The organism is Cryobacterium sinapicolor (assembly GCF_004403465.1).
Lineage (GTDB): Bacteria > Actinomycetota > Actinomycetes > Actinomycetales > Microbacteriaceae > Cryobacterium > Cryobacterium sinapicolor.
In genome coordinates this window covers 1-57,671 of the sequence record NZ_SOGQ01000013.1, presented here as the reverse complement: position 1 = coordinate 57,671, position 57,671 = coordinate 1, and the positions used below count along the sequence as shown (strand labels likewise).

At 68.8% G+C, this 57,671-nt stretch carries 48 protein-coding genes and 2 tRNA genes (1 of these 50 running past the window's edge); 34 read left to right on the top strand and 16 right to left on the bottom strand.

The features are described from left to right. The 4 genes from E3T28_RS02490 to E3T28_RS02470 form a co-directional block, all read left to right on the top strand. A protein-coding gene (locus E3T28_RS02490) for a DUF58 domain-containing protein (RefSeq protein WP_241979132.1) crosses the window boundary here: on the top strand, window positions 1-492 show its 3' portion. The gene continues 864 nt to the left of window position 1, outside the view; 492 of the gene's 1,356 nt are visible here — the last part of the coding sequence; its start codon lies beyond the left edge, outside the window; its stop codon occupies window positions 490-492. Further along, entirely contained in the window at window positions 489-2,915 is a 2,427-nt protein-coding gene (locus E3T28_RS02485) for a transglutaminase TgpA family protein (protein WP_241979131.1), read from the top strand. Before E3T28_RS02490 ends, E3T28_RS02485 begins: the two co-directional genes overlap by 4 nt. Next, complete coding sequence (locus tag E3T28_RS17060; RefSeq protein WP_174843988.1) at window positions 2,912-3,667, top strand: FHA domain-containing protein; 756 nt, start codon at window positions 2,912-2,914, stop codon at window positions 3,665-3,667. The genes E3T28_RS02485 and E3T28_RS17060 overlap by 4 nt, the downstream gene beginning before the upstream one ends. A gap of 269 nt (window positions 3,668-3,936) precedes the next feature. Beyond that, complete coding sequence (locus E3T28_RS02470; protein ID WP_134427620.1) at window positions 3,937-6,978, top strand: FtsK/SpoIIIE domain-containing protein; 3,042 nt, start codon at window positions 3,937-3,939, stop codon at window positions 6,976-6,978. 104 nt (window positions 6,979-7,082) lie between these two features. Here the strand turns inward: E3T28_RS02470 and ald are convergent, their stop codons facing one another. Then, on the bottom strand, window positions 7,083-8,198 hold the full coding sequence (gene ald / locus E3T28_RS02460) for an alanine dehydrogenase (RefSeq protein ID WP_134427617.1): 1,116 nt from the start codon (window positions 8,196-8,198) through the stop codon (window positions 7,083-7,085). A gap of 330 nt (window positions 8,199-8,528) precedes the next feature. On the opposite strand from ald, the gene E3T28_RS02455 reads away from it, so the two are divergent. From E3T28_RS02455 to E3T28_RS02440, 4 genes are read left to right on the top strand one after another with little or no spacing between them, the layout of a single operon-like run. Then, a complete protein-coding gene (locus E3T28_RS02455; RefSeq protein ID WP_134427614.1) occupies window positions 8,529-9,740 on the top strand; it encodes an ABC transporter substrate-binding protein in 1,212 nt (403 codons plus the stop codon). Window positions 9,741-9,742: 2 nt separating this feature from the next. After that, a complete protein-coding gene (locus E3T28_RS02450; protein ID WP_134427611.1) occupies window positions 9,743-10,942 on the top strand; it encodes an ABC transporter ATP-binding protein in 1,200 nt (399 codons plus the stop codon). A gap of 1 nt (window position 10,943) precedes the next feature. Beyond that, on the top strand, window positions 10,944-11,858 hold the full coding sequence (locus E3T28_RS02445) for an ABC transporter permease (RefSeq protein ID WP_134427608.1): 915 nt from the start codon (window positions 10,944-10,946) through the stop codon (window positions 11,856-11,858). Then, window positions 11,855-12,661 carry an ABC transporter permease gene (locus tag E3T28_RS02440; RefSeq protein ID WP_174843987.1) on the top strand — a complete coding sequence of 269 codons (807 nt, stop codon included), beginning with the start codon at window positions 11,855-11,857 and terminating at the stop codon, window positions 12,659-12,661. Before E3T28_RS02445 ends, E3T28_RS02440 begins: the two co-directional genes overlap by 4 nt. Window positions 12,662-12,674: 13 nt before the next feature. On the opposite strand, the gene E3T28_RS02435 is transcribed toward E3T28_RS02440, so the two are convergent. Further along, window positions 12,675-13,697, bottom strand: a complete 1,023-nt coding sequence (locus E3T28_RS02435; RefSeq protein ID WP_241979130.1) for an asparaginase — start codon at window positions 13,695-13,697, stop codon at window positions 12,675-12,677. A gap of 13 nt (window positions 13,698-13,710) precedes the next feature. Then, a complete protein-coding gene (gene gabT, locus E3T28_RS02430) occupies window positions 13,711-15,093 on the bottom strand; it encodes a 4-aminobutyrate--2-oxoglutarate transaminase (RefSeq protein ID WP_134427603.1) in 1,383 nt (460 codons plus the stop codon). A gap of 133 nt (window positions 15,094-15,226) precedes the next feature. Between gabT and E3T28_RS02425 the strand changes: the two genes are divergently transcribed. Then, a complete protein-coding gene (locus E3T28_RS02425; RefSeq protein ID WP_134427600.1) occupies window positions 15,227-15,703 on the top strand; it encodes an OsmC family protein in 477 nt (158 codons plus the stop codon). A gap of 697 nt (window positions 15,704-16,400) precedes the next feature. Here the strand turns inward: E3T28_RS02425 and E3T28_RS02420 are convergent. Both E3T28_RS02420 and E3T28_RS02415 read right to left on the bottom strand, forming a co-directional pair. Next, window positions 16,401-17,738, bottom strand: a complete 1,338-nt coding sequence (locus E3T28_RS02420; RefSeq protein WP_134427597.1) for an aminotransferase class III-fold pyridoxal phosphate-dependent enzyme — start codon at window positions 17,736-17,738, stop codon at window positions 16,401-16,403. A 76-nt stretch (window positions 17,739-17,814) separates the two neighbouring features. Beyond that, a complete protein-coding gene (locus E3T28_RS02415; RefSeq protein ID WP_134427594.1) occupies window positions 17,815-18,609 on the bottom strand; it encodes a lysophospholipid acyltransferase family protein in 795 nt (264 codons plus the stop codon). Window positions 18,610-18,674: 65 nt separating this feature from the next. Between E3T28_RS02415 and dxr the strand changes: the two genes are divergently transcribed. Next, the gene (dxr, locus tag E3T28_RS02410; protein WP_134427591.1) at window positions 18,675-19,757 is read left to right on the top strand and encodes a 1-deoxy-D-xylulose-5-phosphate reductoisomerase; all 1,083 of its coding nucleotides are present in this window, start codon (window positions 18,675-18,677) and stop codon (window positions 19,755-19,757) included. Between the two features lie 69 nt (window positions 19,758-19,826). Here the strand turns inward: dxr and E3T28_RS02405 are convergent, their stop codons facing one another. The 3 genes from E3T28_RS02405 to E3T28_RS02395 are packed head-to-tail and all read right to left on the bottom strand — an operon-like array spanning window position 19,827 to window position 22,668. Continuing rightward, window positions 19,827-20,756: an NAD-dependent epimerase/dehydratase family protein gene (locus E3T28_RS02405; protein ID WP_134427588.1), complete on the bottom strand. Its 930-nt coding sequence runs from the start codon at window positions 20,754-20,756 to the stop codon at window positions 19,827-19,829. Between the two features lie 38 nt (window positions 20,757-20,794). After that, window positions 20,795-21,235 carry a hypothetical protein gene (locus tag E3T28_RS02400; RefSeq protein ID WP_134427585.1) on the bottom strand — a complete coding sequence of 147 codons (441 nt, stop codon included), beginning with the start codon at window positions 21,233-21,235 and terminating at the stop codon, window positions 20,795-20,797. Continuing rightward, window positions 21,232-22,668: a serine/threonine-protein kinase gene (locus E3T28_RS02395; protein ID WP_241979129.1), complete on the bottom strand. Its 1,437-nt coding sequence runs from the start codon at window positions 22,666-22,668 to the stop codon at window positions 21,232-21,234. Before E3T28_RS02395 ends, E3T28_RS02400 begins: the two co-directional genes overlap by 4 nt. Window positions 22,669-22,733: 65 nt before the next feature. Between E3T28_RS02395 and E3T28_RS02390 the strand changes: the two genes are divergently transcribed. Further along, window positions 22,734-24,113 carry a M50 family metallopeptidase gene (locus E3T28_RS02390; protein ID WP_166786900.1) on the top strand — a complete coding sequence of 460 codons (1,380 nt, stop codon included), beginning with the start codon at window positions 22,734-22,736 and terminating at the stop codon, window positions 24,111-24,113. A 120-nt stretch (window positions 24,114-24,233) separates the two neighbouring features. Here the strand turns inward: E3T28_RS02390 and E3T28_RS02385 are convergent, their stop codons facing one another. Continuing rightward, the gene (locus tag E3T28_RS02385; RefSeq protein ID WP_134427582.1) at window positions 24,234-25,418 is read right to left on the bottom strand and encodes an acetyl-CoA C-acetyltransferase; all 1,185 of its coding nucleotides are present in this window, start codon (window positions 25,416-25,418) and stop codon (window positions 24,234-24,236) included. 137 nt (window positions 25,419-25,555) lie between these two features. Between E3T28_RS02385 and ispG the strand changes: the two genes are divergently transcribed. Continuing rightward, on the top strand, window positions 25,556-26,716 hold the full coding sequence (gene ispG, locus E3T28_RS02380) for a flavodoxin-dependent (E)-4-hydroxy-3-methylbut-2-enyl-diphosphate synthase (RefSeq protein ID WP_174776767.1): 1,161 nt from the start codon (window positions 25,556-25,558) through the stop codon (window positions 26,714-26,716). A 197-nt stretch (window positions 26,717-26,913) separates the two neighbouring features. After that, window positions 26,914-28,665: a proline--tRNA ligase gene (locus tag E3T28_RS02375; RefSeq protein WP_134427804.1), complete on the top strand. Its 1,752-nt coding sequence runs from the start codon at window positions 26,914-26,916 to the stop codon at window positions 28,663-28,665. A gap of 153 nt (window positions 28,666-28,818) precedes the next feature. Here E3T28_RS02375 and E3T28_RS02370 read toward each other — a convergent pair whose 3' ends face one another. Continuing rightward, a complete protein-coding gene (locus tag E3T28_RS02370) occupies window positions 28,819-29,640 on the bottom strand; it encodes a DUF1206 domain-containing protein (RefSeq protein WP_134427579.1) in 822 nt (273 codons plus the stop codon). Window positions 29,641-29,794: 154 nt separating this feature from the next. On the opposite strand from E3T28_RS02370, the gene nusA reads away from it, so the two are divergent. The 4 genes from nusA (at window position 29,795) to rbfA (ending at window position 34,657) form a co-directional block, all read left to right on the top strand. After that, the gene (gene nusA, locus E3T28_RS02365) at window positions 29,795-30,808 is read left to right on the top strand and encodes a transcription termination factor NusA (RefSeq protein ID WP_134427577.1); all 1,014 of its coding nucleotides are present in this window, start codon (window positions 29,795-29,797) and stop codon (window positions 30,806-30,808) included. Window positions 30,809-30,816: 8 nt separating this feature from the next. Then, window positions 30,817-31,074, top strand: coding sequence for a YlxR family protein (locus tag E3T28_RS02360; protein WP_134427575.1), 258 nt, complete (start codon window positions 30,817-30,819; stop codon window positions 31,072-31,074). Window positions 31,075-31,150: 76 nt separating this feature from the next. Beyond that, window positions 31,151-34,033, top strand: a complete 2,883-nt coding sequence (gene infB / locus E3T28_RS02355; RefSeq protein WP_134427573.1) for a translation initiation factor IF-2 — start codon at window positions 31,151-31,153, stop codon at window positions 34,031-34,033. A 99-nt stretch (window positions 34,034-34,132) separates the two neighbouring features. Beyond that, window positions 34,133-34,657, top strand: coding sequence for a 30S ribosome-binding factor RbfA (rbfA, locus tag E3T28_RS02350; protein ID WP_134427571.1), 525 nt, complete (start codon window positions 34,133-34,135; stop codon window positions 34,655-34,657). A gap of 93 nt (window positions 34,658-34,750) precedes the next feature. Here the strand turns inward: rbfA and E3T28_RS02345 are convergent, their stop codons facing one another. Beyond that, complete coding sequence (locus tag E3T28_RS02345; protein WP_241979137.1) at window positions 34,751-35,605, bottom strand: HhH-GPD family protein; 855 nt, start codon at window positions 35,603-35,605, stop codon at window positions 34,751-34,753. Window positions 35,606-35,681: 76 nt separating this feature from the next. Between E3T28_RS02345 and E3T28_RS02340 the strand changes: the two genes are divergently transcribed. Then, window positions 35,682-36,341 carry a nucleoside/nucleotide kinase family protein gene (locus E3T28_RS02340; RefSeq protein ID WP_166786899.1) on the top strand — a complete coding sequence of 220 codons (660 nt, stop codon included), beginning with the start codon at window positions 35,682-35,684 and terminating at the stop codon, window positions 36,339-36,341. Between the two features lie 31 nt (window positions 36,342-36,372). Here the strand turns inward: E3T28_RS02340 and E3T28_RS02335 are convergent, their stop codons facing one another. Next, window positions 36,373-37,377 carry a ketopantoate reductase family protein gene (locus tag E3T28_RS02335; protein ID WP_134427566.1) on the bottom strand — a complete coding sequence of 335 codons (1,005 nt, stop codon included), beginning with the start codon at window positions 37,375-37,377 and terminating at the stop codon, window positions 36,373-36,375. Window positions 37,378-37,446: 69 nt separating this feature from the next. On the opposite strand from E3T28_RS02335, the gene truB reads away from it, so the two are divergent. The 4 genes from truB to E3T28_RS02315 are packed head-to-tail and all read left to right on the top strand — an operon-like array spanning window position 37,447 to window position 40,353. Then, the gene (gene truB / locus E3T28_RS02330; RefSeq protein ID WP_174843986.1) at window positions 37,447-38,565 is read left to right on the top strand and encodes a tRNA pseudouridine(55) synthase TruB; all 1,119 of its coding nucleotides are present in this window, start codon (window positions 37,447-37,449) and stop codon (window positions 38,563-38,565) included. Next, window positions 38,562-38,930 carry a hypothetical protein gene (locus E3T28_RS02325; RefSeq protein WP_134427563.1) on the top strand — a complete coding sequence of 123 codons (369 nt, stop codon included), beginning with the start codon at window positions 38,562-38,564 and terminating at the stop codon, window positions 38,928-38,930. The genes truB and E3T28_RS02325 overlap by 4 nt, the downstream gene beginning before the upstream one ends. A gap of 53 nt (window positions 38,931-38,983) precedes the next feature. Further along, window positions 38,984-39,427: a hypothetical protein gene (locus tag E3T28_RS02320; RefSeq protein ID WP_134427560.1), complete on the top strand. Its 444-nt coding sequence runs from the start codon at window positions 38,984-38,986 to the stop codon at window positions 39,425-39,427. Next, window positions 39,424-40,353: a bifunctional riboflavin kinase/FAD synthetase gene (locus E3T28_RS02315; protein ID WP_134427557.1), complete on the top strand. Its 930-nt coding sequence runs from the start codon at window positions 39,424-39,426 to the stop codon at window positions 40,351-40,353. Before E3T28_RS02320 ends, E3T28_RS02315 begins: the two co-directional genes overlap by 4 nt. Window positions 40,354-40,528: 175 nt before the next feature. On the opposite strand, the gene E3T28_RS02310 is transcribed toward E3T28_RS02315, so the two are convergent. Continuing rightward, window positions 40,529-41,461 (bottom strand): ROK family protein, encoded by a 933-nt coding sequence (locus tag E3T28_RS02310; protein WP_134427554.1) that lies wholly within the window; start codon window positions 41,459-41,461, stop codon window positions 40,529-40,531. Between the two features lie 126 nt (window positions 41,462-41,587). Between E3T28_RS02310 and E3T28_RS02305 the strand changes: the two genes are divergently transcribed. Genes E3T28_RS02305 through E3T28_RS02290 form a run of 4 tightly spaced genes read left to right on the top strand, consistent with a single transcriptional unit; the run spans window position 41,588 to window position 46,035 of the window. After that, window positions 41,588-42,538, top strand: a complete 951-nt coding sequence (locus E3T28_RS02305; RefSeq protein WP_134427551.1) for a sugar-binding transcriptional regulator — start codon at window positions 41,588-41,590, stop codon at window positions 42,536-42,538. A 59-nt stretch (window positions 42,539-42,597) separates the two neighbouring features. Then, a complete protein-coding gene (gene deoC, locus E3T28_RS02300) occupies window positions 42,598-43,617 on the top strand; it encodes a deoxyribose-phosphate aldolase (protein WP_134427548.1) in 1,020 nt (339 codons plus the stop codon). Window positions 43,618-43,627: 10 nt separating this feature from the next. After that, window positions 43,628-45,175, top strand: a complete 1,548-nt coding sequence (locus E3T28_RS02295; protein WP_134427545.1) for an aldehyde dehydrogenase family protein — start codon at window positions 43,628-43,630, stop codon at window positions 45,173-45,175. Further along, complete coding sequence (locus tag E3T28_RS02290) at window positions 45,172-46,035, top strand: aldehyde dehydrogenase family protein (RefSeq protein WP_134427542.1); 864 nt, start codon at window positions 45,172-45,174, stop codon at window positions 46,033-46,035. Before E3T28_RS02295 ends, E3T28_RS02290 begins: the two co-directional genes overlap by 4 nt. A gap of 116 nt (window positions 46,036-46,151) precedes the next feature. Here E3T28_RS02290 and E3T28_RS02285 read toward each other — a convergent pair whose 3' ends face one another. Then, window positions 46,152-47,516: a zinc-dependent metalloprotease gene (locus E3T28_RS02285; RefSeq protein WP_370260453.1), complete on the bottom strand. Its 1,365-nt coding sequence runs from the start codon at window positions 47,514-47,516 to the stop codon at window positions 46,152-46,154. A gap of 130 nt (window positions 47,517-47,646) precedes the next feature. Here E3T28_RS02285 and E3T28_RS02280 point away from each other — a divergent pair, with 130 nt between their 5' ends. The 3 genes from E3T28_RS02280 to E3T28_RS02270 all read left to right on the top strand — a co-directional run bounded on the left by E3T28_RS02280 (window position 47,647) and on the right by E3T28_RS02270 (window position 52,059). Further along, window positions 47,647-48,750, top strand: a complete 1,104-nt coding sequence (locus tag E3T28_RS02280; protein ID WP_241979128.1) for a YlbL family protein — start codon at window positions 47,647-47,649, stop codon at window positions 48,748-48,750. A gap of 95 nt (window positions 48,751-48,845) precedes the next feature. Then, a complete protein-coding gene (locus E3T28_RS02275) occupies window positions 48,846-51,821 on the top strand; it encodes a UPF0182 family membrane protein (RefSeq protein ID WP_241979127.1) in 2,976 nt (991 codons plus the stop codon). Window positions 51,822-51,982: 161 nt separating this feature from the next. Continuing rightward, window positions 51,983-52,059 (top strand) — tRNA-Met (locus E3T28_RS02270). A gap of 101 nt (window positions 52,060-52,160) precedes the next feature. Here the strand turns inward: E3T28_RS02270 and E3T28_RS17700 are convergent. Both E3T28_RS17700 and E3T28_RS17120 read right to left on the bottom strand, forming a co-directional pair. Continuing rightward, a complete protein-coding gene (locus E3T28_RS17700; RefSeq protein WP_198417136.1) occupies window positions 52,161-52,349 on the bottom strand; it encodes a galactose oxidase-like domain-containing protein in 189 nt (62 codons plus the stop codon). Beyond that, complete coding sequence (locus E3T28_RS17120) at window positions 52,316-53,002, bottom strand: discoidin domain-containing protein (RefSeq protein ID WP_198417135.1); 687 nt, start codon at window positions 53,000-53,002, stop codon at window positions 52,316-52,318. The genes E3T28_RS17700 and E3T28_RS17120 overlap by 34 nt, the downstream gene beginning before the upstream one ends. Window positions 53,003-53,721: 719 nt before the next feature. Between E3T28_RS17120 and E3T28_RS02250 the strand changes: the two genes are divergently transcribed. The 5 genes from E3T28_RS02250 to E3T28_RS02230 form a co-directional block, all read left to right on the top strand. Next, window positions 53,722-53,795, top strand: a tRNA-Met gene (locus E3T28_RS02250). Window positions 53,796-53,929: 134 nt separating this feature from the next. Beyond that, window positions 53,930-54,892, top strand: coding sequence for a sugar ABC transporter substrate-binding protein (locus tag E3T28_RS02245; protein ID WP_134427536.1), 963 nt, complete (start codon window positions 53,930-53,932; stop codon window positions 54,890-54,892). Then, the gene (locus tag E3T28_RS02240; RefSeq protein ID WP_134427533.1) at window positions 54,889-55,929 is read left to right on the top strand and encodes an ABC transporter permease; all 1,041 of its coding nucleotides are present in this window, start codon (window positions 54,889-54,891) and stop codon (window positions 55,927-55,929) included. The genes E3T28_RS02245 and E3T28_RS02240 overlap by 4 nt, the downstream gene beginning before the upstream one ends. Then, on the top strand, window positions 55,926-56,750 hold the full coding sequence (locus E3T28_RS02235; RefSeq protein WP_134427530.1) for an ATP-binding cassette domain-containing protein: 825 nt from the start codon (window positions 55,926-55,928) through the stop codon (window positions 56,748-56,750). Before E3T28_RS02240 ends, E3T28_RS02235 begins: the two co-directional genes overlap by 4 nt. Before the next feature lie 331 nt (window positions 56,751-57,081). Further along, the coding region (locus E3T28_RS02230) for a DUF222 domain-containing protein (RefSeq protein ID WP_134427527.1) at window positions 57,082-57,671 on the top strand (590 nt) is incomplete at its 3' end.

The following is a 57,671-nucleotide window of genomic DNA, read 5'->3' as shown; positions in this document are numbered from 1 at the left end:
AGCCTGGCGGAGTCCGACTACGCCGACGAGGACGAATTCGAGCTGGCCGTCAGCGTCGCCGGCAGCCTGGGGGTGCGGGCCATCCGTGACGCGCGCACGGTCTCCGTGGTCGCGAGTGCGGTGCCGCCGGACTCCAACCGACGACGGATGCCGGGTCTCCGCTCGCTCCGCACCCTCACCCGCGCCCGGCTGCTCGACGATCTCAGCGGCGTGGATCGTTCCTCTGCGGCCCTGCCGGTCAGCGAACTTGCCCGGGCTGCCGCGGACACAGTGGCGGGTATCTCGGTGGCCTTCCTGGTCTGCGGGTCGGCGACCACCCTGACCCAGCTGCGCACGGCCGCCAGCCGTTTCCCGGCCGGGGTCGACGTGGTCGCCGTGATCTGCGCCCCGGAGACCGTGCCCAGCTTCCGCCGGGTGGCCGAGCTGAGCGTACTCACCATCGGCTACCTCGAAGACCTCCAGCACAGCCTCGCTCGAACGAAGGCGGCATGAGCGCGCGCGGGGTACGGCGGCGCGGCGCGCGCCGGGACGGGATGGCGGCCGGCGGCATCCGTCTGGACTGGCGCTTCATCGTCGGCAACACCATCGGGCTGCTGCTGGCGACCGTCATCGCCGCAGCCTCGTTCTGGCCGGTCTATCAGAGCCGCGAGTTCATCGTGCTGGTCTGCGTCACCTTCGCCCTCGGCGCGCTCGTTGCCCTTCTAGGAGCGCTGTTGCGCTGGGGCACCTGGCTGGTGGCGTTGTCCACGGTGGGGGTGTATCTCCTCGCCGGGGTGCCGCTGGCCGTTCCCGGTCGGGCGGTGGGCGGCGTCCTGCCCACCCCGGACGGCTTCCTCGACCTGCTCGCGGCGACCGCGCTGAGCTGGAAACAGCTCGTCACCATCGTGCTGCCGGTCGGTTCCTATCAGGCGCTGCTCGTGCCTGCTTTCATCCTCGTGCTGCTCAGCACGGTGATCGGGCTGTCGGTGGCCCTCCGCGCCCCGGTCGGCGAGTTCGGCACCCTGGCCCCCGCCGCCCTCTTCGTCAGCGGCATCGTGCTGGGGCCGACGGTCGCGAGCATGCCGATCGGAACCGGTCTCGGCCTCTTCGTCGTGCTCCTGGCCTGGCTGCTCTGGTTTCGCTGGATGCGTCGCCGATCCGCCCGGCGGCTCACCCTGCAGCAATCCCGCCGCAGTACGGCGTCGTCTTCCCACCGGCGGCTCGCGGCCGCCCGCGGGCTGGTCAGCGCCGCCGTGATCGTGGCGGTGGCGATCGCCGCCGGTACCGGGGCCGCGGTCCTGCTGCCGGCCGACGTGCCCCGCGACGTGGCGCGCGCCCGGGTGCAGCAGCCGTTCGACCCGCGCGCCTACCCGAGCCCGCTGAGCGAGTTCCGCGGCTACCTGCAGACCGGGCGGTCGGATGCCGTGCTCCTCGAGGTGGCCGGCCTGCCGAGCGGTGGTCGGCTCCGGCTGGCCACCCTGGACAGCTACGACGGGATCGTCTACTCGGTCGGCAGCGACCAGGTCAGCAGCGCGTCCGGCTCGTTCACCCGGCTGCCGGACCGGCTCGACCAGTCCCTGGTCGACGGCGACGAGACCACCCTCACGGTGACGGTCGAGGGCTACACCGGCGTCTGGGTGCCCGGCGCCGGACAGCTCGAAAGCATCACGTTCACCGGACCCACCCGGATCGTACGCTCCGACTCCTTCTACTACAACGACAACAGCGGCACGGCCGCGGTGCTCACCGGGCTGGTCAGAGGCGACAGCTACCGGAGCGTGGGTGTCGTCCCCCGTTCCCCGGACAGCCTGGCCGCTCTGCGGCCGGGCAGCGCCGTGCTGCCCGAGCCGGCTATTCTGCCGGACGAGCTCGAACAGGCTCTGGCCCGTTATGTGCGGGCCGGCGACCCGCCCGGCGTGCAGTTGCAGGCCATGCTCGACGGGCTCAAGACGGATGGCTATATCAGCCACGGCATCCTCCCGGACGAACCGGTGAGCCGGTCCGGGCACGGTGCCGACCGGATCAGCGAGCTGTTTACCGATCAACCCATGCTCGGCGACGCCGAGCAATACGCCGTCGCCGCGGCCCTGATGGCGCGCCGGCTCGGCTTCCCGGCCCGGGTCGTCATCGGCTTCGTGCCGAGGGCCGCCTCCGGGGGCGAGACGGCGTCGGGGGCAGAGGCGATCCCCGTTGTCGGTTCCGACATCTCGGCGTGGATCGAGGTGGCCTCCACACTGGGCTGGGCCACGATCGATCCGAACCCGGCCGTGCGCGACATCCCGGCGCGGGCCCCCGACGACCCGACGGTGGTCTCCCGGCCGCAGTCGGTGGTGCCCCCGGCGCTCCCCGACCCGGTGGAGCTGCGCGATCCGGCCCCGCCGGAGAGCAGCACCGAGGATCCGCCGGCCCCATCCGACCCGCTGCTGGCCTTCCTGCTCGCCGCGGCGACCGTCGCCGCCTGGACGCTTCTCGGCCTCGGTGTGCTGCTCGCGCCCTTCCTGCTGATCGTCGGCGCCAAGGCGCGCAGACGGCACCTGCGTCGCACCCGGTCCACACCGCTCGACCGGATCCGCGGTGGCTGGCGCGAGTTCTCCGACGCCGTCCTCGATCACGGCGTCGACGTTCCGGTCGGGGCCACCCGCACGGAACTGGCCGTTCTGGTGCCGGGTACGGAGCCCAGGACGGCGGCCGGCGTCGTCGCGGATGCCGTCGACCGCGCCGTGTTCTCCCCTGAACGGTCGGACGATGCCGCCGCCGAGGAGGTGTGGACGGCGGTCACCGCCCTGTGCCGCTCGCTCGGCGCGGGGGGCAGCCGCACCGACCGGCTTCGGGCCCTCGTGTCGCTGCGCTCGTTGGGTCGGTACGCTGGAGGGACATCCGTTCACCGAACAGCCCCGCGAGGGAGCGGCCCTGCACCGGGAGGAGCCCGCCCATGAACTGCCTGATCTGCGGTGCGCAGCTGCCCGTCGGCGCCATGTTCTGCGGTGAATGCGGCAGCTCGAGCACCGCCACCCCGCAAACCCGGAAACGCCCGGATCCGCGGCCCGGCGACACCACTGTCATCCAGCCGCTCCGCCGGAACACCGTGATCTCCGTGCCGGTGGTGTCGGTTCCGATTGCGGGACCGGCCCCGGCCCCGGTCCTCCCGGCTCCGGTCCCGGCCCCGGTCCGGGCCCCGGTCCCGGTCCCGGTCCTCCCGGCTCCGGTTGACGCTCCTCTCCTCCCGGCCCCCGTCGTCCCGGCTCCGGTGTTCTCCGTCTCGGTCGAGATCCCCGATCCGGATCCCGCCCCGGCGCCGCTGTCGGTTCAGCCTGCGGCCCCCTCGGCCACGTCATCCTCATTCGACGCGGCCCCCTCGGCCGCGTCCCTGTTCGTGCTCCAGTTCAGCACGGGGGAGACGATCTCGGCCCTGGGCACCGGCCTGATCGGTCGCCGACCGCTGCCCCAGCCGACCGAACACGTCGACATCCTGGTGCAGATCAACGACCTCGGTCGGTCGGTGTCGAAGAGCCACCTCGAGTTCGGCCAGCACGAGGGCGAGTTCTGGGTCAGTGACCGGTTCTCGGGGAACGGCACGATCATCCGTCGCCCGGATGCGGTACTGGTTCGCTGCGAACCCGGCCGGCGCTATCTGGTGCCGCGTGGTTCCCGCGTCGAGATCGCGGACCAGTTCTTCATCCTCAACTAGTCGCCTGCGAGCCGCTCCCTGCCCGGGCCGGCGCCGGCCCGAATGAGCCGGCCCGAACGAGCCGGCCCGAACGAATTCGACGGAGATTTTGCCCAAACCGGCCCCGGAACCGCCCAAAAAGTGTTTTCAGACGAGAATCTCCGTCGAATTGGTTCGAGACTCGTTGGGTGCCACACCCGTTGATCCCTCCCCAGCCCTGTCGGCCGCCTGTCCGCCACGGATGCCGGTGCGTGCCGCTGGGATCGCCCCCGGAGTGATGGGCTGGTGCGGTGATCCGAGCCGATGTCCCGCTGACCCTCCCCGCCCGTCCGGCCGACCCGCCGGCGCCCGGCTTCCCGTTGATCGCGAGCGTGGCGCCGCTGGCCGCGGCGGGGGTGATCTGGCTGATCACGGGTTCGGCCTTCGTGCTGATCTTCGCGGTACTCGGCCCGGTCATCGCCCTGGCCGGCATGCTCGACGCGCGCCGCACGGGGCGGCGCACCCGGCGCGCGAACGCCGCCGACCAGGAGCAGGCCCTGGTGACCCTGCGGGCCGAAGTGGCCCTACGCCAGGAGGAGCTGCGCCGCCTGCAGTGGCGGCGCACACCCTCGGCCAACAGCATCGTGGCCGCCCCGCACGCCGCCCTGCGGTGGACCGGCTCGGGATCGGATGTGAGCCTGGGGTCCGGTGCGGTGCCGAGCGGTCTGCGCCTCGACGGCGGCGCAGGTCTCGACGAGCATCGCGACCTGCGCGACTGGGCGGCCACCCTTCCCGAGGCGCCCATCGTCGCCGACGTCGGCGGGGGGATCGGAATCGTCGGACCGCTTCCGCTCGGGCAGGCGCTGGGCCGCGGGCTCCTGGTGCAATTGGCCTGCTCGCTGGTGCCCGACCAGGTCCGCCTGAGCGTGCCAGAAAACGGTTGGGACTGGGCGGCCGCGCTCCCGTACGACACCGGGTCGGTCTGTGCTCGCACCGTCGTGGTCTGCGAGGCGCCGCCGGGAGGGGCGTCCGGGAAACCGGCACCCGCAGGGTCGGGGCTGATCATCGCCCTGGCCGGAACGCTCGAGGCACTCCCCGTCGGCTGCGACACCATCGTGCGAATGCAGGGTCCCGGACGAGCCGAGGTGCTGCGATCCGGCGTGCACGCCTGGGGAACCGGCTTCCGGCCCGAACTGATCACCGTCGAACAGGCGCTCCGGGTTGCCCGGGTGTTGAGCGACCGGGCCGCGACGGCCGGTTTGGTGCCGACGTCGCGGGCGGTGCCGGCATCCGTCGCCCTCGGCGAACTCACCGGCTTCCGACCCGGGCATCGGGTACGGCAGGGGCAGTCCCGATCGCCGAGCCTCCGCTGCGCCATCGGGGTCGGCGAATCGGGGGAGGTGTCGCTCGACCTGGTCGGGGCCGGGCCTCACGCCGTCGTCGGCGGCACGACCGGCAGTGGCAAGAGCGAGCTGCTGGTGACCTGGGTTGCGGCGATGGCGGCGGTGGCAAGCCCCGCTGAGGTGACGTTCCTGCTGGTCGATTTCAAGGGTGGGGCGGCGTTCGCCCCGTTGTGCGCCCTGCCCCACTGCGTCGGGCTGATCACCGACCTCGACGGGCACCAGTCCGCTCGGGCGCTGGCCAGCCTTGCCGCCGAGCTGCGGTACCGCGAACGTGTGCTGGGCCGGGCTGGTGCGCGGGACATCGTGCACCTGTGGGGGCAGGATTCCGGAGGGATGCTTCCACGGCTTGTGATCGTGGTCGACGAATTCGCGACCATGCTCACGGCCTTCCCCGACCTGCACGCTCTGTTCATCGACATTGCCGCGCGGGGCAGATCGCTGGGGGTCCACCTGATCCTCTGCACCCAGCGGCCCACCGGGGTGGTGCGCGACGCCCTGCTCGCCAATTGCACGCTGCGGGTATCGCTGCGGGTCAACAACCGCGCCGACAGCGTGGCGGTTCTGGGCACGGATGCCGCCGCGGCCCTCGGCGCCGACCAGGCCGGCCGGTGTCTGATCGCCACGGACTCCTCAGGACCGGTGCTCTGCCAGGTGGCCACGACCTCGCAGCAGGAGATCAGCGACCTCGCCGCGGCGGCCGCCGGGGAGCCGAGACCCCGGCGCCCCTGGCTCGACCTGCTGCCCGCGAGCCTGAGCCGCGTGGACCTCCTTGCCCTGGTCGCGAGCGGAACGGCGGTCGACGAGTACGCGTCCGACGGCCCCATTCCGGCTCCCGGGCAGGACTGTGCCGCGCCCGGCATCCGTGCCAAGCCCGGAGCACTGCTGGGGCTGCTCGATGAGCCGGAGCTCCAGCGCTACCGGGTGGCCCGTTACGAGCCGATGGGCGAGGGCAGCCTGCTCGTGATCGGCGGGCCCCGCTCGGGCAAGTCAGCGGCACTGGCGTCGGTCGTGGCGGGGTTCGCACCTGTCGGTGATGCCGACCTGTTCGGTGCCGATGTCGAGGCCGTGTGGGACGCCCTGGTCCAGGCGCGCCGACGCCTCGACGCCGGGGGGAGCCCGGTGGCCCGGCTGCTGCTGCTCGACGACTTCGATTCCGTGCACGCCCGCTGGGACCAGGAACACCGCCCGGCAGCCCTCGAGCTACTCGCCGGACTGCTCCGAGACGGGGCGGACGGCGGAGTCCGCATCGTCGTGGCCGCGCAGCGGCTCACCGGATCGCTTCAGGCCCTGCCGACTCTGTGTCAGAGACGGCTGGTGCTGCGCTTGGCCGATGTCGGCGAGCATGTCGCGGCCGGGGGAGCGGCCGCCCTGTTCGACGACCAGCTCCCGCCCGGCGGCGGGACCTGGCAGGGCCACCGCATCCAGCTTCTCGCGCCGGAGCAGGGCCGTGCAGGTCCGGATGGCCCGGGTGGCCCAGGAAGTCCGGGGAGCCTGGGCCTGATGAAACGTCCGGATGCCCCGACGCTTCCGGATGTCGCCGCGCTCCTGGGACTGCCGGGGCAGACCCTTCTCGTCGTGTCGGGTTCGCCGTCCCGCACGGCGGCGGCGCTCGGCGCGGTCCCCGGTGCGCGGGTCGTCGACCTCGCCGCAGCGTCCCACGACGCGATTGCGGAGGTGGCGCACGCGGGGGCGCCGCTCCGGCTCAGCGAGACGCAGTCGGGGACCGCTTTCGTCGGCGACGTCGACGCGTGGCAGGCGCAGTGGTCCCTGCTCGGTGCCCTGCGCCCGCACGCGGACCTCGTCTTCGACGGCTGCAGCCTCGCCGACTACCGGGCGATCAGCCGACGCCGGGACCTGCCGCCGCCGCTGGCACCCAACCGCGGTCGGGTCTGGGTGCTGCGCCCGGACGGCACCGTGCACCGAGCCACTCTGCGGCCCCCGGTCGCATAGCCGTATCGCCCGCCAGAACGCCAGGCGCCTCGCCCGCCAGAACGCCAGCCGCCTCGCCCGCCGTAACGCCAGCCGCCTCGTGAATGACGGGACCCGGTCGCGGATCAGGCCAACGCGTCCACCAGTTCACGGAGCGGCAGCGAGTGCGCGGTCGCGACCGGGCCGCTGGTGACCCGGCCGCCGACCGTGGACAGGCCGAGGGCGAGTGCGGCATCCGTTCGGAGCGCGTCTTTCCAGCCACGGTTCGCGATCAGCCGAACATAGGGCAGTGTCGCGTTGGTGAGCGCATAGGTGGAGGTGCTGGGAACGGCGCCGGGCATGTTGGCCACGCAGTAGAACAGGGAGCGGTGCACGGTGAAAGTCGGGTCGGCGTGCGTCGTCGGGTGAGAGTCGGCGAAGCATCCGCCCTGGTCCACGGCGATGTCCACGAGCACGCTGCCCGGTTTCATCCGGGAGACGAGCTCGTTGCTGACGAGTTTGGGGGCCCGGGCTCCGGGGATCAGCACCGACCCGATCACCAGGTCGGACAACACCAGCGCCCGGTCGATCTCAAAGCTGTTCGAGGCGATGGTCTGCACCCGTCCGTAATACAGGGCGTCGATTTCGCGCAGGCGGAACAGGTTGGTGTCGAGCACGGTCACCTGGGCGCCGAGCCCGAGGGCCACTTGCATGGCGGCGGTGCCGGCGACGCCGCCGCCGAGCACGGTGACCCGGGCCGGATGCGTTCCGGGCACCCCGGGCACGAGCAGGCCCGGTCCGCCGTTGGGCTTGAGCATCACGTTGGCACCCACGATGGGTGCCAGGCGGCCCGCGACCTCGCTCATCGGCGCGAGCAGGGGCAGGGCCCGAGTCGGCAGCTGCACGGTCTCGTAGGCGATCGCGGTGACGCCGCTCTCCAGCAGCGCGCTGGTCAGGGCAGGTTCCGCGGCCAGGTGCAGGTAGGTGAACAGCAGCAGATCGGAACGGAAAAAGGCGTATTCGCTCTGGACGGGCTCCTTCACCTTGAGCAGCAGGTCGGCGGCGGCCCAGGTGGACGCGGCGTCCGGCATGATCGTCGCGCCCGCCGCGGCGTAGCTCTCGTCGCTGAGCCCGGAGCCGCGCCCGGCCCCCGTTTCGATTAGCACCTCGTGCCCGTGCGCCACGAGGTCGTGCACGCCGGCCGGAGTGATCGCCACCCGGAACTCGTTGTTCTTGATCTCTGCCGGAACTGCAACCTTCATGGCGCTCCCTTAACTAACGAATTCGACGGAGATTTTGAGGCAAAATGCGCTTTTGGGGCCGTAAATCGCCATTCTGGCGAAAATCTCCGTCGAATTGGTTCACACCCTCAACGGGGGACCCCGTTGTCCTGAGCGAAATCCTACAGCCGCCGAACGGCTCATTTCGAATGAAAATGGCGCTAGGGAGTGCGGATTTCGTGCGTGGCATGAGCAAAAATTAACGATTCGGCCACTCTTGGGTGCGCACGGGGCGCTCCTGTGCGAGTATCTAGCAACTCGCCATGAACGCTGTGAGAGCTCATCCGCTGAGAAGTGCAAGGAGATCCGACCATGAAGCCCAGGCCGTTGCCCGCAGATCCCATGATTGCCCAACTCGTCCGTCAGGCCCGGGCCGCCCAGATGGGGCGCCGCACCCTGCTCGCCGGAGCCGGTGGCGGGGCCGCCGCCCTCGCGCTCGCCGCGTGCTCGACCGGCAGCGCCACCAAGCCGACCGCCGCCCCGGACGAGTCCGACAGCAGCAAGCTTGTGCGCTGGGACAACTGGGCGCTCTACATCGACGTCGACGACGCCGGCAATTACCCCACTCTGGATGCGTTCACGGCCGAGACCGGGATCAAGGTCGAGTACACCGAGGCCGTCGACGACAACAACACGTACTACGGCAAGGTGAAGGATCAGCTCGCCCTCGGCCAGGACATCGGCGCCGACGCGGTCTGCCTCACCGACTGGATGGTCGGCCGCTGGATCCGGTTCGGCTACACGCAGGAACTCGACCAGGCCAACATCCCCAACCTGAAGAACCTTCTCCCCTCCCTGAAAGACGTGGGCTTCGACCCCGGCCGCAAGATGAGCGTGCCGTGGCAGGGCGGGTTCGCGGGCATCTGCTGGAACAAGGAGAAGCTGCCGAACGGCCTCGCGTCGGTCGAGGACCTGTGGGGCCCGGACCTCAAGGGCCGGGTCGGCGTTCTGTCCGAGATGCGCGACACCATGGGCCTGATCATGTCCGACATGGGCGTGGACATCTCCGGCGACTGGGGCGACGACGAGTACATGGCCGCGATCGACGTGCTGGAGAAGCAGGTTTCCGACGGCCAGGTGCGCAACATCAAGGGCAACGCCTACAAGGAAGACCTCATCAACGAAGACACCCTCGCCGCCATCGTCTGGTCCGGCGACATCGTTCAGCTGAACGCGGAGAACGGCGACAAATGGGAGTTCGTGGTGCCCGATAAGGGCGGAACCCTCTGGAACGACAATTTCCTGGTGCCGATCGGCTCCCCGCACAAGGCGAACGTCGAGAAGCTCATCGACTACTACTACGACCCGGCCGTCGCCGCCGAGGTTGCCGCCTACGTGAACTACATCACCCCGGTCGCCGGGGCCAAGGAGGCCGCGATGGCGATCGACCCTGAGCTCGCGAACAACCAGCTGATCTTCCCGGACGATGCGACTCTGGCCAAGGCCCGCGTCTTCCGCACCCTGACCGGTGCGGAGGAGCAGAAGTACGATGCCGCCTTCCAGGGCATCCTGCTGGGTTCGTAGGGATGAACAGCGGAGAATTCGCCAGCGCAGGGGCCGACCTCGAGCTGGTGGGCATCCAGAAGAGGTTCCCGGGCTTCACCGCCATCGAGCACCTCGATCTGAAGATCCCCGCCGGCTCCTTCTTTGCCCTGCTCGGCCCGTCGGGCTGCGGCAAGACCACGACGCTGCGCCTGGTGGCCGGCCTCGAGGAACCGACGAACGGTCGCATCCTGATCGGGGGCACGGATGTGACGAACCAGAAATCCTTCCAGCGTCCGGTCAACACGGTGTTCCAGAGTTATGCCCTCTTCCCGCACATGACCGTGCTGGAGAACGTCGCCTTCGGGCTTCGCCGCCGCCGCATCGACGACCCGGTCGCCAAGGCCCACGAGGCGCTCCGCCTGGTGGAACTGGACCACCTCGCCGCGCGCCGCCCGCAGCAGCTCTCCGGTGGGCAGCAGCAGCGGGTGGCCCTCGCCCGGGCGATCGTGAACCGGCCGGCCCTGTTGCTGCTCGACGAGCCGCTCGGCGCGCTCGACCTGAAGCTGCGGCGCCAGATGCAGCTCGAGCTGAAGACCATCCAGGAGGAGGTCGGCCTCACCTTCCTGCACGTCACCCACGACCAGGAGGAGGCCATGACCATGGCCGACACCGTCGCGGTGATGAACAAGGGCCGGATCGAGCAGATGGGTGCCCCCGAGGAACTCTACGAGCTGCCGCGCACGGCTTTCGTCGCCAACTTCCTCGGCCAGTCGAACCTGTTCACCGGCCCCGTGGTCGGCAGCACGAGCGAGGCCATCTCGGTGGACGTGGCCGGCCAGAAAGTCGTGGTCCCGGCGGCACGCGCGCACCGGCACATCGGCGAGGTCACCATCGGCGTCCGCCCGGAGAAGCTGACCCTCCACGTGACCGAGCCCGTCGGCGACGTCGCCCGCAACTTGATGGGTCCCGGCCGCGTGATCGACGTCTCGTTCAGCGGAGTCAGCACCCAGTACCTGGTCGAGATCGCCGGCATCGGCACCCTCATCGTCTTCGCCCAGAACATGGCGTTCGGCCCCGTTGCTCACGAGGGTTCCGAGGTCTGGCTGAGCTGGAACATCGAGCACGGCTTCGGACTCGAGGACGACGCCTCCGCGGAACCCCGTTTCGAGGCCGACGACACCACCCGGAGCATCGCGACGCAGAAACGCTCCTCCCTGCTCACGGAGCTTGAGGGAGCCTAGGGTGGCGTTCGCGGCTTTCTCCACCAGCACCACCGCGCCCGAACCGGCGCCGCGCCGAAAGAGCCCGATCGCGCTGCTCCTGCTGCTGCCGGGCATCCTCTACCTGGTTCTGTTCTTCCTGGCGCCGCTCGTGTCGCTGCTGCTGACGTCGTTTCAGGCCCCGTCGGAATTCGGCGACGTCGGCCAGTACTCCTACGCGTTCCGCTGGGAGAACTACGTCGACGTGATCACGGCCTACTGGCCGCACATCATGCGCTCCTTCGGATACGCGCTGATCGCCACCGTGCTGGCCCTCGTGTTCAGTTACCCGCTGGCCTACTTCATCGGCGTGAAGGCTCGGCCGTGGCCGCTGCTGCAGAGCCTCATGCTGGTGCTGGTGATCGCCCCGTTCTTCATCAGCTTCCTGCTCCGCACCTTGGCCTGGAAGCAACTCTTGTCGGACGAGTCGTTCGTGATCACGTCGCTCAAGGCTCTGTCGTTGCTGGCACCGGATGCACATTTCACGGGCACTGCTTTCGCCGTCATTTTCGGGCTCACCTACAACTTCATCCCGTTCATGACTCTGCCGCTGTACACCACGCTCGAACGGCTCGACCTGCGTTACCTCGAGGCCGGCAGCGACCTCTACGCGCGTCCGTTCGACGTGTTCCGCAAGATCACGATCCCGCTGTCGATGCCCGGCATCGTGGCCGGAACGCTGCTGACCTTCATCCCGGCGGCGGGCGACTACATCAATGCGAGCCGGGACTTCCTCGGCGGGCCGGACACCCAGATGATCGGCAACGTGATCGAGGCTAACTTCCTGGTGCTGCAGAATTATCCGGCGGCGGCCGCGCTGTCCATCATCCTGATGTCGGTGATCCTGGTGATCGTGAGCATCTACGTCAAACGGTCGGGCACGGAGGAGCTGCTGTGAAATTCTCCCTGGGCAAGTTGCTTCTGCCGCTCTACACGGTGCTGGCGCTCATCTTCCTGATGGTCCCGATCGTCTACACCTTCGTGTTCTCGTTCAACGACTCTCTGAAATCCAACATCACCTGGCGCGGGTTCACCTTCGACAAGTGGCTCAACGTGTGCCAGGTGCAGAACGGCGCCGTGTGCGAGGCGTTCGGCAACAGCGTCCTGATCGGCGTGGTGGCCACGGTGGCCGCGACCACGCTCGGCACGATGATCGCGATCGCCCTGGTGCGGTACCGGTTCCGGTTCCGATCGCAGACGAGCCTGCTGTTGTTCCTGCCGATGGCCACGCCGGAGGTTGTGCTCGGCGCCGGCCTCGCCGCGCAGTTCCTGTCCCTGGGCGTGCCGAAGGACATGGTCACGATCATCCTGGCGCACACCATGTTCTGCATCAGCTTCGTGGTGGTGACCGTCAAGGCGCGGGTCGCCAGCCTCGATCCCGCGCTCGAGGAGGCCGGCCGGGACCTCTACGGGTCGGCCACCCAAGTGTTCGCCCGGATCACCTTCCCGCTGCTGCTGCCCGGCATCCTGGCGGCCGCGCTGCTCTCCTTCGCGCTGAGCTTCGACGACTTCATCATCACCAACTTCAACTCCGGCGCCGTCACCACGTTCCCCAAGTACATCTACGTGTCCGCAGCCCGGGGGATCCCCGCGGAGGCGAACGTGATCGCGTCGGCGGTGTTCATCTTAGCCCTCGTGCTCGTGGTCACCGCCCAGGTGTCTCGGGCGGCCAAGGAGAAGCGGCTGGCGAAACAGGGGTGACGCGCGGCCCCCGCTACACGAAGCTGGCGCGGATCTCGCCGACCGGGAGCCCGCCGCCCTGCACCGCGAGGTGCAGTTCGGGCAGGATCGCATCGATGTCGCTGTGTGCGATCGCGCCGGCATCCGCCAGCAGGCGCAGGGCCACGATGGTGGTGACCCGCAGGCTGCCGTCGAGCACCTTGAGGGCGACCGTGGTGCCGTTCGGGGCGGAGGCCACGCAGATGCCCTCCGCGCCCGTCTTCACGAACAGGCCGAGGCGGTCGATCACGACGGTGTCGGGCATGCCCGGTCCGGCGATGACCCAGCCGTGCTGCCGCAGGGCCTCGCCGAGGAAACCGGCCTCGCGGTAGATCGCGAACGGCGAGTTCGACTTGGACGTGGCGATGCGGGCGATGCCGCGGGCAAGGGCGGTGAGGGAGAGCGCGTGCACCGGTGCGCCGCATCCGTCCACGCCGGACGCCGACGGACGTTCACCCGTGAAGCGCTCGACCACGTCGAGAATGCGTTTCTGCAACGGATGCTCCGGCTCCAGGTATCCGGACAGAGCCCAGCCGTTCTGCTGGCAGGCCACGAGCATCGCGGCGTGCTTGCCCGAACAGTTCATGTAGATCGGGGCCTTGCCGGCGCCCAGTCGCACCAGGGCGTCGCGGGCGATGGAGTCGTCCGGCCAGGCTGCCGGGCAGGCGAGCGCCGTCTCGGGGATGCCGGCGCGGGCGAGGAGCCCGCGCACGAGGTCGGCGTGGCGCTGCGTCCCAGTGTGGCTGGCCGTGGCGATCGCCGCGTCCTCGCCGCGCAGGGTGACCCCGCTGGCCATCACGGCGATGGCCTGGAAGGGCTTCATCGACGACCGCGGAAAGATCGGGGTGCTCACGTCGCCGAGGGCGCGGAGCACCGCGCCCTCGCTGGTGAGCACGACAGCGCTGCCCGCGTGCCTCGATTCGACGAAACCGCTACGCTCGACCACGGCCAGTTCGACCGCGTCGGACACGGTGAACGTCTGCCCGGCGTTGATGGGCGGCTGGAATGTCGTTGTCACGGTGTCGACGCGCTTAGAGCGCGGCGATGGCGTCGTCGATGACCGAGAGGGCATCGTTCAGGAGAGCGTCGCTCACGGCCAGGCTCGGCAGAAACCGAAGCACATTGCCGTAGGTTCCGGCGGTGAGCAGCAGCACTCCCTGCTGGGCGGCGTAGGCGGCGATGGACGACACGGCTGCCGCGTTCGGCGCCTTGGTCGTGTCACCGGTTCCCGGCTGCACGAGCTCGATCGCGATCATGGCCCCACGGCCGCGGATCTCGCCGATGATGTCGTGCTTCTCTTTGAGCGCGCCGAGGCCGGCACGCAGGGTGTTCTCGATGCGCACACCCTCGGCGAGCAGGTCGTTACGCTGGATCGACTCGAACACCGCGATGGCCGCGGCACAGGAGACCGGGTTTCCACCGAAAGTACCGCCGAGGCCGCCGGGCTGCGAGGAATCCATGATCTCGGCGCGGCCGGTGACGGCGGCCAGCGGCATGCCGCCGGCGATGCCCTTGGCGGTGAGCACGAGGTCAGGGGTCCAGCCGAAGTGCTCGCTGGCGTAGTACTTGCCGGTGCGGGCCATGCCGCTCTGGATCTCGTCGGCGATCATGACAACGCCGTTCGCGGTGCACCAGGTCTGCAGGGCGTTGAAGTAGCCCTCGGCCGGGACCATGAAGCCGCCCTCACCCTGGATGGGCTCGACGACCAGGCAGGCCAGGTCGGTGGGGCCGACGACCTTCTCGAGGTAGGCGATCGTGCGCGCCGCGGCATCCGCCCCGCTCAGACCGTCGTGATACGGGTAGGAGCTGGGGGCGTGGTAGACGTCGCTGGCGAGGGGGCCGTAGCCGGTCGCGTAGGGCATGGCCTTGTAGTTCATGGCCATGGTCAGCACCGTGCGGCCGTGGTACGCGTGGTCGAGCACGGCGACGGCGCGGCGGCCGGTGTGCTTGCGGGCGATCTTGACGCCGTTCTCGACGGCCTCGGCGCCCGAGTTGATCAGCACCGACTTCTTCGCGAAATCGCCGGGGGTGTGCTCGGCGAGAAGCTCGCAGACGCGCACGTATTCCTCGTAGGGCGTGATGGTGAAGAGGGTGTGGATGAAGTCCTGGGTCTGCTCGACGGCGGCCGCGACGACGCTGGTGTCGGTGTGGCCGATCGTGGTCACACCGATGCCGGCGCCCAGGTCGATGAACTGGTTGTCGTCCACGTCGACGAGGATGGCGCCGTTCGCCTTCTTGATGTAGACGGGGAGAGCGGATGCGACGCCGCCGGAGACGACGGCGAGTCTGCGCTGCTGGAGTTCCTTCGAGCGCGGACCCGGGATCGCGGTCACGATCTTTCGTTCCTGCGGCACCGTGTAAACCGGGGCGGCGGAGGTGGACGGGGTGGTCGAGGGCGTCAGCGTGTCAGTCATGATGTAACCAGTTTACCGATCAGGGCGACGGGAGGCGCAGCGAATAGCTGCGACAATCGGTTCCCTGGCCGCGTAACGGCCCATTGTGGGCCGCGGATCGGCCCGCAGAGCCCTGCAAATCGAAGGAGGCACCGTGATCGGTGCACATCACTACGCCGTGAACATCGCCTGGACGGGCAACCGGGGCACCGGCACGAGCGGCTATCGGGACTACGGCCGGGATCACCTGATCAGCGCGAACGGCAAGGAGCCGATCCGCGCATCGGCCGATCCGGCCTTCCACGGCGACGCCGACCGCTGGAATCCGGAGGAGCTGCTGCTGGCCGCGCTCAGTGAGTGCCACCTGATGAGCTACCTGCACGTCGCCGTCAAGCACGGCGTGCGGGTCGTCGCCTACACCGACGACGCGATCGGGGCGATGGTCCAGACGACGGATGGCGGTGGCCACTTCACCGAGGTGACTCTGCGACCCCGCGTCACGGTGTCCGATCCCGGGCAGGTCGAACTCGCCCAGTCTCTGCACGCGGAGGCCGCCGGACTCTGCTTCATCGCGGCATCCGTGAACTTCCCGGTCGCGCACGAGCCCGTCACGATGGCCGTCGCCCGCTGACCGTCCCGTCCCGTCCCGTCCCGTCCCGCCGGTTCGAGCCGCGGCCGGTTCGAGCCGCCGGTGGTCGGGCCTGTCGGTGGTCGAGCTTGTCGGTGGTCGGGCTTGTCGAGACCCGGTGCGCCGACGTTCGGAGGTTCCCCCTTCGGGCATCCGTCATGGTCGCTAACCGCGGAGAATTCCGCAACACTCCGCTCGGCAGGCACCGGAACCGGTGTTTCACGAAGATCTCCGCGGCTACGTGACGACGGATGCGTGTTGCTGGGCCTTGTGACGGATGACCGCGGCTGGCGATGAGCCCGGCGTCCACGGGCACCCCGCCCCTGCTCCACAATGGGCGTTTGATCAAGTTGTCCATTGGCAGTTCACGGGGATCATCGCGCACGACAATCTCGCGCATCCGTGTCCGGCCGACCATGCGCTGAAGTCCGAGACGCGGTGGAGCTACGCACTCCTGCCGGACGGCACGCTGAAGTGGACGTCTCCGACCGGGGGAACGTTCATCAGTGCGCCGGCCACGATCATCCGCCGGCCGGGCGTGCGCCCGAGGTCAAGGAGAAGAAGAAAGTGCGGCAGCCGAATTCGGACGAACCGGCGCCGTTCTGAGTTTCGACAGATTCGACACCGGGACGCGAACGGCCCGGCCAGGGTCACCGGCCGGCCGCCACGCGCCCAGATGAGCGGAGCTGGGTGCTAGGAACTACAGGCCGGACAGCGCGGCGAGGGTCTCCTCGATCACGGAGGCGGCATCGTCGATCAGCGCCTCGGAGATGACGACCGACGGCATGATGCGCAGCACGGAGTCCCAGCTGCCGGCATCCAGCACGATGACGCCGTTGGTGGTCGCGTGCTTGATGATCGCGGTGAGGGCCTCGGGGTACGGCGTGGTCGTGCCCGGGTGAACGAGCTCCACCCCGAACATCGCGCCCTTGCCGCGCACGTCGCCCACGACCGAGAACCGCTGCGGCCAGTCGCCGATGCGCGCCCAGAGCAGTTTCTCGACGCGCTGCGCCTCGCCGAGCAGGTTGTCGCGCTCGATCAGGTCGAAGACGGCGAGAGCGGCCGCGGTCGACACCGGGTTGCCGCCGAAGGTTCCGCCGATGCCGCCGGGCTGCACGGAGTCCATGATGTCGGCGCGGCCGGTGACGGCAGCGAGCGGGAACCCGCCGGCGATGCCCTTGGCCGTGGTGACAAGGTCCGGCACCACATCGTGGTGCTCGATGCCGTACCACGCGCCGGTGCGGGCGATGCCGGCCTGGATTTCATCGGAGACGAAGACGATGCCGTTCTCCGTGCAGAACTCGCTCAGCCGCTTGAAGAAGCCGGGGGCGGGGATGACGATGCCGCCATCGCCCTGGATCGGTTCGATGAAGAAGGCCGCGATCTCGGTGGCGCCGATGTGGGTGTTGATGTAGTCGATGGTCTTCTCGGCGGCCTCTTCACCGGTCAGGCCGTCCCGGTAGGGGTAGCTGGTCGGCACGCTGTAGATCTCGCCGGGAAACGGGCCCATTCCGGCGCGCTCCGGCCAGGGGCGGTACGTCATCGCCATGGTCAGGTTGGTGCGACCGTGGAACGCGTGGTCAAGCGCCACGATGGCGCGGCGGCCGGTGAACTTGCGGGCGATCTTCACGGCGTTCTCGACGGCTTCCGCGCCGGTGTTGACCAGGATGGAGCGCTTCTCGAAGTCCCCGGGGGTGATCTCGGCGAGCTTCTCCGCGACGGCCACGTAGTTCTCATACGGTGTGACGGTGAACAGGGTGTGGGTGAGCTTGGCGGCCTGCGCTGCGGCCGCCGCGGCCACCTCGTCGTTCGCGTGGCCGATGGTAGTCACGCCGATGCCGCAGCCGAGGTCGATGATCTGGTTGCCGTCGACATCGACGAGGATCGCTCCCGCTCCGTGATCCATATAGATGTTCGCCAGCGTGCCCGCACCGCGGGACACCGCGCGCAGGCGGCGTTCCTGCAATTCGACCGACTTGGGGCCGGGAAGGGCGGTGACGAGCTTGCGCTCCTGAGATACCGAATACTTGTCAGACATGCCCCCAGCTTAGGTCGCTCCCGTTTCAACGGTGTTTTCGGGCATCGGATGCCCGGCCCGGCCGGCTGGTATCCGGCTAGACGCGTTCGCGTGGGAAGACCCGGTCAGCGAGCTTCTGCAGCGTGCCCGCGGGCGGCGACTCGTTGTACTTGCCGGCCAATTCCTGATGGGACAGGGCGTGGATCGCGGCCATGATCTCGTCGGTTGCGCCGCGCCGGGCCTTGCCCGATTCCGCTGAGCCATGGCGGCTCAGGTCGAGGGGCTCGCCGAAGGCGACCGTGATCTTGCGGATCCGCGGGAATTTCGCTCCCACCGGCTGGATCTCCTGGGTGCCGATCAGCCCGACCGGAACCACGACGGCGCCTGTGATGAGCGCGAGCCACGCCACGCCGGTGCGCCCCTTGTACAGGCGTCCGTCGAGGGACCGGGTTCCCTCCGGGTAGATCGCGAAGGCGCTGTCGGACTCGAGGATGTTGCGGCCCGCGTCGAGCGCGTCCTGGGCGGCCTGCCCTGCCCCGCGTTCGACCCCGACCGCTCCGATCGAGGTGAAGAAGGTGCGGGAGGCGAATCCCTTGAACCCGGTGCCGGTGAAGTAGGTGGACTTGGCCAGGAACTGCACGCGCCGGGGTGCGACCAGCGGAATGACGATGCTGTCGATGAACGACAGATGGTTGCTGGCCAGGATGACGCGGCCGATGCGGGGGATGTTGTCCCGGCCGGTGATGGTGGGGCGGAAGACCAGCCGGGCGACCGGAGCCATGATGCCGTAACCGAGGAAGTAGACGAATCCGGGGCGCTTCGTGGGCTCCGATCCCTCTGCCGACAGGTCGACGGGAGGTGCATCCTGGGAATCTTCTTTGGAACCGGTCATCCTTGGACCCTACCGCCACGGCCCGCCCAGGCACGAAAGGCGGCGCCTCCACCTACAGTTGCAGGATGCGCAGACGAGTTGTAATTCTCGGGTCGACCGGCTCGATCGGAACCCAGGCACTGGACGTGATCAAGGCCAACCCGACCCGGTTCGAGGTGGTCGGACTCTCCGCCGGAAGCAACCGGGCCATGCTCGAAACCCAGGCCGCCGAGTTCGAGGTCGAGCACACGGCGCTCGGCGCCGACGAAGCCGAGGAGCTCGTGCGGGATGTCGACGCCGACGTCGTGCTCAACGGCATCACCGGCTCGGTGGGTCTCGGACCGACCCTGGCCGCGCTGCGCGCCGGACGCACGCTCGCCCTGGCCAACAAGGAATCGCTCATCGTCGGCGGCGACCTGGTGAAGTCGCTGGCGGCGCCGGGGCAGATCGTGCCCGTCGACTCCGAGCATTCCGCCATCGCGCAGGCGCTGCGGGCGGGAACGGCCGGCGAGGTGCGGCGCCTGGTGTTGACGGCATCCGGGGGCCCCTTCCGTGGCCGCCGCCGCGGTCAGCTCGCCGACGTCACGCCGGCGGAGGCGCTCGCGCACCCGACCTGGGACATGGGACTCGTCGTCACGACCAACTCGGCCACCCTCGTCAACAAGGGTCTGGAGGTGATCGAGGCGCACCTTCTCTTCGATGTGGAGTACGAGCGCATCGACGTGGTCGTGCACCCGCAGTCCGTGGTGCACTCCATGGTCGAGTTCATCGACGGCTCGACGATCGCCCAGGCCTCCCCGCCGGACATGCGCCTGCCGATCTCGCTCGGGCTGGACTGGCCGAACCGCGTCGCGGCAGTCGGCGCCCCGATCGATTGGACCGTGCCGCAGAACTGGACCTTCGAACCCCTCGACACGACGGCCTTCCCCGCCGTCGACCTGGCCAAGCAGGTCGGGCGCGCCGGCGGCACCTACCCTGCGGTGTTCAATGCGGCGAACGAGCAGGCCGTGGCGGCGTTCCACGCGGGCACCATTGGTTTCCTCGACATCGTCGACACCATCCAGCGCGTCGTCGAACGGCACGAGCAGGACGGCCCGCTCACCCGCGATTCCCTCGCCGGCGCCGAGGCGTGGGCCCGCGCCGCTGCGGACAGGCTCCTCGCCCGCTGAGTCCAGGCCGCGTCGGCACGGCTGCGACTCAGCGTCGGATCGGGCTTGCTCGAACCGGCTTGGGCAGGCTCAGGCGGAGTCGGCTGACGCGCGGTAGCTGTCGGCGGTCGTGCCGAGGGCATCCGCCCACGGGGTCGCGGCGACCCCGAGGAGTCGTTCCGACTCGGCGGAATCGATGAGGAACGGCACCCTGAGCTGATAGCTCGAGGCCCAGATCTCCTGCATCATCGGGTTCAGCGTGCCGAGCGACTTGAGCAACCACTGCGGGTAGCCCGCCACGGTGCCGTGCGTTCCGTAGCGGCGGTTGAGCTGGGCGGCGATGTCGTCACGGGTGACGGCCGTGCTCGGCACATGCCAGAGCCGGCCCCATTCGCCCGCGTGGTCGGCGGCCGCCACCAGGGTGGACACGATGTCGGGCAGGTAGCTCCAGCTGTGCACCCGCCCCGGCTGGCCCACGACCCGGGCGGTCTTCGACGCCAGGATGGCTCGGAAGAACCGGTCGTCGAGGTGCGCCGTGCCGATGACGCCCGGACCGAAATAATCGCTCGCCCGCACCTCGACGGCCCGGATCTCACCGCGATCGTGGGCGTCCCGCGCACGGTGCCAGACATCCTTCCGCACGAGTCCCTTCGTCTCCGTGGTCGTCTCCGGCGAATGCTCGGTCATCGGCCCGGTCGGCGCCCCGTAGGGGTAGAGGTTGCCCATCAAGACGAGGCGGGCGCCGGTGACGGATGCCGCCACAAGCGCCGCGTCGATGACCGGCGGCCACTGGGTGGTCCAGTCGGTGTAGCGCGGGTTGATGCACAGGAAGATCGTCGACATGCCGGTTGCCGCCCGGGTGAACGTCTGGGGGTCGCTCGCATTCAAAACCATCGACTCGGCCCCGGGAACCATCGCGCCGGAGCGGGTACCGACGGTGACCTGGTCGCCTCGCGCCGCCAGACGCTCGGCGAGCGGGCGCCCGATCATGCCGGCGCCGACGACGAGCTGCTGGGGCATGAATCCTCCTGGGACGCGGCGAACGGGAATGAGGTCAGTCAGTCGCCCCCGTCGTCGTCGCACTCGTCCTTCTTCTTGCACTTACCGTTGTCCTTGTCGTCGCCCTTGTCAACGGACGTCGGCGTCTCACTCGGGGCCGGGGCCGGGGCCACGGTCGGCTCCGGTTTGCTCGCCTCGATCGCCGCGACCAGGTCGGCCGACACGAGGTTGAGGGCCGACTGGATGTCGGCCGCCCGGGCAGCGCTCACTTCGTCAGCCGCGGCCGCGGTCATCAGATCGGACTGGACGGTCTCGAGTGAGGCCTGGGCGGCCTCGAAGTCGCCGGCCGCTGCGGCCGCCGTGACGTTCTGCACGCCGGCCTGCAACAGGGCCGCGGTGGTCTGCTGCAGGTCGGGAGGCGTGCTCGCGCATCCGGTCAGGGCGGTCGCGACGAGCACGGCCGCGGCCAGCGCGATGGTCAGGCGGGCTCGGGGCATCATGGCGTCACGCTTTCCTGGAGCTGCTTCAGATTGGTGCCGAGAGACCCGTCGACGGCCGGGTAGGTGGCGGCGGGCGCGGCCGGTTCGACTGCCCGAGGGGTGAAGACCAGGACGGCCAGGATGATGAGGGCGACGAGGACTCCCAGCGCCACGAGCACCCGAGGCCGACGCCACGGGGGAGCGGTCGTGGAGGTGCGATCGGTGCGGGTGCTGCCCGGTGACCGCTCGGCCGCGCTGCCGGGGGAGCGGGCCGGAGCGCCGGCCGGCGTCAGGAACTCGGTCGCGGCATCCGCGCCCGCGTGCGGGGCAGTCATGACCTTCGTGGGGGCGAGTCCGGCGGCGGGGGCGAGGTTTCCGGGGGCGGCGAGCACCGCGGTGGGTGCGAGGTTTTCGTCGGCGCCGAGAACCTCGGTGGGTGCCAGGGCCCCTGCGGCGCCGATCACGGCGGTGGGCTCGAGAATTTCGGTGGCTCCCAGAACGGCGGTGGGTTCCAGCAGCTCGGTGGCCGCCGGGGCGCCCATCGCCACGGTGACCGCGGTTCCAGCGTCGGTGCTCTCCCCGCTGGACAGACGTCGCAGCTGCACGGCCGCCTCGCCCGCGCTGAGTCGATCGGTCGGCTCGCGGGTGGTCATGCCGCCGAGCACGGCGGCCCAGGCCTCGCCGAGCCCGGCCGGAATGTGCGGCTCCCGCTGAAGCCTGGCCATCGCCGACTCGATCGCCGTGCCGGTGAAGGCGCGCTCGCCGGTGAGGCATTCGAGCAGCACGAGCCCGAGCGAGTAGACGTCGCTGGGCGGCCCGATTGTGCTTCCGAGGGCCTGCTCGGGGCTGAGATAGCCGGCCGTTCCGAGCAGAGACCCGGTCGCCGTGAGGCGGGTCGAGTCGAAGAGGCGAGCGATACCGAAGTCGGCGAGTTTGGCGTGCATGGCGCGGCCGGGGAAGCCCGACGGAGCGAGCAACACGTTCGCCGGCTTGATGTCGCGGTGGATGATGCCCCGCGCGTGCACGTAGTGCAGGGCCTCGGCGAGGTCGGCGCCCATGAAGGCCACCTCGTCGGGGTTCAGGGCCCCGTCGGCGATCCTGCTGCGCAGGTCCGTGCCGTCGACGAGCTCCATCACGATGAAGGTGCGCGCAACGCCGTCGATTACGGCGGTGCCGGCGTCGAACAGGGTGACCAAGGCGAAGTGGTTCAGGCTCGCGAGCACCGTGACCTCGCCGCTCTGACGCTCCGGCCCGGCGTCGTCGGCCGTGTCGAGACGGAACAGCTTCACGGCGACCGTACGCCCGAGAAAGAGGTCGGTGGCCCGGTAGACGGATGCCATCCCGCCCGTTCCGAGCAGGGCGTCGATCCGAAAACGGTCGGCGAGGCTGATGCCGATGGGGCCGACGGTGGGTTGCGTGGACAGAGGGAACCTCCTCGTGGAACCGAAAGTCAAGCAAACCACACCTTGCAGGGGGAACGGCCAGCGCCCTTGCAGGGTGGAGTGGGTAATCTACGACTGTGGAAACCGTGCTGCTGTATATTCTGGGCGTTCTGATCGTCGTGGTCGGCCTCGCCCTGTCCATCGGGCTGCACGAGATCGGCCACCTGCTCCCCGCCAAACTGTTCGGCGTCAAGGTCACCCAGTACATGATCGGTTTCGGCCCCACCCTGTGGTCCCGTCGCAAGGGCGAGACCGAATACGGCGTGAAGGCCATCCCGCTCGGCGGCTATATCGCCATGATCGGCATGTTCCCGCCCGCCAAAAAGGGCGGCAAGGTACAGGCATCCAGCACCGGTTTCTTCAACCAGCTGGTGCAGGAGGGCGAACCGGAAAAGAAGCCCGGCGCCCTGGCGACCATGGTCGACGAAGCCCGCCAGTCCAGCGCCGACACCATCGGAGAGGGCGAGGACCACCGCGCGTTCTACCGCCTGCCGGTCTTCAAGCGCGTCATCATCATGCTCGGCGGGCCCACGATGAACCTCGTGATCGCGGTCGTGCTCTTCGCCGTGCTCCTGATGGGCTTCGGCACCGCCCAGGTCAGCACGACCGTCGGCAGCGTGTCCGAGTGCGTCCTGCCGGCCTCGAGCACCCGGCAGACCTGCGAATCGACCGACGAGAAGGCACCCGGCGCTGCGGCCGGCCTTCAACCTGCCGACCGACTGGTCAGCATGAACGGCACACCCATCGACAGCTGGGACCAGTCCACCGAGATCATCCGAGAGTCGCCGGGAATCCCGCTCGCCGTCGTCGTCGACCGTGACGGCACGCAGCAGACCCTGAGCATCACCCCCAAACTCACCGAACGCTACGTGACGGATGCCGACGGCGAGATCCAGGAAGATGCCGCCGGCGAGCCGATGACCCAGGAGGTCGGCTTCGTCGGAATCGGCCCGGCGGGCGAGCTCGTGCCGCAGCCCGCGACAGCCGTGCTGCCCGCGGTGGGCGAGAACATCGGTGCCGTCGTGCACATGATCGCGAACCTGCCGCAGCGCATGATCGACATCGCCAACGCGGCCTTCGGACCGGGGGAGCGCGACCCGAACGGCCCGATCAGCGTGGTCGGGGTCGGCCGCGTCGCCGGCGAGATCGCGAGCATCGACGCCATCCCGGTGAACAGCAAGATCGCGAGCATGCTGGGGCTCCTGGCCTCGCTCAACGTGGCCCTGTTCGTGTTCAACCTGGTGCCGCTGATGCCGCTCGACGGCGGCCACGTCGCCGGCGCGCTGTGGGAAGGGCTGCGCCGCCAGATCGCCAAACTGTTCAAGCGCCCCGACCCGGGCCCCGTCGACACGGCGAAGCTGATGCCGCTCACCTTCGCCGTCGTGGTGGTGCTGGGCGGGATGAGCCTGCTGCTCATCTACGCGGACATCGTCAAGCCGATCAACATCTTCGGCTGACCCGCGGCGTTTCCCGCCAGCCCGTCCGAGGAGACGCCGAGAGTCGCCGCTTGTGCCGAGAGTCGCCGTTCCGCCGGGTGGTCTGGGCATGAACGGCGACTCTCGGCGTCTGGTTCCCCGCTAGCGGGAGAGCAGCAGCGCTTCACCCTGGCCGCCGCCGCCGCAGAGGGCGACGGCAGCCTTGCCGCTGCCGCGCCGGGCCAACTCGAGCGCCGCGTGCAGCGCGAGACGGCCGCCAGAGGCCCCGATCGGATGCCCGACGGCGATGGCCCCGCCGTGGATGTTGACCTGCTCGGGGGAGAGGCCGAGCTCCCGGGTCGACTCGAGCGACACCGCGGCGAAGGCCTCGTTGATCTCCACCAGGTCGAGCTCGGATGCCGCCCAGCCCTGGCGCGCCAGCGCCCATCGGATCGCGTTCGCCGGCTGCGAGTGCAGGGAATTGTCGGGTCCGGCGACCTGGCCGGAGGCCTCTACCACGGCGAGCCAGCTCAGTCCGTGTTCCTCGGCGTAGCGGCGGCTGCACAACACGAGCGCGCTGGCGCCGTCGCTGAGCGGCGACGAGTTGCCGGCCGTGACGGTGCCGTCCAGGGTGAACGCCGGACGCAGCCGGCCCAGCGTCTCCGTGGTGCTGTCGCCGCGCACCCCCTCATCCGAGGCGACCAGCAGCGGCTCGCCCTTTCTCTGCGGAACGCTGAGCGGCGTGATCTCGTCGTCGAAGATGCCGTTCGCGGCGGCCGCCGCGGCGCGCTGGTGCGAGGCGGCCGCGATGGCGTCCTGGTCCGCACGCCGGAGGCCGAGACGCCCGTTGACGTGCTCGGTGGAGAGGCCCATGGAGAGGCCGTCGAAGGCATCCGTGAGTCCGTCGCTGGCGGCGTGGTCGAGCATGGTGACGCTGCCGTAGGCCCAGCCCGTGCGCGAGCCGGGCAACAGGTGCGGGGCGTTCGACATGGATTCCTGCCCACCCGCCACGACGACATCCGCTTCACCGAGACGGATGAGCCGAGCCGCGTCGATCACGGCGGCCAGCCCCGAGAGGCAGACCTTGTTCAGGGTCATCGCCGGCGTGTTCCACGGGATGCCGGCCCCGATCGCGCTCTGCCGGGCCGGGTTCTGCCCGCAGCCGGCCTGCAGGACCTGGCCCATCAGCACGAACTGCACCTGGTCGGGCGTCACGCCGGCCCGGGCCAGCGCCCCGGTGATGGCGGCGCTGCCCAGCTGCACGGCGGTGAGGCTGGAGAGCTGTCCGTTCACCCGGCCCTGCGGAGTGCGCGAGCCCGCGAGGATGACGACGTCGCTGTTGTTCATGGTGGGACTCCTTAGTCGGGGGCGATCGGGTTGTCGTGACGACGTGTGCGGCGGTGGTCGTCGCGGTGGTCGGGCCTGCCCGGACCCGCCCGGCATCCGTTCAGATTTCGTCCTGCCTCGGCGCGTAAGCTATCGCCGTGGCTGCAATCAACCTGGGAATGCCCAAAGTACCTGAAGTGCTCGCTCCGCGTCGCAAGACGCGTCAGATCAAGGTCGGCAAGGTGCTCGTCGGCGGTGACGCGCGCGTGAGCGTGCAGTCGATGACGACGACGCCGACCACGAACATCAACGCGACCCTGCAGCAGATCGCCGAGCTGACGGCATCCGGCTGCGATATCGTGCGCGTCGCCGTGCCGAGCCGCGACGACGCCGAGGTGCTGCCGATCATCGCGGCGAAGAGCCAGATCCCAGTCATCGCGGACATCCACTTCCAGCCGAGCTACGTGTTCGCCGCGATCGACGCCGGTTGCGCCGCCGTGCGCGTCAACCCGGGCAACATCCGCAAGTTCGACGACCAGGTCGGCAAGATCGCGGCCGCGGCTAAGGCCGCCGGTGTCTCCCTCCGCATCGGCGTCAACGCGGGCTCGCTCGAGCCGAGCCTGTTGCAGAAGTACGGCAAGGCCACCCCGGAGGCCCTGGTCGAGAGCGCCGTCTGGGAAGCCAGCCTGTTCGAGGAGCACGACTTCCACGACTTCAAGATCTCCGTCAAGCACAACGACCCGGTGATCATGGTCAAGGCCTACCGCCTGCTGGCGGAACGCGGCGACTGGCCCCTGCACCTCGGCGTCACCGAGGCCGGACCGTCGTTTCAGGGCACCATCAAGAGCGCAACGGCGTTCGGCATCCTGCTCGGGGAGGGCATCGGCGACACCATCCGGGTGTCTCTGAGCGCACCCCCGGCCGAGGAGATCAAGGTGGGCCTGCAGATCCTGCAGTCGCTGAACCTGCGTGAGCGCAAGCTTGAGATTGTGTCCTGCCCGAGCTGCGGCCGCGCCCAGGTCGATGTGTACAAGCTCGCCAACGACGTCACCGACGGCCTCGAGGGTATGACCGTGCCGCTCCGCGTCGCCGTGATGGGCTGCGTCGTCAACGGACCGGGCGAGGCCCGCGACGCCGACCTCGGCGTGGCGTCGGGCAACGGCAAGGGGCAGATCTTCGTGCGCGGCGAGGTCATCAAGACCGTGCCCGAGTCGGAGATCGTCGCGACCCTGATCGAGGAGGCCAACCGCATGGCCGCCGAGATGCCGCCGAGCGAGGACTCCCTCGGCACCCCCGTCGTGACGGTCGGCGCCCAGTAGCACATCACCCCCCCGTTCCCCCTCCTTCCCCCTCCTTCCCCCTCCTTCCCGTTCCCCCTCCGCGAGGTGCGGACAAAACCCTTCTTTTCACGCGCGAGGGTGTCATGTCCGCAACCGGGCGGTCGCGGCATCCGTCGGCACGACGCGGGTCGGTCGGGTCAGCCCGCGCGCCGTAAAGTAGGTGCGTGCCTATTCGTATGTCCAACTACTTCCTCCGTACCCTCCGCGAAGACCCCTCGGACGCCGAGGTCACCAGCCACCGACTGCTGGTGCGCGCCGGCTACATCCGCCGCCAGGCCCCTGGGATCTTCGCGTGGCTGCCGATCGGCCTGCGTGTCAAGGCCAAGATCGAGACGATCGTGCGCGAGGAGATGGCCGCGGCCGGCGCCTTCGAGGTGCACTTCCCGGCCCTGCTACCGCGCGAGCCCTACGAGGTCACGGGCCGCTGGGACGAATACGGTGACGGGCTCTTCCGGCTCCAGGACCGTAAGGGCAGCGATATGCTCCTCGCCCCCACCCACGAAGAGGTCTTCACCCTCCTCGTGAAGGACCTCTACAGCTCCTACAAGGACCTGCCCCTGTCGATCTTCCAGATCCAGGACAAGTACCGCGACGAGGCCCGGTCCCGCGGCGGGCTGCTGCGCGGCCGCGAATTCACGATGAAGGACGCCTACTCCTTCGACTACACGGATGCCGGCCTCGACACGAGCTACCAGGCACAACGCGACGCCTATGAGCGCATCTTCACCCGGCTCGGCCTCGAATACGTCATCGTGCAGGCGGACGCCGGCGCGATGGGCGGCTCCAAGAGCGAAGAGTTCCTGCACCCCACCCCCGTCGGCGAAGACACCTTCGTGCGTTCGGCCGGCGGCTACGCGGCCAACATCGAGGCGTTCCGCACGGTCGCCCCGCCCGCCATCGACTGGGCCGGATTCCCGGCCGCCGAGGTCCTGGACACCCCGGACACGCCAACCATCCAAACCCTGGTCGACCGCGCCAACAGCGACCACCCGCGCCCCGACGGCCGCGCCTGGACTGCAGCGGACACCCTCAAGAACGTCGTCCTGGCGCTCATCCAGCCCGACGGCACCCGTGAGCTCCTCGTGATCGCCCTCCCCGGCGACCGCGAGGTGGACCTCAAGCGCGTCGAGGTGGCCGTCGCCCCCGCCGAGGTCGAGGCCGCGAACGAAACCGACTTCCTCAAGTTCCCCGGGCTGGTCAAGGGCTACATCGGACCGTGGTCCGCAATCGGGGCGGTGCTCGGCGAGCAGTCGGCCACCGGCATCCGTTTCGTCGTCGACCCCCGCGTCGTCGAGGGCACCGAGTGGATCACCGGCGCGAACGAAGCCGGCCGCCACGTCTTCGGGCTCGTCGCCGGCCGGGACTTCGCCGTCGACGGCACCATCGAGGCCGCCGAAGTGCGCGCCGGCGACCCGGCGCCCGACGGCTCCGGCCCGGTGGAGCTGGCCCGAGGCATGGAGATCGGCCACGTCTTCCAGCTCGGCCGCAAGTACGCCGAGGCGCTCGGCCTCAAGGTGCTCGACGAGAACGGCAAGCTCGTCACGGTCACGATGGGTTCCTACGGCATCGGTGTGACCCGCATCCTCGCCACCATCGCCGAACTCAACAACGACCCGAAGGGCCTGATCTGGCCTGCAGCGGTCGCGCCGTTCGACGTGCACGTGATCGCCACCGGCCGTGACGAGGTCGTGTTCGAGACCGCCGGGACCGTGGTCGCCATGCTCGAGGGCACCCACCGCGACGTGCTCTACGACGACCGCCGCAAGGTATCGCCCGGCGTGAAGTTCGGTGACGCGGAACTGATCGGCATCCCCGTGATCGTCATCGTGGGGCGGGGCGCCGCCGACGGCATCGTCGAGCTCTGGGATCGTCGCTCGGGGGAGCGCACCCAGGTGGCCGTCGCCGAGTTGGCCGCCAACTTCGCCTGATCCGCTTGACCTTTGCCTCTGACGAATTCGACGGAGATTGTGGCCGCATTGGCCGCAAACGCCTAAGAAAACGGCATTAGGCGGAAAATCTCCGTCGAATTGGTTCGAGGCTGCTCGTCTTGCCCGGCCTCGCTCTCCGGTGTGCGGAGAACGTCAGAGGCGGGCGAGCCGGGCCCGGGCGAAGCAGTACACGCCGTAGGCGATCAGGCCGGCGCCGACCAGCATCAGGATCGCAGCCCCGAACGGCAGCGCCACGAGTGACTTCAGCGCTCCGTCCATGCCCGTGGCCTTCTCCGGGTCGAGCGTGAACGCGGCGACGGTGAAGAGGATGCCCACGGCGGCCAGAGCGATGCCCTCCGCGATGTAGCCCACGGTGCCGAGGATCACCACCACCGTGCCGGCCGGGCCACCGGGCACCGTGATGCTGTCGGTGAACCCGTGGCTCGCGCCGCGGTGGACGAAGACTGCGCCGATCGCGATGACGGCCAGTCCGGCGATGAAGAGCAGCACGACGCCGCCGGGAATCGACAGCAGTATCGCGGTGGAGTCGCTGGCAGTCTCCGACGAGCTCGCCGATGCCCCGCGCGCGAAGGTGAACGCCGTCCCCGAGATGAACAGGAAGACGATGCCCTTGCCGATCAAGACCGCGCGGCGGGCCCACTTGCGTTTCGGGTCCCGCGCGGGTTCGAGAAAGGCCTGCACCAGGTACCAGAGGCCGAGGGAGGTCAGGCCGAGCACCACGGTCCAGAGCACGAAAACGCCGCCGGTGGTGCGGGCCAGCTGGCCGAGGGCGCCGGACTGGTCGGCCGAACCGCCGCCCGCCCCCGTGGCCACGCCGATCGCGATGGCGCCGATCATGACGTGCAGCAGGCCGTTCACCGCATACCCGGAGCGGGCTAGAAACTGGAAGGTGCGGCTGCCCTCGGCGGTGCGTGCAGCCTGCTGGGCGTTGTCTGAGACGGAATCGGCGGCCATTCGCCCAGCGTACCGCCGCACCCGGTCGAGGGGGAGTCGGTTTCGGCGCGGGGCAGGCTTCGCCCGGGTGACGGGGCCCTACGGATTCGGCTACCCTAGGACGAGCCCGCTGCGCAGTTTCGCGGCGGCAAGATCTGAATAGAGGAGGCCGGCCATGGACATCGACCTCAGCGTGTTGCGGCAGTTGGAGCGCGAGAAAGAGATTCCCTTCGAGGAACTCGTGCAGATTATTGAGCAAGCAATTCTGACGGCCTACGTGAAGCACACCCAGCAGGGTGAAGCCAGCACGAAGCAGGCCGTCGAGGAAGAGCCGGAAGCGCGCGTCGTACTCGACCGCAAGACCGGCCACGTCGACATTTTTGTGCCCGAACACGATGAAGAGGGCAATGTCGTCGGCGAAGCCGTCGACAACCCCACCGACTTCGGCCGCATCGCGGCCTTCGCGGCCAAGCAGGTCATCAACCAGCGTCTGCGCGACCTGGCCGATGACGCCGTGCTCGGCGAATTCAAGGGCCGTGAGGGCGAGATCGTCGCCGGGATCATCCAGCAGGGTCCGAACCCGCGCATGATCCACGTCGACCTGGGCACGATCGAAGCGATCCTGCCGCCCGAAGAGCAGGTGCCGAGCGAGAGCTATGTGCACGGACAGCGCATCCGCGTCTATGTCACCGCCGTCGGCAAAGGCCTCAAGGGACCGCAGATCACCGTGTCGCGCACCCACCCGTCGCTGGTGCGTCGCCTCTTCGCCCTCGAGGTGCCGGAGATTGCCAGCGGTGTCGTGGAGATCGTCTCCCTGGCCCGCGAGGCCGGTCACCGCACCAAGATGGCCGTTCGCGCTACGGAGCCCGGAGTCAACGCCAAGGGTGCCTGCATCGGCGAACTCGGCCAGCGCGTGCGCGCCGTCACCGTGGAGCTCAACAATGAGAAGATCGACATCGTCGACTACTCGCCCGACCTTGCCACCTTCGTCGCCAGCGCGCTGTCGCCGGCCAAGGTCACGAGCTCCTACGTGATCGACGAGTCGATCAAGGCCGTCCGAGCCCTCGTTCCCGACTACCAGCTGTCGCTGGCGATCGGCAAGGAAGGCCAGAATGCCCGTCTCGCGGCGAAGCTCACGGGTGCGAAAATCGACATTCAGCCGGACAGCATTCTGGAGGACACGGAATAGGGGGTACGATGGATCCCGTTAGAACGTGCATTGGATGCCGTTCGCGCGCTCCGCGATCCTCACTTCTGAGGGTTGTAGCCCGAGAATCGGAACTCGTGGTGGATGAAACCGCCACTCTGCCTGGGCGAGGTGCGTGGCTGCATCCCACTACCGCGTGCTTCCAGGACGCACTGCGGCGACACGCTTTCGGGCGTGCCCTTCACGTGACCAGTTCATTGGACGCGAATCAACTAGAGAACAGGCTGAACAGGCTTATGGATAACTAATGAGCGGCTCGAAATGAGACCCGTCCGTTACTAACGGTCTGCCCCTTTCCGGGTGCAGACCCGGAACAGGAGAATTGTGGCTGCGAAACCACGCGTACACGAGATCGCTAGCGAGCTCGGCGTCGACAGCAAGGTAGCCCTTGCTAAATTGAAAGAGATGGGCGAGTTCGTCAAGGGACCGTCCAGTAGCGTTGAACCACCGGTAGCTCGCCGTTTGCGCGCCGCCCTTGCGGCCGATGGCTCCAGCACCGCGGCTCCCGCCGCTGCCGCCACTGCATCCTCCCCGGCCGGCGCCACCCCCGTCGCCGCTGGATCCGCCGCGAAGCCGGGCGGTGCACGTCCGTCCCCGGCCAAGCTGGCCGTCAAGCCAGGCGCACGTCCCGTCGTCGAGGTCCCCGCAGCGGTTGTTCCCGCCGCGGACGCACCGCCGATGCCGTCCGCCCCGCTCACGGTTGCCGAACGTCAGGCTCAGGCCGCCGAGAAGGCCGCCGCCGCGGAGAAGGCCGTTGCCGCGGAGAAGGCCGCTGCTGCCGCCGTCGTCGCCGACACTGCGCCGGCGACGGATGCCCCGGTCGCCAAGACCGCGGGCGGCGCTTCAGGTGCTGCCAAGCCCGGTGCATCCGTGCCGAAGCCGCCGGCAGCTCGCCCGGGCAACAACCCGTTCGCCAGCAACCAGGGCATGGGCAAGACCCCGAGCCCGCGCCCGGGCAACAACCCGTTCGCGAGCGCGCAGGGCATGGGCCAGCGCCCGCCGTCCACGTCTTCGCCCAGCAACATCCCTCGCCCCGCGGCTCCGCGCCCCGGCGCGCCCCGCCCGGGTGGACCGGGCCAGGCTCCCCGCCCGACCGGTTTCGGTCAGCGTCCCGGTGCTTTCCAGCGTCCCGGCGGCGCTCCGGGCGGTGCCGGCGGCGCACGCCCCGGCTTCCAGCGTCCTGGTGGCGCCCCGGCAGGTGCCCCCGGCTTCGGCCCGCCCCGTCCCGCCGGTGGCGGCGGCGCCGGTGGTCGCGGTCGCGGCCCTGGTGGCGGAACCGCTGGTGCGTTCGGCCGCGGTGGCGGCAAGAACAAAGCCCGCAAGTCGAAGCGCACGAAGAGGGCAGAGTTCGAGCTGCGCGAGGCTCCGTCGCTGGGTGGCGTGAGCGTACCCCGCGGCGACGGCGGAACCGTTGTACGGCTGCGCCGCGGTGCGTCCATCACGGACTTCGCCGACAAGATCGACGCGAGCCCCGGAAACCTGGTCACCGTGCTGTTCCACCTCGGTGAGATGGCCACGGCGACCGAGTCCCTCGATGAGGCCACGTTCGACGTGCTCGGTTCCGAGCTCGGCTACAAGATCCAGATGGTCTCGCCCGACGATGAGGACCGTGAGCTTCTGCTCGGCTTCGACATCGACATCGACCAGGAGCTGGAAGACGAGACCGACGAGGAACTCGTCGCCCGTCCTCCCGTCGTCACCGTCATGGGTCACGTCGACCACGGTAAGACCGCGCTCCTCGACGCCATCCGCAACGCCAAGGTTGCGGCGGGCGAAGCCGGCGGCATTACGCAGCACATCGGTGCCTACCAGGTCATCACCGAGCACGAGGGCATCGAACGCGCCATCACCTTCATCGACACGCCGGGCCACGAGGCGTTCACCGCCATGCGTGCCCGTGGTGCCCAGGTCACCGACATCGCGATCCTCGTGGTCGCGGCGGACGACGGGATCATGCCGCAGACGATTGAGGCGCTGAACCACGCCCAGGCCGCCAACGTGCCGATCGTGGTCGCAGTCAACAAGATCGATAAGCCCGGCGCCAACCCGCAGAAAGTGCGTCAGCAGCTCACCGAGTTCGGCCTCGTCGCCGAAGAATATGGTGGAGACGTCATGTTCGTCGACGTGTCGGCGAAGCAGGGCACCGGAATTCAGGAAATCCTGAACGCCGTGCTGCTCACCGCGGACGCTGGCCTCGACATGCGGGCCAACCCGGACAAGGACGCTCGCGGCGTGGCCATCGAGGCACGCCTCGACAAGGGCCGTGGCGCCGTGGCGACCGTGCTCATCCAGTCGGGAACCCTGCACGTCGGAGACTCCATCGTGGCGGGCACGGCCTACGGCCGTGTTCGGGCGATGGCAGACGAAAACGGCGTGCCCGTGCTCGCCGCCACTCCGTCCCGTGCAGTCCAGGTTCAGGGCCTCTCCAGCGTTCCTCGTGCAGGCGACACCTTCCTGGTCATCCAGGAAGACCGCACGGCACGTCAGATTGCCGAGAAGCGCGAAGCCGCCGAGCGGAACGCCCTGCTGGCCAAGGCCCGCAAGCGCATCAGCCTCGAAGACTTCACCCGTGCACTCGAAGAGGGCAAGGTCGAGTCGCTCAACCTCATCATCAAGGGTGACGTTTCCGGTGCTGTCGAAGCACTGGAAGAGTCGCTGCTCAAGATCGAGGTCGACGATTCGGTCCAGCTGCGCATCATCCACCGTGGTGTCGGTGCGGTCACGGAGAGCGACGTCAACCTCGCCACCGTCGACAACGCGATCATCATCGGCTTCAACGTGCGCCCCGACACGAAGGCACGCGAACGCGCAGCCCGTGAAGGCGTGGACGTGCGGTTCTACTCGGTCATCTACAACGCACTCGAGGACATCGAGAATTCCCTCAAGGGAATGCTCAAGCCCGAGTTCGAAGAGGTGCAGAGTGGTGTCGCCGAGATTCGCGAGGTGTTCAGCTCCTCCAAGTTCGGAAACGTCGCCGGTGTCATCGTTCGCTCGGGTGTCATCACGAGGAACGCCAAGGCGCGGGTCATCCGCAACGGCGTCGTCGTCGGAGACAACCTCGGCATCGAGTCGCTGCGTCGCTTCAAGGACGACGTCACCGAGGTCCGCACGGACTTCGAGTGTGGTATCGGCCTGGGCAAGTTCAACGACATCCAGATCGGTGACGAGATCGAGACGATCGAAATGAAGGAAAAGCCGCGGGTCTAACGACTTACGGATGTTGGGTGCGGGTTTCGCCGGGGTTCCTGAACAGGGACCCGGCGGGGCCCGCATCTTCGGTGAATTTTCGACAATAGGAGTGAGACAATGGCAGATCCGGCACGCGCCAGGAAAATGGCCGACCGCATCAAGGTCATCGTGGCCAAGCGCATTGAGCGCGGTCTCCGTGACCCGAGACTCGGTTTTGTGACCATCACCGACGTCAAGGTCACCGGTGACCTGCAGCACGCCTCGGTGTTCTACACGGTCTACGGTTCCGCGGAGGAACGGGCCGACAGCGCTGCGGCGCTGAAGGCGGCCACCGGGATGCTGCGCAGCGAGGTCGGCAAGAACATCACGGCACGCCTGACGCCGTCGCTCGAGTTCATCGCGGACGCCATCCCGGAGAATGCGGCCCTGATCGACGACCTTCTGCGTGAGGCGCGCGAGCGCGACACGCAGGTGGAGGAACAGGCTCGCACGGCGAAGTACGCCGGCGACGAGGATCCCTACGTCAAGCCGCGGGAATACGCCGACGCCGACGACGACGACGACGATGGCGATGACGACGAGGCTGAGCCCGCGGTGGGCCTGCACGCCGAGGTCGCCGCTGAGGCGGATTCAGAGAAGTAGCACGGCAGCGCGTTCCGGTCAGTGACCGGCCGGCCGGGCCAGGGACATCCATGAACGGATGCTCCCGGGCTCGGCCTTTCGTGTGCCTGGTGCCTATCCGTGCGGCAGGGTGTACGCGCCGGGCGCAGTGGAGACGGCGAGTCCGTCGGCCAGCAGGCCGGCCAGAGCCCGGTCGCGCTGGACTCCGTCCGGCCACAGACCGGTGATCTCGGCATCCGTCACCGGATGCCGGGTGGCGCGCAGCTCGGCCATGATCAGCCCGCGCACCTGGCGGTCGCTGCCCTCGAACTTCTTCTGTACGGCCTTGCGAGGGCCGGAATACGCCGGGTAGCCCGCCAGGCGCCAGGCGCAAACGCTCTGGATGGGGCAGTCGTCGCAGCGGGGACTCCTCGCGGTGCAGACCACGGCGCCCAGCTCCATCATGCCGGCGTTGAACACGGCGGCGTCGCTCACGGCGTGGGGGAGGAGCGCGCCCATGGCGTCGAGATCCCGGGTGCGGCTGGGCGGGGCCGGCTCGGCCTGGCCGGCCACGGCGCGGGCGATGACGCGGCGGGTGTTGGTGTCGACGACCGGATGCCGCAGGCCGTAGGCGAACGCGGCGACCGCCCTGGCCGTGTAGTCGCCGATCCCGCTGAGGGCAAGCAGGGCGTCGACGTCGGATGGCACCACCCCGTCGTGACGCTCGGTGATCTCCACCGCAGCGGCGTGCAGCCAGAGCGCGCGTCGCGGGTAGCCGAGCGTCGCCCAGGCGCGTACGGCCTCGCCCGGTGGCACGGCGGCCAGGTCGGCCGGGGTCGGCCAGCGCTCCAGCCACTCCGCCAGCCGGGGAATCACCCGGTTGACGGGAGTCTGCTGCAGCATGAACTCGCTCACCAGCACGCCCCAGGCACCGAAGCCGGTGCGGCGCCAGGGGAGGTCGCGGGCGTTGCCCCTGAACCAGGCGTTGATGGCCAGGCTGAGGGCTGGGGAGTCGGCGGCAGGCGGCAGCGGGAGTGTGGGATCCACCGTTCTAACCTAGGCTCGGATGATGAAGCTTGTCTCCACTGACCGGATTGAGTTCCTGCGCGAACTCGCCACCGAAATTCTCGGCGTCTACGGCCTGGGCCGCACGGTCCTCGCCGTCGACGGCACGGATGCCGAGACACGCGCCGCCTTTGCGGACGACCTGGCCGCCGTGTTCGAGGAGCGGGAGCATCCGGTGTTCCGGGCCTCGCTCCAGAACTTCCGGCATTCCCGCGCCGAGCAGGAGCGCTTCGGGCCGGAATCACCCGAGCGGCTGCTGCGCTATCTCTACGACTTCTCGCTGCTGCGGCGCGTGCTGCTCGACCCGTTCCGGCTGGGGGGCAGCACCGGTTTCGTCACCCGGGCGTTCGACGCCGCCCGGGACACCTGGATCGAACCGACCTGGCTGACCGGGCCTCCCGACGCCACGCTGATCATTGACGGGGAGTACCTGAACCGCAAGGAACTGCGCGATCTGTGGTCGTACAGCGTTCTGGTGGAGACCGAGGCGGATGCCGTGCGGTTCGGTGCCGGCGTTGCCGACGACGCCGACCTGGAGAACGAGCACACGGTCGCCGACCGGCTCTATCGCGGCCAGGTGCGCCCGCGCAGCCGGGCGACGGCCGTCGTCGACCTGAGCAACCCGCATGACCCCCGGCGGCTGTTCCTCGACAGCTGCTGATCCGGGGGTTTCGACCAGCGGACTGCCTGCGTCAGCGACGGAGCGCCGCAAATCGTTCGAGCACGTCGTAGGGGGCCAGCGGCACCCCGCGCACCTCGACCTCGTGCACGAGTGCGGTCAGTAACTGGTTCACGGGCGCCCGCACCCCGGCCAGGGCGGCCTCCCGCACCACGGCGCCGTTGAGGTAGTCAACCTCGGTGAGCTGGCCGCGCTTCAGGCTCTGCTGTGTCGAGCCGAGGTTCGGCACGTCGCCCATGCGGGCGCGCAGCCGCAGCGGCAGCACCTGGCCGAGGGCTGTCGGCAGTCGCGAAAAGGCGCGCAAGGGCCGGTCGCCAAGGCCCTGCAGGCTGCCGAACCGCACTCCGCGCGTGATCCCGACCCGCACGGTCTCGCGCATGCTCTCGGTCATCACGCGGCGCAGCCCGGGGTGGTCGACGACGGCCTGAACGCTCAGCCCGGTGATCGCGGGCAGGGCGTTGAGCATGTTGACGACCAGTTTGGTCCACTGGGCGCCGACGAAGTTGTCGAGGGCGAGCGTGGGCACGGCGTCGGCGAGAACGTCCCGCCAGGCGAGGGTGGCGGCATCCGCGACGCCGGTTCCGCGGCCGAGATAGGTGGGCGCGGCGGTGGTGATCGTGACCAGACCGGGAGCGGTGTAGTTCGCCGCGATGATCGACAGGGCGCCGAAGCAATCCGAGCGGGGGAGCAGCGCGCTCGCGGTGCGTACCCCGTCGAGGCCGTTCTGCACGACGATCACCGGGGAGCCGTCGAGAACCCGCGCGTTCTCGCCGACGGCAGCCGCCGCATCCTGAGCCTTGGTGCAGACCAGCGCCAGCTGCGGGGTCTCGACCAGGCGTTCGAGCGCAAACGGATGCTGCCGCGCGGCCCCGAAGGCGCCGGTCAGTGAAATCCCCTCGGCCCGGATCACCGCCAGCGCCGGCCCGCGCGCCGTCACCGTCACGGTGTGACCCGCCCGGGCGAGCAGGGTCGCGAAGGTGCCGCCGAGGGCTCCCGCTCCGATCACCGCAATCTTCATCTCCTCAGCCTAGGTCGCGCCCGGTGGGCCGGGCCTCGGCGGGCAGCCTCGCACTCGGCGCCGGATACCATGGCAAGAGTGAATGACAAAGCAGCCCAGGGCAAGGTCGGCGCCAGTATGAGCGGCCTTCTGCTGGTCGACAAGCCCCAGGGCTGGACCAGCCACGACGCCGTCGCCCGCACCCGCCGCCTGGCCGGCACCCGCAAGGTGGGCCACGCCGGCACGCTGGACCCGATGGCCACCGGCCTGCTGATCCTCGGCATCAACAGCTCCACCCGGCTGCTGACCTACGTCGTCGGCCTCGACAAGGAATACCGGGCGACGATTCGGTTGGGTGCCTCGACGACGACCGACGATGCCGAGGGCGAAGAGCTGGCGCGGGCATCCGTCGACGCCGTCGCCGCCATCACGCCGGAAGCCGTCGCGGCCGGCATCGACGCACTCACCGGCGATATCGCGCAGCAGCCGAGCTCGGTCAGCGCCATCAAGATCGACGGGAAGCGCGCCTACGCCCGGGTGCGGGCCGGCGAGGCGGTGGACCTGCCCTCCCGCCCGGTCACCGTGAGCGCTTTCGAGCTGCTCTCCACGAGCGTGGCCGACGGCTTCCTCGACCTCGACGTGCGGGTGGAGTGTTCCTCCGGCACCTACATCCGGGCGCTGGCCCGCGACCTCGGCGCCGCCCTCTCGGTCGGTGGCCACCTCACCAGCCTGCGTCGCACCCGGATCGGCCCGTTCGGTGTCGATAGGGCCCAGCCGCTCGCCGAACTCGACGTCGCGGCCGGCCTGATCGGCCCGACGGATGCCGCCACGCGCATCCTGGGACGCCTCGACCTCACCGAGCAGCAGGCCGTCGACCTCGGCCACGGCAAGCGCATCGCGGTGGACGCCGCATCCCGTGAGGCCGGCGCGGATGGCGCTCCTGGAGCCGCCGCACCGGTCGGCCCGATCGCGGCGGTGGCGCCGGACGGCCGTCTGGTCGGCCTGGTCGAGTACCGCGGCGACCACGCCAAGTCTCTGCTCAACTTCCCGCCCGATGAGGCATTCACGGCCCCGCCGACTGAAGCCCCACGGACTGGAGCCCCACGGACTGGAGCCCCGCCGACCGAAGCCCCACGGACTGGAGCCCCGCCGACCGAAGCCCCACGGGCTGAAGCCCCGCCGACCGAAGCCCCGGAGGCGACCGAATGATCGAGTGGTTCATGTGGCTCCAGCTGGGCGTGGCGACCCTCGCCGGCCTGCTCTGCATCGCCCTCGGTCTGGCCGGCCGCAAACCCAACGACCTCACCATGGGCGCCACCGCACTCGTAGAGTTGCTGCTGATCATGCAGCTCGTCGGTGCGATCGTCGCCCCGCTCACCGGCAACAACGCGACCGGCAGCCTGCTCGAGTTCTACACCTACCTGATCAGCGCCATCCTGGTGCCTGTGGCCGCCGCCGCCTGGGCGCTGATCGAGCGCAGCCGCTGGAGCACGGTCATCCTGGGTGTTGCCGGTCTCGGCGTCGCCGTGATGGTCTACCGCATGTGGCAGATCTGGACTGTCCAGGGCCTGTGAAGTCCCGGTTCCGTGAAAAACGGCTTCACGGATGCTGCGATAATCAGTGAGACATGACCGCACAGGAGAGCAACGCCGCAGGGACGACCGCCGGAACCACACGGCCGACCCCGGTGACCGGAATCGGGCGGGTGCTGATCGCCGTCTACGGTCTACTCGCGCTGGCCGCCACGGGCCGGTCCTTCGTGCAGATCGTCTCCAAATTCGCTGAGGCCCCGCTGTCTTATTCGCTATCCGCGCTCGCTGCGGTCGTCTACATCGTCGCCACGGTGGCCCTGATCAGGAGTGGCGGCCGCTGGCGCCGCGTGGCCTGGATCACGATCGGCTTCGAGCTGGCCGGCGTGCTCGTGGTCGGCACCCTCAGCCTTCTCGACCCGGCCCTGTTTCCGCACGACTCGGTCTGGTCGCTGTACGGCCGCGGCTACCTCTTCATCCCGCTCGTGCTGCCGGTCCTGGGCATGTGGTGGCTGTCCCGCAGCGGCAAGGCGCGCGCGTGAAGGTGCTGCGCGGCGTCGCCGACATCCCCGCCGACTGGCCTGCCTCCGCGGTCAGCATCGGCAAGTTCGACGGTGTGCACGCGGGGCACCGCGCGGTCATCGCCGAGCTGCAGGCACTCGCCGACCAGGGCGGACTGGCCTCGGTGGTGGTGACCTTCGACCGGCATCCGCTCGCCGTGCTCGCCCCCCATGAGTGCCCCCAGACCCTGATCAGCACCGATCAGAAGCTCGCCCTGCTCGCCGAGACGGGCGCGCACGCCACCCTCCTGCTCGAGTTCACAGCGGCGCTGGCCGCCCTGTCGCCCGAGGAATTCATCGAGAGCATCCTGGTGCGCGGGCTGCACGCGCGCACCGTTCTGGTCGGCCGCGACTTCCGGTTCGGCGCCCGCGGCGCCGGTGACGTGCACCTCCTGCAGGAGCTGGGGGACCGGTTCGGGTTCACCGTGCGCCTGATCGACGACGTGAAACCAGACCGGATGCGCCGGGTCTCCTCCACCTGGATCCGCGAGCTGCTCACCCGCGGCGAGGTCGGCGCGGCCACCACTCTGCTCGGGCACAACCCCACGGTGCGCGGCGAGGTCGTGCACGGCGCGAAGCGGGGACGCGAGCTCGGCTTTCCCACGGCCAACCTGTCCCCGGCATCCGAGGGCCTCATCCCCGCGGACGGCGTCTACGCGGGCTGGCTGACGGATGCCGGCATCCGCTACCCGGCAGCCATCTCGGTGGGCAACAACCCCACCTTCGACGGCGTGGCGCAGAAGCAGGTCGAGGCCTACGTACTCGACCAGGACATCGACCTGTACGACCACGTGGTGGAGGTGTCGTTCGTTGAGCGCATCCGCGGCATGGTCGCCTTCACCGGAATCGACCCGCTGATCGTGCAGATGCACGATGACGTCTCGAAAGTCCGCGGCATCCTGGCCTGAGCAGCCGGCGCCGCCCCCAGCGCAACTGTCGCTCGTGCGGACAAATGTTGCCCGCACACCGGCAACATTTGTCCGATCAGGCAACAGTTCGGTGATCGCCGCGGGGAGCGGCGGGGAGCGGCGGGGAGCGGCGGGCAGCGGCGGGGAGCGGCGGGGAGCGGGAGGCTGGTGAGCGTCAGGCGACCAGCTCGGCGCGATGGATCAGGGCCGCGGCCCCGATCAGAGGGCCGTCGCCGGAGAGAGCGGATGCGACGACGCGCACCCGGGTCGCGAAGGAGAACACCGTGCGCTCGGCGACGGCCGCCCGCACGAAGTCGAACAGGTCGGGCGTGACGTGGGAAAACCCGCCGCCGATCGCCACCACGTCGAGGTCCACGAGGTTCGTCGCGGAGGCGATCGCCTGGCCGATTGCCCGGCCGGAGCGCTTCACCGCGTTGATCGCGATCGGGTCTCCGGCCGCGTACGCGGCCGAGAGATCCTCGCCGGTGAGTCCGGACCAGCCCTGCGCGCGCGCCCAGGCCACGGTGCGTGGTCCGGACGCTACGGCCTCGAGGCATCCGGTGCCGCCGCAGGCGCAGAGGTCGTCGAACCCGCCGACCTCGATGTGGCCGATGTGCCCGGCGTTGCCGCTGGAACCGGAGACGGTGGTTCCACCCAGGATCAGACCCCCGCCGACGCCCGTGGACACGACCATGCCCATCAGGCTGTCGGCACCCTGCCCGGCGCCGAGCCAGTGCTCGGCCAGGGTGATGCAGAGGCCGTCCAGGCGCAGCCGCACGGGGGCTTCGGGCACGAGCGCCGCAACTAAGTCCCGCAACGGGTAGTCCCGCCAGGCCGGCAGGTTCAGCGGCGAGACCTGGCCGGTTTCCACGGTGATCGGGCCGGCGGTGCCGATGCCCACCCCGAGGAGGGCGGCTCCGGCCGGCAGGCCCGCGCGCGCACGGATGAGCACGGATTCCACAGCGGCCGCGAGTTCCTCGGCGCTTTTCAGTGGGCCGGTGGGGGAGCGGTGCCGGTTGGCGGCGAGCACCACCCCCTGTTCGTCGACGAGGGCGGCTTCGACCTTGGTTCCGCCGAGGTCGACGGCGAGAGCATAGCTTCGGTGCATGATCTGAGCCTAGGGCGTGCGGAGTTCATCTGTCGATGCTCCGACGCGCGGATGAGCAACATCAGCAACAGCTGTTGATCGGGGGAGACCGGCGACCTAGGCTGGACCCGAACGGAACGGAGCACCATGACGGACACCGACGAACTCTTGTCCATTCGCGCGGCTGAGCTCTACTACGAGGAGAACAAGACGCAGGACGAAATCGGTACCGTTCTCCGCCTGACCCGCTGGAAAGTGGGCCGGCTCCTCGCCCAGGCCAAGGCCAGCGGCTTCATCCGGATCGAGATCGTGCACCCGCGGGCCCGCCGCCTTTCCATCGAACGCCGCCTGCGTGAGACCACACAGCTGACGGATGCCATCGTCGTCTCCTCCGCCGGCGTCTCCGGTGACGAGGAACTCCAGTCCCGCACCGCCCAGGCCGCCGCCGACTACCTGACGGGCCTGCGGCCCGTGCCGCGCACGCTCGGCATCAGTTGGGGCCGCACCCTGCACGAGGTGTCGCTGCACCTGGCGAAGGGCTGGGCCAACGGTGTCAACGTCGTGCAGATCAACGGCGGCGTCAGCCTCAATCGCCGCGCCGGCACCGCGGCGGCCACGGCCGTCACCATCGCCCACAAGGCCTCGGGGGCGGCGACCCTGCTGCCGAGCCCCGCCATTCTCGAGCGCCTCGAGACCAAGAGCGCGATCGAAGCCGATCGATCCGTCGCCGCCGTGCTGCACCTCGGCGCCGCGGCATCCGCCTACCTGTTCAGCGCCGGCCAGGCCGACCAGAACTCGGCTCTCGTCGACAGCGGCTACCTCACCGTGGACCAGGTCGCCGAACTCGTGCGCAAGGGCGCCGTCGGCGACATCGTCGGCCGCTACATCGACAGCAACGGCAATATCGTCGACCCCGAACTCGACGGCCGCACCGTCGGCATCCAGCTCGAAGCGCTGCGCCACGCGAAGACGGCCATTGCCGTGATCGCCGGCAGCTCCAAACACTCCATCGCCCGCGCCGTCGTCGGCAGCGGCCTGTGCACCGTACTCGTCACCGACGAGGACACCGCACTCGCCATCCTCGCCGACGACGCGTGACCGCACTCCGACCTCACCCCGACCGCACTCCGACCGCACTCCGACCTCGAGGACACTTCATGACAACCAGTGACACGGCCATGGCCCAGCTGAGCACCGGGGAACGCGCCCTGGCGCTCATCGGCGGAGAAGCCACGGATGCGAACCTGCGGCGCTACCTGCACGGCATCCCCGGCGTCGACGCCGTCGGCCTGGAACAGCGTGCCGCCGACCTCGGCACCCGTTCGGTCAAGACCAGCTCGAAGAAGTGGGCGATCGACAAGATCATCAGCCTGATCGACCTGACCACCCTCGAGGGCGCCGACACCCCCGGCAAGGTGAGGTCCCTGGTCGGCAAGGCACTCACGCCCGACGCCGGCGACCTGAGCTGCCCCCGGGTGGCCGCGGTCTGCGTCTACGGCGATATGGTTCCGCACGCGGTCGCCGCCCTCGGTTCCGCGCACTCCGCGGGCACGGATGCCGGCGTGAACGTCGCCGCCGTCGCCACCGCCTTCCCGAGTGGGCGTGCGTCCCTCGCCGTCAAGCTGGCGGACGTGCACGACGCCGTCGCGGCCGGCGCCGACGAGATCGACATGGTCATCGACCGCGGGGCGTTCCTGTCCGGCCGGTTCGGTCAGGTCTACGACGAGATCGTGGCGGTCAAGCAGAGCTGCCGCCGTCCCGACGGCGGCTCTGCGCACCTCAAGGTGATCCTCGAGACCGGGGAACTGAACACCTACGACAACGTGCGTCGTGCGTCGTGGCTCGCGATCCTGGCCGGCGGCGACTTCATCAAGACCTCCACCGGCAAGGTGCCCGTCGCGGCCACCCTGCCCGTGACCCTCTCCATGCTCGAGGTCGTGCGCGACTGGTACCGCCTCACCGGGGCGAGGGTCGGTGTGAAGCCGGCCGGCGGCATCCGCACATCCAAAGACGCCACCAAGTACATCGTGACCGTCGCCGAAACCGTGGGCGAGGAATGGCTCACGCCGGGCCTGTTCCGGTTCGGGGCGTCGAGCCTGCTGAACGACGTGCTGATGCAGCGTCAGAAGATGACCTCCGGGCACTATTGCGGCCCCGACTACGTGACGATGGATTGAGGATTACACCATGAGCTTCCTTGACTACGCTCCGGCCCCGGAGTCGCAGGCCCTCCTGAACCTGCGTGCGGATTACGGACTGTTCATCGACGGCCAGTTCGTCGCCGGTCGCGGTGAGCCGTTCCAGAGCATCAACCCGGCCACCGAGAAACAGATCGCGATGATCGCCCACGCTGACGCGGCGGATGTCGACGCGGCCGTGTCCGCCGCCCGTCGCGCCTACGACAAGACCTGGTCGAAGCTCTCCGGCAGCGATCGCGGCAAGTACCTGTTCCGCATCGCCCGCCTCGTGCAGGAGCGGGCCCGTGAGCTCGCCGTGGCCGAGACCCTCGACAACGGCAAGCCGATCAAAGAGAGCCGCGACGTCGACGTGCCTCTGGTCGCCGCCTGGTTCTTCTACTACGCCGGCTGGGCCGACAAGCTCGACCACGCCGGGGTCGGCCCCACGCCGTCCGCGCGGGGCGTCGCCGCCCAGGTGATCCCGTGGAACTTCCCGCTGCTGATGCTGGCCTGGAAGATCGCGCCGGCCCTCGCCGCCGGCAACACGGTCGTGCTCAAGCCGGCCGAGACCACCTCGCTGACCGCGCTCCTTTTCGCCGAGATCCTGCAGCAGGCCGACCTGCCGGCCGGCGTCGTCAACATCGTCACCGGCGGCCGCGACACCGGGAAGGCCCTCGTCGGCCACCCCGGCGTCAACCTGGTCGCGTTCACCGGCTCCACCGGAGCCGGCCGGGCCATTGCCCGCTCGGTGGCCGGCACCGACAAGAAGGTCATCCTCGAGCTCGGCGGCAAGGCCGCGAACATCGTCTTCGACGACGCGCCCATCGACCAGGCCATCGAGGGCATCGTCAACGGCATCTTCTTCAATCAGGGTCACGTCTGCTGCGCCGGCAGCCGCCTTCTCGTGCAGGAGTCGATCCACGACGACGTGATCGAGCGTCTCAAGGCGCGCCTGTCCACCCTGCGCCTCGGGGACCCGATGGACAAGAACACCGACATCGGCGCCATCAACAGCGCGGAGCAGCTGGCGCGCATCCGGGAACTCACCGACATCGGCGAGCAGGAAGGCGCCGAGCGCTGGAGTCCGGACTGTGTGCTGCCCGAGACCGGCTTCTGGTTCAAGCCGACCATCTTCACCAATGTCTCCACCAGTCACCGCATCGCCCGCGACGAGGTCTTCGGTCCGGTGCTCTCCGTGCTCACCTTCCGCACCCCGGCCGAGGCCGTCGCCAAGGCCAACAACACCCCCTACGGCCTATCCGCCGGCATCTGGACCGAGAAGGGCAGCCGGATGCTGGCCGTCGCCGACAAGCTGCGCGCCGGCGTGATCTGGGCGAACACGTTCAACCGTTTCGACCCGGCCAGCCCCTTCGGCGGGTACAAGGAGTCCGGCTACGGCCGCGAGGGCGGCCGCCACGGCCTCGCCGCGTACCTCAAGCCCGCCGCCGGCCGAGCGGCCGCGCGCACCGTGACGGCCGCGCCCGCGGCATCCGTCGCACCGGCTGTCGCTTCGCCGGCTGAGAAGACCCCCGTTTCAAGAAAGAAGGCAGCCAAGTGACCCGCCTCGCCGTTCCCAAGACCTACAAGCTCTACCTCGGCGGCAAGTTCCCGCGGAGCGAGTCGGGCCGGGTCTACGAGATCCGCTCCCACGACGGGGAATTCCTCGCCAACGCCGCCAAGGCCAGCCGTAAGGATGCTCGTGACGCCGTCGTCGCAGCCCGCTCGGCCCTCGGCGGCTGGGCCGGCGCCACGGCCTACAACCGCGGCCAGGTGCTCTACCGCATCGCGGAGCTGCTCGAGGGGCGCCGGGCGCAGTTCGTGGCCGAAATCGTGCAGTCGGAGGGCGTGACGCCCGCCGCCGCGTCCGCCCAGGTCGACGAGTCGATCGATCGCTGGGTCTGGTACGCCGGCTGGGCCGACAAGTACCTGCAGGTGGCCGGCAACGCCAACCCGGTGTCGGGGCCGTACTTCAACCTCTCGGTGCCGGAGCCCACCGGTGTCGTCGCGATCATCGCGCCGCAGACCGGGGGATCCCTGCTCGGTCTGGTCAGCGCGATCGCCCCCGCGTTGGTGCCCGGCAACACCGTGGTCGTCGTCGCGAACGAGGCCATGCCGCTCTCGGCGATCAGCCTGGGCGAAGTGCTTGCCACCAGCGACGTTCCTGGAGGCGTGGTCAACATCCTCACCGGATCGCCGGCCGAGATGGCACCGTGGCTGGCCAGTCACGCCGACGTCAACGCCCTCGACCTGGTCGGCGCCGGCGACCTGGACTGGATCCACCTTGAGATCGACGCGGCCGAGACGCTCACCCGGGTGCTGCAGCCCGAGAACGGTCCGGATGCCGCGAGCCCCTCTTTGGCCCGCATCCTGGCGTTCACCGAGACGAAGACGATCTGGCACACGAAGGGCCTGATCTAACGAATTCGACGGAGATTATGGCCGACACGGCCGAAAAAGTGCTTTTCCGGCCTCACAACCGGAAAATCTCCGTCGAATTCGTTAGGGCCCGACTGCCTACCCGATGCGATCGTGAGCTAGACCTCGTGCGGCCGCTCCGTGTCGTCGTCGCGGAGCAGATCTTCCAGGGCCTGGTCCACCTCGTCCAGCACCGGCTCGGCCCCGGCCGCCGAGCTGGTCAGGCGGGCCACGAGGGCCTGCGGGTCGTCGAGGTCCGCTGACGAGGGCAGAAGGTCCGGGTGTGCCCACAGTTCGTCGCGCTTCTCGTTGCCGACGGCATCCGCCACGGCCTGCCACAGGGCGGCGGCCTCGCGCAGCCGCCGGGGCCGCAGTTCGAGCCCGACCAGGGTGGCGAACGCCGACTCGGCAGGGCCACCGGATGCCCGGCGCCGCTTCACCGTCTCGGCGATCGCGTCCGCTCGGGGCAGCCGACTCGTGGCCTCGAGCGTGACGACATCGACCCAGCCCTCGATCAGGGCCAGCATCGTCTCGAGTCGGGAGAGCGCGGCCAGCTGGGCCTCGCTCTTCGGCGGGATCAGTGAGCCGTCGACCATGGCCGCACGCAGTTCCTCCGGATTCGCCGGGTCGAAGCCGTCCGCGAGCTGCTCGAGGCGGCTGGAGTCGATGTGGATGCCACGGGCGAAGTCCGTGATCGAACTGATCAGGTGCAGGCGCAGCCACCGGGAGTGGCGGAACAGGCGAGCGTGGGCGATCTCGCGCACGGCGAGGTAGATCTGCACCTGGTCGGCGGGCACGTCGAGACCCTCGCCGAACGCGGCCACGTTCTGAGGGAGCAGGGCGGCCTGCTGGTCGCTGAGCAGAGGGATGCCGACGTCGCCGCCGGAGACGACCTCGCTGGACAGCTGGCCCACGACTTGGCCGAGCTGCATGGCGAACAGGGTGCCGCCGATGCTGCGCATCACCTGGCCGGCACCGGCCATCATGCCCTTGAGCTCCTCAGGGGCCTGGTCGGTAAGTACCCGGGTCAGGGAATCGGAGATGCTGGTCGCCACGGGCTCGGCGAGCTGGGTCCAGAGCGGCATGGTCGCGGTGACCCATTCCTTGCGGGTCATCAGGCGCGGCGGAGTAGTGAGCTCCGCGACCGAGATCACTTCGTCCAGCCAGAGGGAGGCGATGTGGAACGCCTGGTCGAGGGCGGCACGTTCGGCCGGGGTCACATCGAGCTGACCCTGGGCCGCACGTTCCTGGCCCTGGCTGAGAGCGGCATCCCAATTGATGGAGCCGTCGCCGCTGCCGCGCAGGGCTCCCTGCAACTGGTTCATCAGCGCGGAGATGCTCGCGGGGTCGCTCGGGAGGCCCGCCGCCCCGGCCAGCTGGCTCGGGTCGATGGACGACTTCCCACTCAGGATGTCGCGCAGCATGTCCCGAAACTCATCTTCGGGATTGTGACCCTCGTCGGGTCGGGAGTCGTCGTCGGCCACTTCAGGCACCTCTCAGTCGCGTTCTCCTACGCTAGCCCGAGATCCCCGGAGCGAACTGGGAAATGACCTACGCTGGTAAACCGGTGTCCGCCTGCCGCGAACAGCCGGCACAATCCCTGGAAGGAGACCGGTGGCCCTCTTCACCGATCACCCAGTACCGCCGTCCGGCCGATCCACTCGCGCCGTCGGGGCAGGCTGGGTGGTGCTCGGGATCGCCATGGTCATCGGCCTCATCCTCGCCGTGACGCCGTCGCCGTATGTGATCGAGAAGCCGGGCCCGGTCTACAACACCATCGGCACGGCCGAACAGGACGGCGAGCGAGTGCAGCTCATCTCCGTGTCGGGCGAACCCGTCTACCCGACCGAGGGCAGCCTCGACCTGCTGACCGTCTCGCTCGTGGGCAATCCCGACAACCGGCCGAGCTGGCTCAGCGTCGCCGCCGCCTGGCTCGACCCGAACCAGGCTGTGATCCCGCTCGAGTCGGCGTTCCCGCCCGACGTGAGCACGAAGCAGCGCGAGGAGCAGACCCAGGCGCAGATGGTGAATTCGCAGCAGGATGCCATCGCCGCCGCTCTGACCAGTCTTGGCTATGACTACCCGACGATCCTCTCGGTCGTCTCCCTGCCCGACGACTCGCCCGCCGAGGGAGCCATCGCCGCCGGCGACCAGGTGGTCTCGGTGAACGGCCAAGAGGTCGCCGACATCACGGCCCTGCGCGAGGCGTTGACGCGGAACGGGGTCGACGACGCCGCATCCATCGGAATCATCCGGGACGGCGCCGGAGAGACCGTCGAGGTAACCCCGGTCGAGGCAGGTGAGGCCGTCGTGGTGGGAATCAACGTGACGAGCGACTACGACTTCCCCTTCGAGGTCACGATCGAGCTCGATTCTGTCGGCGGGCCCAGTGCGGGCATGATGTTCGCGCTCGGCATCATCGACACGCTCACCCCTGGGTTCATTCAGGGCGGTGAGGATGTCGCGGGCACCGGCACGATCAACCAGGCTGGCGAGGTGGGACCGATCGGCGGCATCCGGCAGAAGCTGATCGGTGCCGATCAGAATGACGTCGACTGGTTCCTCGCGCCCGCAGACAACTGCGACGAGGTCACCGGGCATGTGCCGGACGGGATGACGGTCTTCTCCGTCGAAACCCTCGACGACGCACTGGCCGCGCTCGACGCCGTCCGCATCGGTTCGGACACCGACGCCCTGGAGCAGTGCCCACTCGGATAACCCCGAGCCACTCCCCAGCGAACGTGCGGCATTCGTTCGGGACGGTTGTCTAGAATGAAGCTTGACCGCCGATTTCGAGATCAAGAGGCCAATTCGTGACGTCACAACAACCCCGTAGCGCGCCCGCGCCACAGCGCAGCCGTGCTCCCCTTGCCATTACGGCAGCGATCATCGCGGGGTTGGTGATCATCTTCTTCGTATTCGCGGGACTCTATGCCGACGTGCTCTGGTTCGACCAGCTCGGCTTCCTCAGCGTGCTGACCACGCAGTGGTTCGCCGGTGCCACACTCTTCCTGATCGGATTCGTCGCCATGGCGGTCCCGGTCTGGGTGAGCATCCAGATCGCCTACCGGTCGCGGCCGGTCTACGCAAAGCTCAATTCGCAGCTCGACCGCTACCAGCAGGTCATCGAGCCGCTGCGCCGCCTCGCCATGTACGGCATCCCCGCGCTGCTCGGCCTGTTCGCCGGCGTCGCCGCGGCGACGCGCTGGCAGGTCGTCCTGATGTGGCTCAACCGCACGGATACCGGCCGAGTCGACCCCCAGTTCAAGCTGGACGTCTCGTTCTACCTGTTCGATCTCCCCTTCTTCCACTCCGTGCTCGGCTTCGCATCGGCCGTCGTGCTCATCTCGGCTCTGGTCGCCGCGGCCACGAGCTACCTGTACGGTTCGATCCGGGTGAGCGGGCGCGAGGTCATCGTCTCCAAGGCCGCCCGCATCCAGATCGCCGTGACGGCCGCGCTCTACCTGATGCTCCAGGCTGTGAGCATCTGGCTCGACCAGTACTCCACCCTGACCAACACCAACGACCTGATCACCGGCGCCGGCTACACCGACGTGAACGCCACGATCCCGGGCCGGGCCATCCTGGCCGGTATCGCTGCCCTCGTCGCCATCCTCTTCCTCCTCACGGCCGTCATCGGCCGTTGGCGTCTGCCCATCGTGGGCACCGCGCTGCTGATCGTGAGCAGCCTCCTGCTCGGCTCGCTGTACCCGTGGGTCGTGCAGCGGTTCCAGGTGGTCCCGAGCGCCAAGACGCTCGAGGAACCCTATATTCAACGCAACATCGACCTCACCCGCGACGCCTACGACGTGGCTGACGTGGAAGAGATTCCTTACAACGCGAGCACGACGGCCGAGCCCGGCGCCCTGCGCGCCGACGCGGAGACCACCGCGAACATCCGCATCCTCGACCCTGCCCTGGTCAGTGACGCCTTCTCCCAGCTCGAGCAGTTCAAGCAGTACTACCAGTTCCCGCAGAACCTCGACGTCGACCGATACACGATCGACGGAAAGTCCCAGGACACCGTGGTCACCGTGCGCGACCTGCAGCTGTCCGGCCTGAACGCCGGTAACACCTGGGTCAACTCGACCGTGGTCTACACCCACGGGTACGGCGTCGTGGCGGCCTACGGCAACCAGCGCTCGGCCGCCGGCCAGCCCGTGTTCCTCGAGTCGGGCATCCCGAGCACCGGGTCGCTGCCCGACTACGAGCCGCGGATCTACTTCGGCGAGACCAGCGCGCCGTACTCCATCGTGGGTGCGCCCGAGGGCAGCAAGCCGGTCGAGCTCGACTACCCGTCGGGAACGGATGGCGCGCAGCAGACTTACACGACCTTCACCGGCGACGGCGGGCCTAAGCTCGACAACGCGTTCAACAAGTTGATCTACGCGCTCAAGTTCCAGTCGGAGCAGATCTTCCTGGCCAACGCCGTCAACGAGAAGTCGCAGATCCTGTACGATCGCGACCCGGTCACCCGGGTGCAGAAGGTTGCCCCGTACCTCACCCTCGACTCGGACGCCTACCCGTCGATCGTCGATGGCAAGGTCAAGTGGATCGTGGACGGGTACACCACCTCGGCCACCTACCCGTACTCCACCTCAGTGGGGCTGAGCGACGCGATCGCCGACACGGAAACGCCCCCGCAGCCGTTCGCACTCGACAACATCAACTACATGCGCAACTCGGTCAAGGCTACGGTCGACGCCTATGACGGCGAAGTCACCCTCTACGCCTGGGACGAAGAGGATCCGCTGCTCAAGACTTGGCAGAAGATCTTCCCGTCAACGCTCAAGCCGATGACCGAGATGAGTGGCGACCTGATGAGCCACGTGCGCTACCCGGCCGACATGTTCAAGGTGCAGCGCAGGGTTCTGGGCAAGTACCATGTCACCGACCCGGGTTCCTTCTACTCGGTCGACGACGCCTGGACCACGCCGAACGACCCGGTGTCGCCGTCGACGAACACGACCCTGCAGCCGCCGTACTACCTGACCATGCAGGTCCCGGGCCAGGAGAAGCCGGCCTTCTCGCTCTACTCGACCTTCATTCCGGATGCGAGCGGCGCGACCAGCCGAAACGTGCTGACCGGCTACCTGGCGGTAGACGCGGATGCCGGTTCGACCGACGGGAAGCGGTCGGAAGGCTACGGCAAGCTGCGCCTGCTCAACCTGCCGAAGGATGTGACGGTGCCCGGCCCCGGCCAGGTGCAGGCCAAGTTCAACGCCGACCCGACCGTTTCGCAGCAGTTGAACCTGCTGAAGCAGGGCCAGTCCAAGGTCCTCAACGGCAACTTGCTCACCGTGCCTGTCGGTGGCGGTCTGCTCTACGTGCAGCCGGTCTACGTGCAGTCGACGGGTGAGACCAGCTACCCGCTGCTGCAGAAGGTGCTCGTCGCCTTCGGAGACCAGATCGCATTCGAGGACACGCTGGACAAGGCCCTAGACGTGCTCTTCGGCGGCGACTCCGGTGCCAGCGCCGGCGACACCGATGTGCCGCCGACCGAAACGCCCGTGGAGGGGGAGACCCCGGCCGAGGGCGACACCACCCCGTCGAGCTCGACCGGTGACCCGGCGACGGATGCCCGGATTCAGTCACTCCTCGCGGAGGCCAAGTTGGCTGTGACCGNCCCGGCGACGGATGCCCGGATTCAGTCACTCCTCGCGGAGGCCAAGTTGGCTGTGACCGAGAAGCAGGCCGCGCTGACGACCGGAGACTTCACCGCCTACGGAGCAGCCGATAAGAAGCTGAACGATGCGGTCGCCGAGTTGCTGGTGCTGCTCGACCAGTAGCGCACGCGCGCCGCTTCATCCGCTGCGCGGGTGCTGCGCCGCTCCGACGGAGGCACGCCTCCCGCGGAGCGGCGCAGCACCCGCGTTTTGCATATCGCGGCCCGGTCGGGGCGGTGTGTGGTCGGACCGCCCCGGGGGCTGTGGTAAATTTGTGCTTGCAACGCGGGGTGGAGCAGTTCGGTAGCTCGCTGGGCTCATAACCCAGAGGTCGTAGGTTCAAATCCTGCCCCCGCAACCAAAGCAAGAAGATGGACCGGCTCAGCAGAAATGCTGCACCGGTCCTTTCTCTTTTTCGGTCGTCGTTGAGACCTTCGGCACGACGGGAAGAACCCAATTCGGCTACCCGATCTGGATCGTCTTGGCGACGCTCGGCACCCCGTTGGCGTCCATAGCGAATAAACGACAGTAACCGGGGACCACGACACCCGGATCAGACGGAATCGCGGTCCTGCCGTTGGCCCCGCCGAAGGTCGTAGTGGAATACGAGGACCAGGTCAGCAGTTTGTTGCCGGGCAGAAGGGCCGCCACCGCGGGAACCAGCGGGAAACCGATCGTCGCACCCCAGGTTCCCTTCGACCCCGTGGGGTCGGAGCGGGCGGCGGCGCTGAGAGGGATCGACCGATCACGTTCAGTTCCGCCATTGAGGTCCACTGTCCGCGGTTGCCGGCCTCGGTCGTCGCGATCAGGCGAATGTATCGCGCCTGGACAGCCGGGAACGTGACGGCCTTCGCCTGGCTGGTGTCAGCCCAGGTTCCACTGGCGAGCGGTGCGCTCCAGGTCGTGCCACCGGAGCTCACGGCGATGGCGTACTGGCCGATGGTGCCGTTCCGGGACGTGCCGGACCTTGGGGCGTAGGTGAAACCGGAGACCTCGTTGGTCGCCCGCATGTCAAGAATTATGCTGTGCGGCAACGGGACCAAGGTGGGGGAGTACTGGGAATGCCAGATCATGGTGAGGCTGCCGTCGAGCACGTTCGCGGCGCTGCCGTCTTCGCGGGTCGTCTCCTGGTCGCTGGCCGCTACTGTCCAGCCGGTCCGGGTGAGCGCGGCGGGCGCTGGTGCGGGTGGTGGCGGCTGGGGGGTGCCTGTTTCCGCGACGAGGTTGAGCTCGGCGGCGCCGGTCCAGGGGCCGCGGTTTCCTGCTTCCGTGATCGCGGTCAGTCGCACGAGACGTGTCGCCACCAGGGTGAATCCCGACGTCTTTTCCAACGAGTTGTCGGCCCAGGTTCCCGTTGCGACTGCGGCTCCCCGGTTCGCGCCATCCGAGCTGGCATGGATCTCGAAACGGCCGATTCGCCCATTTGAGACACGGTCCACCCTGTTCGCGGCAGCGGAGTGGCCGAGGGTCCGGCTGGAGCCAGAGCCGTCTTGACATGCAACTCTGAGTGCTCGCCGGCTGGGGCGCCGACGGAATCATGACCGGACTGCGAGGTCAGGTGGATGGGCCGGTATAGCCGGTAAACAGGAGTGGGCCAGCGAGCGTCACAGCGACAAGACCGGCAACAATCGGGTTTCGGCGCATACGGAATACCTCGCTGGGTACTGGGGGAAGGTGCGGGCACTGATGATAAAACCCCAGATCCAAATTGAACGGAAGGAGTGGCTGTAGGGAGATTTCCGTTTATGGCCGGGCGGTGATCGCGGGCGACCTGTCCAACGGACTTCGAGGGCCGCGGCGGCTCCGACCTCGAAGAACCCGATGTCGCCCAGGGCTGCCGTCTCCAGGCTGTTGGCCAGCAGTCCACGGATCACTCCGTCCGACGATCGGAAGCGGCTTCTGGTTTGTCCGACATCGTAGCCACCCTTCGTCAGGAAGCGTCCGAGGGAACCGGGAGTACCGCGGACCTCGATTCAGTAGGGGATCCACCTGGTCCGAGGCTGTGGTAAGTTTGTTCTTGCAACGCGGGGTGGAGCAGTTCGGTAGCTCGCTGGGCTCATAACCCAGAGGTCGTAGGTTCAAATCCTGCCCCCGCAACTATCAGCCCTCGGGACCACATGGTTCCGGGGGCTTTTTTGGCTTTTATCGTCCAGTAAGTTCGAAATGCACCAGGTCACCGGCGGACACCCGCCGGGTCAGGCCTTCGTACGACAGTCGGAAAGCGAACAGACATGAAGCTCAAGATCAGCCTGCTGGCCGTTTTCGGGGTCGCGTCCCTGGCACTGTCAGGGTGCACGGCCACGGAATCGGGTGCCGACACCGCGGCGGCGGGGGAGAAGGTGACGATCGCCGTGGTCACCCACGGCACCGCGGGTGACTCCTTCTGGGACGTCGTCAAGAGCGGCGCCGAGCAGGCGGGCACCGACCTCGGTGCCACGGTCACCTACCAGGGCGATGGCGACCCGGTCAAGCAGAGCCAGCTGATCGAGGCGGCCATCGCTGCCCAGCCCGACGGTCTCATCGTCTCTATGGCCAACCCGGACGGCGTCAAGAGCGCCGTCGAGAAAGCTGTTGCCGCCGGCATCCCGGTGATCACTATCAACTCGGGCCTGGAGAAGTCCCTCGAGTTCGGCGCGCAGACGCACGTCGGTCAGAGTGAGTTCATCGCGGGCCAGGGGGCCGGCGAACAGCTGGCCGCCGCGAACGTGACCAATGTCATCTGCATCATCCACGAGGCCGGCAACTCCGGACTCGAGGAGCGGTGCAAGGGTACCGCCGACACGGTCGGCGCGACCGTCAGCAACGTTCAGGTCGACGTCGCCAACCTCGCGGATGCCCAGAACACCATCAAGAGCAAACTCCTTGCCGACCCGTCCATCGATGCCGTTCTCACCCTGCAGACCGGGGTGGCCGTGGCCGCGAGCCAGGCCATCGACGAGGCGAAGAGTCCGGCAGCGCTGGCCACGTTCGACGTGTCCGCCGACGTCACCCGGCTCATCCAGGGCGGCAAGATGCTGTTCGCGGTCGACCAGCAGCCCTATTCCCAGGGATACCTGCCCGTGACCTTCCTCACCCTGCAGAAACGCAACGGCGACGTCGTCGGCGGCGGACTGCCGGTCTATTCCGGGCCGGGCTTCGTGACGAAGGAGAACGCGGCCCAGGTCGCGAAGTTCGCGGAGAACGGCACGAGATGACCGTCGCTGTGGGCGCGGGGATCGATGAACGGAAGAAGCGGGCGCATCCGCTGCTCACCCTGGTGCGCCGACCTGAGATCGGCGCGCTCGTCGCAGCCTTGGCCATCTTCCTGTTCTTCTCGGTGTCCACGCAGGCGTTCCTGACGCCCGCGGGCATCTCCACCTGGCTCTACTCAGCTTCCCTGTTCGGCATCATGGCCGTGGCCGTCGCCCTGTTGATGATCGGCGGGGAGTTCGACCTCTCGGCCGGGGCGATGACGGGCACGACGGGGCTCATCGTCGGCGTGGTCACCACCCAGTGGGGCCTGAATATCTGGCTCGCGCTCGTGCTGGCCCTCGCGGTGGCGCTCTCGATCGGTGCCGGAAACGCCTGGGTTGTCATGAAGACGGGACTGCCCAGTTTCATCGTGACCCTGGCGACCTTCTTCATCCTGCAGGGCTGCAACCTGGCCCTGACCAAGCTCATCACGGGCAGTGTCGCCATCCAGGGCATGGGCGCGGTATCCGGGTTCGACCAGGTCAAGGTCTTCTTCGGCTCCTCGTTCCCCCTGCTGGGCATGGACGTCAAGATCTCGATCGTCTGGTGGATAGCGCTGACCGCTCTGGCCACCTGGGTTCTGCTGCGCACTCGGCCCGGCAACTGGATCTTCGCCGTCGGCGGCCAGGTCACGAGCTCCCGGCAGGTCGGCGTGCCCGTGTTCAAGGTGAAGCTCGGGCTGTTCATGACGACGGCCGGTGCCGGCTGGCTCGTGGGTATGCTGCAGCTCTTCGACGTGTCCACGGTGCAGGCCACGACCGGGGTCGGCCAGGAATTCATCTACATCATCTGTGCAGTCGTGGGCGGATGCCTGCTCACCGGCGGCTACGGATCGGCGATCGGAGCCGCCCTCGGCGCCCTGATCTATGGGATGACCCTGCAGGGCATTGTGTTCGCCCAGTGGGACAACAACTGGCTCAAGGCTTTCCTCGGCGGGATGCTGCTGCTCGCCGTTTTGGTCAACCTCCTCGTTCGCCGCCAGTCCGGGGTGCGCGCATGACGCCGGGGTCGATCCGGCCGGAGCCCATCCTCCCGGCGGCGATCCGTCCGGAGCCCCTCCTCGAGGTGCAGGGTGTCGGCAAGACCTATGGATCGGTGCGGGCGTTGGCGGGCGTGTCGGCATCCGTCGGCGCCGGGGAAGTGCTCTGCGTGCTGGGCGACAACGGTGCAGGCAAATCGACGTTCATCAAAATCCTCTCCGGAACCCACCAGCATTCGGAGGGTACCCTCCTCGCCTTCGGGGTTGAGCGCCGGTTTGCACATCCGCGGGAGGCGCTCGACCTCGGCATCGCCGCCGTCTACCAGGACCTGGCCGTGGTGCCGCTGATGCCGGTGTGGCGCAATTTCTTCCTCGGTTCCGAGGTGACCCGAGGTCGAGGCCCTCTGCGGAGACTCGATGTGGCCAGCATGCGGGCCACCACGAAACACGAGCTGGGCCGGATGGGCATCGACCTGCGCGACGTGGACCGGCCGATCGGAACGCTCTCCGGCGGCGAACGGCAATCCGTCGCCATCGCGCGAGCCGTGTATTTCGGGGCGAAGGTCGTCATCCTCGACGAGCCCACGTCGGCGCTCGGCGTCAAACAGGCAGGGGTTGTGCTTTCCTATATCGCCCGGGCCAGGGACCGGGGGCTCGGGGTGGTCTTCATCACGCACAATCCGCACCACGCCTACCCCGTCGGCGACCGGTTCCTGCTGCTTCAGCGTGGCACGAGCATGGGCGACTTCGCCAAGAGTGAGATCACGATCGAAGAGATGACCGCGCTGATGGCCGGCGGTGCCGAACTCGAGGCGCTGGCCCACGAATTGGAGCGACCGTAGGCACGTCGCGCCCGCCCGCCCTTCGAACGCCCGCCCGCCCTCCCGAACGCCCGCCCGCCCTCCCGAACGCCCGCCCGCCCGAACGAATTCGACGGAGATTTTGCCCGTGGCGGCCTAGATTCGGCCATATACGTCCAGTCTTTGCAGAATCTCCGTCGAATTGGTTCGGCACCGGACCTCGTTGCCCGATGTGTGACAGTGTGTGGCGGATGAGCGCCGCGCTGTCGGCAGGTCCCGCTGGGCGAGTGTCACTCATTTTTTTGTTCGAGAAAACTGACGCAAGTAGCTGTGCAGTGTAGATAGTTTGTTCTATTTGAGCTAGACTCATCTTGTGACCAACCTCCTGGAACACCCCGCAGCGGATGCCGCGCCCGGCTCGTCTGCGGCGGCGTGGGCGGTCGCTGAGCTGCAGGCTCTCGCGACGGGGCTCGCGGGGGCGCTGCGGTGTTCGGTGGTGGGCGGCTTCGATGACGATGGCTTGCTGCAGGTGACGACCGCGGTCGAGGTCCTTGGCCGGCGGGTCGACGCGTTGCGGGTGGCTACGGCGGCGGAGGTCGCGAACCGGTCCCGGCCCGAGCTCGGCACCGGCCGGCTCTCCGCGAGGCGCGGCTGCCGCACGCCCGGGGAGCTCTTGGAGCGGGTCACCCTGGTGTCGGGGCCGACCGCGCAGCGACGGATGCGGCTGGGCAGGCAGCTCCGCACCGGCCGCTCCCTGACAGGCGAACCACTACCACCCCTCTTCCCGGCAACCGCGATCAGTCTGGCCACAGGTGCGATTGGCATCGACACCGCCGACGCGATCCTGACCGCACTGACGCCGACACTGCGATGCACCGACCTCGACTCGGTACAGGCCGCCGAGACCGAACTCGTGGCTGCGGCCACCGGCACCAGCTCGGAGACCCCCGTGCCCGCATCGGC

Coding starts and splice junctions, on each gene's coding strand:
- E3T28_RS02485 (WP_241979131.1), top strand. CDS start 489: ATGAGCGCGCGCGGGGTACGGCGGCGCGGCGCGCGCCGGGACGGGATG.
- E3T28_RS17060 (WP_174843988.1), top strand. CDS start 2,912: ATGAACTGCCTGATCTGCGGTGCGCAGCTGCCCGTCGGCGCCATGTTC.
- ald (WP_134427617.1), bottom strand. CDS start 8,198: ATGAAGGTTGCAGTTCCGGCAGAGATCAAGAACAACGAGTTCCGGGTG.
- E3T28_RS02455 (WP_134427614.1), top strand. CDS start 8,529: ATGAAGCCCAGGCCGTTGCCCGCAGATCCCATGATTGCCCAACTCGTC.
- E3T28_RS02450 (WP_134427611.1), top strand. CDS start 9,743: ATGAACAGCGGAGAATTCGCCAGCGCAGGGGCCGACCTCGAGCTGGTG.
- gabT (WP_134427603.1), bottom strand. CDS start 15,093: ATGACTGACACGCTGACGCCCTCGACCACCCCGTCCACCTCCGCCGCC.
- E3T28_RS02420 (WP_134427597.1), bottom strand. CDS start 17,738: ATGTCTGACAAGTATTCGGTATCTCAGGAGCGCAAGCTCGTCACCGCC.
- E3T28_RS02415 (WP_134427594.1), bottom strand. CDS start 18,609: ATGACCGGTTCCAAAGAAGATTCCCAGGATGCACCTCCCGTCGACCTG.
- dxr (WP_134427591.1), top strand. CDS start 18,675: ATGCGCAGACGAGTTGTAATTCTCGGGTCGACCGGCTCGATCGGAACC.
- E3T28_RS02405 (WP_134427588.1), bottom strand. CDS start 20,756: ATGCCCCAGCAGCTCGTCGTCGGCGCCGGCATGATCGGGCGCCCGCTC.
- E3T28_RS02400 (WP_134427585.1), bottom strand. CDS start 21,235: ATGATGCCCCGAGCCCGCCTGACCATCGCGCTGGCCGCGGCCGTGCTC.
- E3T28_RS02385 (WP_134427582.1), bottom strand. CDS start 25,418: ATGAACAACAGCGACGTCGTCATCCTCGCGGGCTCGCGCACTCCGCAG.
- E3T28_RS02375 (WP_134427804.1), top strand. CDS start 26,914: ATGTCCAACTACTTCCTCCGTACCCTCCGCGAAGACCCCTCGGACGCC.
- E3T28_RS02370 (WP_134427579.1), bottom strand. CDS start 29,640: ATGGCCGCCGATTCCGTCTCAGACAACGCCCAGCAGGCTGCACGCACC.
- nusA (WP_134427577.1), top strand. CDS start 29,795: ATGGACATCGACCTCAGCGTGTTGCGGCAGTTGGAGCGCGAGAAAGAG.
- E3T28_RS02360 (WP_134427575.1), top strand. CDS start 30,817: ATGGATCCCGTTAGAACGTGCATTGGATGCCGTTCGCGCGCTCCGCGA.
- rbfA (WP_134427571.1), top strand. CDS start 34,133: ATGGCAGATCCGGCACGCGCCAGGAAAATGGCCGACCGCATCAAGGTC.
- E3T28_RS02340 (WP_166786899.1), top strand. CDS start 35,682: ATGATGAAGCTTGTCTCCACTGACCGGATTGAGTTCCTGCGCGAACTC.
- E3T28_RS02335 (WP_134427566.1), bottom strand. CDS start 37,377: ATGAAGATTGCGGTGATCGGAGCGGGAGCCCTCGGCGGCACCTTCGCG.
- truB (WP_174843986.1), top strand. CDS start 37,447: ATGGCAAGAGTGAATGACAAAGCAGCCCAGGGCAAGGTCGGCGCCAGT.
- E3T28_RS02325 (WP_134427563.1), top strand. CDS start 38,562: ATGATCGAGTGGTTCATGTGGCTCCAGCTGGGCGTGGCGACCCTCGCC.
- E3T28_RS02320 (WP_134427560.1), top strand. CDS start 38,984: ATGACCGCACAGGAGAGCAACGCCGCAGGGACGACCGCCGGAACCACA.
- E3T28_RS02310 (WP_134427554.1), bottom strand. CDS start 41,461: ATGCACCGAAGCTATGCTCTCGCCGTCGACCTCGGCGGAACCAAGGTC.
- E3T28_RS02305 (WP_134427551.1), top strand. CDS start 41,588: ATGACGGACACCGACGAACTCTTGTCCATTCGCGCGGCTGAGCTCTAC.
- deoC (WP_134427548.1), top strand. CDS start 42,598: ATGACAACCAGTGACACGGCCATGGCCCAGCTGAGCACCGGGGAACGC.
- E3T28_RS02295 (WP_134427545.1), top strand. CDS start 43,628: ATGAGCTTCCTTGACTACGCTCCGGCCCCGGAGTCGCAGGCCCTCCTG.
- E3T28_RS02245 (WP_134427536.1), top strand. CDS start 53,930: ATGAAGCTCAAGATCAGCCTGCTGGCCGTTTTCGGGGTCGCGTCCCTG.
- E3T28_RS02240 (WP_134427533.1), top strand. CDS start 54,889: ATGACCGTCGCTGTGGGCGCGGGGATCGATGAACGGAAGAAGCGGGCG.
- E3T28_RS02235 (WP_134427530.1), top strand. CDS start 55,926: ATGACGCCGGGGTCGATCCGGCCGGAGCCCATCCTCCCGGCGGCGATC.